Origin of the sequence: Pseudoclavibacter sp. VKM Ac-2867 (assembly GCF_015351275.1) — a bacterium.
In the GTDB taxonomy this organism is placed as follows: domain Bacteria; phylum Actinomycetota; class Actinomycetes; order Actinomycetales; family Microbacteriaceae; genus Pseudoclavibacter.
This window is the reverse complement of the sequence record NZ_JADKSL010000007.1, coordinates 55,307-112,018: the sequence shown is the minus strand read 5'-3', so window position 1 is coordinate 112,018 and position 56,712 is coordinate 55,307. Positions and strand designations below refer to the sequence as shown.

The following is a 56,712-nucleotide window of genomic DNA, read 5'->3' as shown; positions in this document are numbered from 1 at the left end:
GAGTTCCGGCTCCGTCTGCACCTGAGCGTCCCCGCTGCCGACCTCGTCCTCGCCGTAGGCAGGCGAGAAGAAGGACCCGGCGCATCCCGTCAGCAGCGAAGCGGACGCGACGCCGACACCCAGGGTCATGAGCAGGCGGGTGCGAGCGGGGGTGCTGGCAGACAAGACGATGATGCTGGCCCTTCCTGGGGTCGGCGGCGGGGTCGGCGCGGTTCGGCGCGGGGTCGTCGGCGGCTGGAGCCGAGAGGCTCAGCGTACGTGCGACCACGGACACCCGACTGGATGCGCGCCGAACGCGCTCAGGCGCGGTCGGCTTCTTCGGCCAGCTCCGCCTTCTTCTCCGGCACGAGCTTCAGCCCGATGACCGCCAGGATGATGCCGGAGATGAACACGGCCTTCCACGGAGAGAACGCTTCGTCGCCCGTTGCCATCGCGTAGATGACGGTGAGCGCCGCCCCGATGCCGACCCACACGGCGTAGGCGGTGCCGATCGGGATGCGAGCCGCGGCCCAACCGAGGCCCAGCATGCTGAGCACGACCCCGACGAAGAAGACGATCGTCGGGCCGGGCTGCGTGAACCCGTCCGACTGGCCGAGGGCGGTGGCCCAGACGGCTTCGAGGATGCCGCTGATGACAAGCGCGATCCACGCCATGGTCAGCTCACCACCTTGAGGCCGATGACGGAGCCGACGAGCAGCAGGAGCAGGAGGACTCGGGCGACCGAGACGCGTTCCTGCTTCGTGACCATGGCCCAGACGACGGTGAGGGTCGCGCCGATGCCGACCCAGACCGCGTAGGCGGTGCCGGTGGGCAGCTGCGTCATGGCCCAGGCGAGGCCGGCCATGCTGATCGTGAGCGTCACGAGGAACACGACAACGGGGATGGGCTTCTTGAAACCCTTCGAGGCGGAGAGCGCTGAGGCCCAGACGGCCTCCAGCATTCCAGACAGAATCAACACGAACCAAGCCACGACGGCTCCTTCTGAGTCAGTCTTGTCGTGGTGCGGGTACTGCTCCCTCGTCCGCAAGCCCGATTCCGGGGCTTCAACATCCAACGGTAGCAACAGCCAGGACCATTGGCCAGGTCTGAGGCGCGGTCGCTGCGGATGCACAGGGGCCGTCGGATGCACACCACGGCACACGTGACAAGGGGTGGGGGGGCTTCATCCCGACGCGGGACAGACTCTGAGCATGTCTCCCACGCAGCCCCCATCGCAGACTCCGGCACTCAAACGCGACGTCACGGGGCTGCTGCTCTTCGTGTTCATCCTCGGCGACGTGCTCGGGGCCGGGATCTACGCCCTCGTCGGCACCATCTCAGGCGAGGTCGGCGGCGTCACCTGGCTGCCGCTGCTCGTCGCCCTCGGCATGGCCCTGCTCACAGCGGCGTCGTATGCGGAGCTCGTCACGAAGTACCCGAAGGCGGGCGGCTCGGCGGTGTTCGCGCAGCGCGCCTACCGCTCGGAGTTCGTGTCCTTCATGGTGGGCTTCTGCATGCTCGCGGCCGGCGTCGTGAGCGCGGCGAGCCTCGCGCTCGCGTTCAGCGGCGACTACCTGGCCACGTTCGTCGATCTGCCGCCCGTGGTCGGCGCATCCCTGCTCCTCGTGCTCATCGCCCTCGTCAACCTCCGCGGCATCAAGGAATCGCTGCGCTCGAACATCGTCATGACGTGCATCGAGCTCACCGGCCTCGTCTTGGTCGTGGTCCTCGTGGGAGTGCTCGTCGGCAACGGCGGTGGCGACATCGGCCGGGCAGTGTCGTTCGGCGACGGCATCAGCCCGTTCCCGGCCGTGCTCGGCGCGGCCCTGCTCGCCTACTACTCCTACGTCGGATTCGAGACGTCGGCGAACCTCATCGAGGAGGTGCGCGAGCCGTCCAAGGTGTACCCGAAGGCCCTCTTCTTCTCGCTGCTCACCGCCGGCTTCATGTACATGCTCGTCGGCACCGCAGCGTCCATCGCCGTGCCCTCGGGCGAGCTCGCCGAGTCCACCGGCCCCCTGCTCAACGTCATCGAGGCGACCGGAGTGCCGGTTCCGGCTTGGCTGTTCAGCGCGATCGCCCTCATCGCGGTCGCCAACGGAGCGCTGCTGACCATGATCATGGCGAGCCGCCTCACCTACGGCATGGTGGGGCAGGGCCTGCTGCCCCGGATGCTCGGGCGCGTGCTCCCCGGGAGGCGAACCCCGTGGGTCGCCATCATCGTCACCACCGTCTGCGCCATCGTGCTCACCGCAACCGGCGGCATCGCCGTGCTCGCCGAGACCGTCGTCATCCTGCTGCTCATCGTGTTCATCAGCACCAATCTCGCCGTGCTCGTGCTGCGTCGCGACAAGGTGGAGCACGCCCACTTCAGAGCCTGGACCGCGCTGCCCGTGCTCGCGATCATCTCCTGCATCGTCCTGCTCACCCAGCAGAGCGGCGAGGTGTGGCTGCGCGGCGGGATCATCGTCGCGGTCGGGATCCTCTCGTACGTCGTGCTGCGCTTCGCGCGGCGAGATGGCAGCGACCGCGCGGCGACGCCCGTCGAGTAGTCGCGCGTTCTACACCCTGAGCCGGGGCTCGCGGTAGCCCTCTCGGAAACCCAGGAACGGTTGGTGCTCTTGGGGAACCGGCGCGTCCGTGTCGGCCCGGAACGATGACGAGGAGACACCCATGTACTTCCACGCACAGACCTGGATCAATGACATCGCCGACGGCGAGCCAGACCCCGCAGCGGCGAACGCCCTCCAGGAGGGGCTCGGTGGGCAGTTCGGCGAGATGCGCACCATGATGCAGTACCTGTTCCAGGCGATGAACTTCCGCGGTCCCACCGCGAAGCCCTACCGCGACCTCATCCAGGGCATCGGCACGGAGGAGATCAGCCACGTCGAGCTCATCGGGACGACGATCTCGCGCCTCCTCGACGGCTCCCCCGAGTACACGGGCAAGCTCACCGACCCCGTCGACAAGCCGGGCGCCGGCGGTGCGACGCCGCTGAAGATCGCGCTCGACACGAGCAACATCCACCACTATCTCGTGGGCGCGCAGGGGGCGCTGCCGGTGGACGCGGCCGGCAACCCGTGGAGCGGCAGCTACGTGTACAACTCAGGCAACCTGCCCCTCGACCTGCTGTACAACCTCATGCTCGAGTCGACGGGGCGCCTGCAGAAGTGCCGCATCTACGAGATGACCGACAACCCGACTGCGCGCGGCACGATCGCCTACCTCATCGTTCGCGATCAGGCGCACGAGAACGCCTACGCGCGGGCCCTGGAGACGCTCGGCGTGAGCTGGAAGTCGCTGCTGCCCATCCCCAAGACGAACGCCGAGGCGTTCCCCGAGGTGAAGGAGCTCCTCGACCTGGGGTTGCAGAGCAAGCAGTACTCGTTCGACCTCGACGGCAAGTCGGAGGCTGGCAAGATCTTCCAGGGAGCGTCGCCCTCGAACGACGGGACGACGCTGGACGCCTCCGAGCAGGCGCCGGCCGGCGCCCCGTCGTTCATCGCCGACGAGCGTCTCGAGGAGTTCTCGCCGGGGCTCGACGCCGAGCTGCTGGCGCTTATCCAGGCGACGGCCGAGCTCGAGCTGTCAGAGGTCAACGGGTTCTACGGGCCGACGACGACGTAGACGCCGGGAGCCACACGCGCATCTCGCCCGGCGCGCGGTTGCCCCACGAGAAATAAGGGACAAGCGTGAGCGTCGTGTCCGCATCGAGGTCGGCGGTGAGGATCGTCACGGGCCCGCTCGGGTGCACCCTGCCGTCGTGCGCCTCGAGTGGGCTCGTCATCGGCACCGGAACGTCGTCCAGTGGATGCACGTTGTCCGTCGCCTCAGCCGCATACACGAGCGGGCCGCGGACGATCGCGACCCTCCCCGCCGCAGCCTCCACTCTCGGGTCAGCCCGCTCGAGGCGTGCGGCGAACGGAACGTGCACCTCGAGTCGGTCTCCGTCGGAGAACGGACGCCGGATGATGGCGTGTCCGCCGCGCAGCTCGAAGGGGACGGGTGCTGCGCCAGCGCTGATCTGCAGTTCGTCCGCCCAGTCGGGCACGCGCAGACGCAGCTCGAATTCGAGCGCATCCGCACCCTCGATGCGCACTTCGAAGCTCGCCCGCCCCTCCCAGGGCAGCTCGCTGCGCAGCCGCAGCTCGACGTTCGCACCCCCGGATTCGAAGCGCAGGGAGCTCCCGACGAGCAGGTTGACAGTGATGACCTCCACCCCGTCGGTATCCGCGTTCCCGACGCTGTAGACGAAGCCGCCGAGCGAGGTCAGGAGCCTTGCCAGGTTCGGCGGACAGCAGGCGACCCCGAACCAGCTGGAGCGCACCCGGCTGCCATCGCTCGCGAGCGGGTTGTCGTAGAAGAAGTCGGAGCCGTCGGCGCTGACACCGGCGAGGACCGCGTTGTAGAGGGCGCGCTCGGCGATGTCGAAGTATCCGGAGTCGAGGTCGAGGCGGGCGTTTCGCTCCGCCCAGAGCACAAGCCCGATGGCGGCGCACGTCTCGGCGTACGACGTCTGGTTCGGCAGGTCGAAGTCGCTGGTGAACCCCTCATTCTCGGCGGAGGACCCGAGGCCGCCCGTGACGTACATGCGCCTCGACGTGACCGTCTCCCACAGCTCGCGGTTCGCGGCGGCCAGCGACTCGTCGCGGTCCGCGAGCGCGAGGTCGGCGACCGCGCTTAGGAAGTACATGGCTCGCACGGCGTGGCCGACGACCGCGGTCTGCTGCCGGATGGGGGCGTGCGACTGGAAGTACTCGTGGTTGGTCTCGAGCTCGGTCTTCGTGCCGGGGAAGCCGAGGCCGAAGTGCCCAGGACCGCCGCGTGCGGCCACCTCCAGGTCGAAGAAGGAGGGCTCGGCCCCTCGCTCGTCGACGAAGAAGCGGGCCAGGTCGAGGAACCGGTGCTCGCCGGTGTGGCGCCAGAGCTTCACGAGCGCCAGTTCGATCTCCTGGTGCCCGTCGTAGCCGCGGATCTGGCCCTCGTCCGGGCCGAAGGTACGGCCGATGAGGTCGACGTAGCGGATGACGATGCCGAGCAGCCGTTCGCGACCGGTGGCCTGTGCGTACGCGACCGCCCCTTCGATGAGGTGGCCCGCGCAGTACAGCTCGTGCGAGTCCCGCAGGTCGGTGAAGCGCAGCTCGGGCGCCGTGGTCGTGAAGAACGAGTTCAGGTAGCCATCCGGTTGCTGCGCGCCTTCGAGCAGGTCGACGAGCTCCTCGATCTGGTCTGCGAGAGCTGCGTCAGGGCCGGTGGCGAGCACGTTGCTGGCCGCTTCGATCCACTTGCCGATGTCGCTGTCCCAGAAGATGTGGGGCGAGCCCTTCCTGGACCAGGTGCCACTGAGCGCCTCGAGGTGCCCGACACTGCCGAACTGGGCGAGCATGTGCGGGAGCATGACCTCCCGCACCTGCTGGATGCGCGGTGTCCAGAACGCGTCATCGATGCGCACCTGGGTGAGCGGGGCGGGGCGCGCGCTCACGCGTCGCCGCCTCGGGATGCGCCCGCCGCTGGGAGGACGAGCTGCTGGCGCGGCCCTTCGTTGCCCGCCCGGTCCGTGGCCGCGTACTCGAGCACCTGCTCCCGGTCGGTGAGCGCCCTGACGAACGCCTCCTGGAAGGTGCCCCAGAAGGTGCCAGGCCCCTCCCACTGGATTCGCTCGACCCCGGAGACCTGGTCGTCGGCGACGAAGGTGACCTCGACGCTGCTGCCGAGCTCCCGCAGCCGGACTTCGACCTCAGGCGCGCTCGTGTCGACGCTCAGCTCGCGGCTCGCGTAGCCGATCTGCCCGTCGCCGCCCGTGGCTCTCGCCGCGACCGTGTGCACGCCCTCCGCGTCGAGCTCGAACGGATGCTCGTAGGGGCGCCAGTCAGCGTCGTCGACCCGCACCTCGATCTGGATCTCGCCGGAGGCGAGGTCTCCGGTCCCGCCCGTGCTCGCATCGAGGAGGACCGCCTCCACGGTGACCACGGGGACCCGCGTGAACCAGCCGGACGGGGCGGGTTCGAGGTCGACGCCGATATGCACAGCTGGCGGCATGGCCGAATCCTGTGCCGCGTCGCCGATCGTCCAGTGCGTGCGAGTCACGTGGATGCCGTCGACCACCGTCTCGACATCGTGTGCGCCGAGGGGGCTCCTAGCCGCCGAGTCCACGGTCGCCACGGTCGAGGTCCGCTGTCTCCCGTCAGCTGCGACGTCCGCCTCGCCCGCGGTGCGGAGCACGACCTCGAGCTCTGGGCGGGAGAGCAGCCCCTTCCCGCGCACGGCTGTCGCCGTCTCGAAGACGGACCGGAGGAACTCGGTTCGGTCGGAGAACGGGCCCCTCCGCCAGAGCGCTTCGAGGAAGGTCTCCCCCGACGCATCAGCGCGGTTCGGGACACCGCTGTCATGCCCGGCGAACGCGATGCGTTCGTCGACGGCGCGCACGTACATGTGGAACCGCGAGTCGGCGCCGGACCAGCTGGGTTCGAAGTCGACATCGGCGAAGCGAGTCAAGCCGGCGTCAGCGTCGGCGTCGGGACGGAGCGTGCCATCGAGCAGGCGCCTGCCGAGCAGACCGAGCTGCAGCGACGTCGTCGCCTCCGACCTCGCGAGCAGCACGGTCGGACCGAGCTGCAGGTGGTGGAGCCGGGAGTCATCGATCGTGGGCGTCGAGGTCAGGGCCATCGGCAGGCGCAGCGAGATCACGTCACCGGGCCGGAACTCGCGGCGGATCGTGGCGAACGTGCCCGGCAGCGCAGCCACGTCGAGACGCCGCCCGTTGAGGAGCACGTCGACAGGGCCGGCGGTCCAGCTCGGGATGCGCACGTGCACGGCCCTCTCGACGCCGATGCCCGCGCCGGTCTCGCCGTGTGTCAGCGCCTGGAAGGTGAGGGCGAGCTCGCCCGAGACCGGGAGCTCCGTGCTGAGCCGCACCCGGAGCCCCGCCTCGCGCCAATCGAGCGTCGAAGCGGTGTGCAGGGTGACCCAGAGCTCGTGCCCTGCCGTGAAGAAGATCGAATCCTGGTACTTTACGTGGTTCTCGAGCCCCGTGCCCCCACAGCAGGTGCCGACGTTGTCGTACTCGCGCAGAGCGCCGGGATGCACGGGGAACATGTACGTCACTTCGGGGCTCGTGTCCGAGTCCACGGCGCGGCGCGAGCCGAGCACATGGTTCAGGACCGCCCGCTCCGCGTAGTCGAAGAACCGCGGGTCGAGGGTGTGCTGGAAGAGGAGGCGTGCGATCTTCAGGAGGTTGTAGGTGGCGCAGGTCTCGGCGTTGCGCTGCCCGATGTTGCCTGCCACCGTCTCAGGCGGCCCCCATAGCTCGCTCTCCCCAGTGCCACCGTGGGCGAACATCCGCCCTGGCACGATCTGGTCCCACAGGCCGAGCACCGCGTCGAGATAGCGACGTTCTCCCGTCAGCTCGTACTCGTGGAGGTAGCCCACGAGCTGCGGGAGGTGCTGGTTCGCGTGCATCTTCGTGAGGATGTCATCGCCGGCCACGCCCGCGTCGATGAGGGTGTCCATGTCGAAGAAGCGAGCGGTCTCGAGGAAGGTCGGCTCACCGGCGACGGCGCTCAGCCGGGCCATGGTCTCGTTCATGCCTCCGAACTCGCCCGCGATGTAGAGCGACCACATGCGCTGCCGCTGCTCCGGGGCGAGACGGCTGAGCCGGGCATGCACCCAGTGGCCCATGCGCGTGGCGATCTCGAGCGCCTGGGCGCTGCCGGCCAGCTCGTGTGCGTCGAGGAGCCCCGCCATGATCTTGTGGCATGTGTAGTACGGGGCCCAGATCTCGCCGTACGGGGCGAACGACTCGAGGCGGGAGAACTGCCACTCCCCGTAGGCGGCGAGGAACCCCGGATGCGAGGAGCGGCCCGACGCGGCGAGCGCCTCCTGCACCTCGGCGAGACCTGCGACGAACGCATCCACCTTGGCGAGGAGCGCCGGGTCCCGCTCTCCCGCGTAGGCGAGCGACAGCATCGAGAGGAAGTGGCCCGCGTAGTGGCCGCGCAGCAGGTTGGCGGTCTGCGCACGCTCGCGGCCCGGGTAGTCGGCCTCGCCCCAGGCTTCCTCGAGCGGGTGGCCGAAGTCCTCCCACGTTCCAGGGGCCGCGGCCCCGCGGGTGTCGATGCCGGCATTGGCCCGGAAGACGGCCAGGAGTCGATCGACCGGGTACACCCGGGCAAGGTGCAGCATCTCGTCGCGGGCTCGCGCGTAGACGCTCGTGTCGTCGAGGGCCACGTCCTCGAGGCCGAACGGCGAGGCGAGGGGCCGGATGCGGGTTTCGGGGTGCGTCATGCCGTTCCGTTCGAGAGTCCCAGGCCGGCGCGGGTCCAGCGTTCCACCCCGTCGGCGTCGATCGGGAGGGCATCCGAGAGCACCTCATGGCCGTCCGCCGTCACCAGCAGGTCGTCCTCGAGCCGCACTCCGATGCCACGCAGCTCCGGCGGGACCGTCGCGTCGTTCGCGTGGAAGTAGAGGCCGGGCTCGACCGTCATCACGACGCCAGCCTCGAGGTCAGCCCCCATGTACTCCTCGTACGCGGAGTGGCTGCAGTCGTGCACGTCGAGGCCGAGGTGATGCCCGACGCCGCAGGCGAGGTAGCGGCGGTGCTGCTGCCCCGCTGGGGAGAGCGCCTCGTCCACGGAGACGGGGAGCATGCCCCAATCGTGCAGCCCCTGGGCGATGACCTCCATCGCCGCGAAGTGGAAGTCCAGGTACGGCGTTCCTGGCCGGATCTGCGCCATGCCAGCCCGGTGCGCCTTCTCGACGAGATCGTGCGCCGCCCGCTGCTCGGCGGAGAAGGTTCCGCTCGCGGGGATCGTGCGCGTCACATCGGCCGTGTACAGCGAGTTCGTCTCGACTCCCATATCGAGCAGCAGCGCTGCATCCGGCAGCACGGGACCATCGCAGCGCACCCAGTGGAGGATGGGCGCGTGGGGTCCGGAGCCGACGATCGTCGAGTACCCGGGCCCATTGCCGAAGGTTCGGGCGTGGCGGTCGAAGGTGCCCTGCAGCCAGCGCTCGCCGAGTCCGTCGGCGATCGCACGAGGGACCTCGGCGACGACCGCCGCGAAGCCCGAGACCGTGTCATCGATCGCGCGCCGAAGCTGCGCGATCTCCCACTCGTCCTTCACCATGCGGAGGTTGGAGAGCTCACGGTCGAGCTCGGGCGATCTGAGGAGCGAGAGGGCGTCGAGGACCGAAGGTGGCACAGAGGCGCTCGCGAGGCCACCCCGCTCGATGCGCACGCCAGCCAGCTCCTGGACGGGCTTCACATCGAGGTCGAGCGCTTCGGCCCACTGCGCCACCCCGGGGGAGGCTCCGACCCAGAGCTCGCCGTGGTTGGCGTCGCTGAAGAACCCCGCCTCTCCGGGGCGGAACGGTGCGGGAAGGTACAGCGTCGCGTCGTGGCCACCTGGCACGGGATGCAGCACGAGGGTCGCCCCCTCGACCTGGCAGCCGGTCAGCCACACGAAGTCGCTGTTGGCGCGGAACCCGTAGTTGCAGTCGTCGTTCCGAACGGGAGCCGCACCGCTCGACACGACCAGCGCCGAGCCGGCGAAGCGCGCGCTGAGCCGTGCTCGGTGGGAGGCTGCGGCTGCGGCAGCGCCGGGTGTCAGCGCGATCGGCGCATCCACGTCCTGCCAGTCACGCGCGATGAACTCGGTGAAGGCCGGGATGCTCGCGAGCTTCGGGTACCTGGTCCCCGCATAGGGCGGCCGCGCGGTGGTCGCGGAATCTCCGTGGGTGTGTCCTACGTTCATCGTCGCTCTCCTCCTCGGTCGCGGACCAGCTCCCTCAGGCGCGTGAACGTGCGCCCCGAACCGATCCCGTCATGCTCGAACTCATTGGTGACCCAGCTGGTGGAGTTGCCGACGCGGGTGAGCGTGTCGAGCTGCAGCTGAGCATCCACGTACATGTCGTCGAAGTACACGGCGGCGGCCACGGGCACCTCGTTGGCGGCGAGCGCATCGAAGTCGTAGAGGGCGCTCCATTCCTCCCGGCTGGCGAGCTCGTGCACGGCGTCGCGGAACCCGCGCAGCAGTCGCACCTCGTCGAACATCCAGGGGAACGCCATCTCACCCGTGAACAGCAGCGGCCGGCGCTCAGCGTCGAACTGGGGTCGGCGCTCACGCTCGCGCTGCGCGGCCCAGTTCGTGGCGCCGCTGCGCTCGTCGCCGTAGATCGACTCCTGGAGCGTCCAGAACAGTGGGTTGCCGGCACTCGACGTGCGCGCGAGCACCTGCGCCAGGAACGGCTCGCTGAGGCGTCCGTCCGGCGTGATGGCGTCCTCGAGGAGCCAGTGCATGCGCTCGAAGCCCGGCTTCATGCCGAAGTCGAGGCCGAGCGACTGGAAGCGCTGCACGGTGAGCCGGTCGCCGTCCGGCAGGCGCACGTCGTCGTCGGCCAGGCAGTCGGCGATCGCCGACACGATCGCGACGTCCTGCGGGTAGCGCCTCGCGAACTCGGCGTTCTTCTGCTCGACGCGGGTGAAGGTGCGTCGGTACACTTCTGCCGCGTCGGGCGGCGTTCCGGGGATGCCCCCGCAGACGTAGCTCGCCGCGATGGCCGCCGGTGCGTGCGAGAGGTAGGCGAGCGTCAGCCATCCCCCGTAGCTCTGCGCGAGAGTCGCCCACCGGGCACCGCCGTACAGCGCCGCGCGAACGTGCTCGAGGTCGCGCACGATGGAGTCGGCCCGGAAGCGAGAGAGGTAGTCCGCGCCACGAGCACCGTCGCCGAGACCCGCAACGGTGTGCGCATCGACCGGGGTGCTTCGCCCGGTGCCTCGCTGGTCGACGAGCACCAGCCGGTAGTCCTGGAGCGCCTCGCGGATCCAGCCCGATACCTCGACCGGCCGCGGGTTCGACCCGCCAGGGCCGCCCTGCAGGTAGGTCAGGAGCGGCAGCTCATCGCGCTTCCGATCAGGGTCGACGAGCTCGCGCACGAACAGCGAGATCTCGGCCGACTCAGGGTCCCACCAGTCAAGGGGCACCCGGATGCTCTGCTCGCGCACCCACATGCCCGGCATCGAGTACTCGACGACTTCACTCACGCTGACTCCTCCTGCTCTTCTCGTTCCCTGCGGCGGCGGGCCCGCTCGTTCTTCTTCCGCAGCGCATCCCATTCGGGGTTGATGCGCGGCACGGCGTCCAGGAGCGTGCGCGTGTACTCGTGCGTCGGCCGCTCGAACACCTGGTCGCGCTCCCCGATCTCCACGATGCGCCCTTCGCTCATGACCGCGACCCGCGTCGCGATCTGCCGCACCACGGCGAGGTCGTGCGCGATGAAGAGGTAGCTGAAGCCCTCCTCCTCCTGCAGCTGTCGGAGCAGATTGATCACCTGAGCCTGCACGGACACGTCGAGCGCCGAGACGGCCTCGTCGCAGATCACGAGCTTCGGGCCGACGGCGAGCGCACGCGCGATGCCGATGCGCTGTGCCTGCCCACCCGAGAACTGCGCTGCATAGCGCCCGGAATGATCCGGATCCAGTCCGACCCGCTCCATGAGACCCCTCGCGAAGCTCCTCGCTCCTCCGGGGATCTCGCGCCTCTGGTAGACGAGCGGCGCCGTGATGATGCGCTCGACCGTGTGGCGCGGGTTGAGCGACGAGAACGGGTCCTGGAAGACGACCTGGACCTCGCCCCGGAAGGCGTGCAGCTCCTTGCCCTTGATCGAGCTCACGTCCTGCCCTTGGAACTCGACGGTTCCGCTCGTGACATCCATGAGGCGCGCGACGAGCCGCGCCGTCGTCGACTTGCCCGATCCGGACTCGCCGACGAGCGCCAGCGTCTCGCCCTGGTGCACCTCCAGCGACACGTCGTCGACGGCACGGAAGCTCCTGCTCTTCGAGAACAGACCGCCGTTGCCCTCCGTGCTGAACTCGCGCACGAGGTGCTGAGCTCGCAGGAGCGGTTGCGTCTCGTTCATCGGGTCTCCTCCTGGCGCATGGTCTGCACTGGCACAGTCGTGGTGCGCAGCAGGCCGATCTCATCGTCGATGCGCGGCACCGCGTCGAGCAGCAGTCGCGTGTACGGCTCCTGCGGGTCGGTGAAGATCTGCTCGACGCTCCCCGACTCGACGAGCTCGCCGCGCTGCATGACGACGATCTGGTCGGCGACCTCGCTCACCACGGCGAGGTCGTGGGTGATGAGGATCATGCCGGCTCCCGTCTCCTTCCTGATCTCCGTGAGGAGGTCGAGGATCTGCGCCTGGACCGTCACATCCAGCGCAGTGGTCGGTTCGTCGGCGATGATCAGATCCGGTTCCATGCTCAGCGCCATGGCGATCATGACGCGCTGCCGCATGCCACCGGAGAACTGGTGAGGGTAGTGGTCGACCCGCCGGGCGGCGTCGCGGATGTGGACGCGCTCCATCGCCTCGATGGCGACCTTCCTCGCCTCCTTCCTGCCGACCCCGGTGCGGTGCGAGCGGTACGCCTCCGCGATCTGCGTGCCCACGGTGTAATACGGGTTGAGCGACGACAGCGGGTCCTGGAAGATCATCGCGATGCGATCGCCTCGGATGGCCCGCATGGCGGGCTCGCGGAGCGTGCTCAGCTCCTGCCCGTCGAACACCAGCGACCCCGAACGTGCCGCGCCCTTCGGGAGGAGGCCCATGATGGCGAGGCTCGTCATCGACTTCCCCGAACCGGATTCGCCGACGATGCCGAGCGCCCCGCCCCTCGGCACGTCGAAGTCGATGCTCTTGACCACTTCGGTCCTGCCCTCGGCGGTCTCGAAGGACACGGTGAGGTCACGCACGCTGAGGAGCGAGCCAGCAGAGTCCGGCATGCCAGTGGATGAGGATGCGAGTGCGTTCATTTCGATGCTCCAACTCTGACCCGAGGGTCGATGACGGAGTACATGAGGTCGACGACCATGTTGCCGACGACGACGAGGAATGCCGCCAGCAGGGTGACGCCCATGATGACGGGCTGATCGTTCTTCGTGATCGAGTCGGCGGCGAGCTTGCCGACACCGTTGATGCCGAAGACCGTCTCCGTGATGAGCGCGCCGCCGAGGAGGCCGGCGAAGTCCATCCCGAAGATCGTGACGATCGGCGTGAGCGCGGGTCGCAGCGCATGCCTGCGCCAGACGAGGCTGGGCCGCAGGCCCTTCGCCTTCGCCGTGCGCACGTAGTTCTCCTGCAGCGTGTCGATCACGTTCGCGCGGGTGAGGCGCGTGTACGTGGCCGCGTAGCCGATGGAGAGCACCACCCAGGGCATGATGAAGTTCAGGAACCACTGCACCGGATTGTCGAGGAACGGCACGGCCTGCGGAAACGGCAGCCAGCCCAGCGAGACGACGAGCACGAACTGCAGCACGAGCGCGAGCACGTAGTTCGGGATGGACATCCCGCCGAGCGTGAGGCCCGTGATGAAACGGTCCGCGAACTTCCCCTCCTTGACGGCGCTGATCACGCCGCCCATCACGCCGGCGAGGAGCCAGAGCACGGCGGCGCCGATCGCGACGGTGGCCGAGACGGGCAGACGCTGCATGATCATCTCGGTGACCGGCTGGCTCGACTGGAACGAGTAGCCGAGGCAGGGCGCGGCGCATTCGATGACGGAGCCGCTCGCCTCATAGGTGCGACCGAACACGAGCCCGCCGAGGAAGGTCCAGAACTGCGTCCAGAACGGCAGGTCGAGGCCGAGGTTCTCGCGGATCTGATCGATGCGCTCCGGGGTGCAGTTCTTACCGCAGATCTGCACGGCAGGATCGGGCGAGAGCACGAAGAACACGATGAACGTGAACAGGCTCACGAGGAACAGCACGAGGATCATGCCGAGCAGGCGATTGATGGCGTAGCGGGTCATGAGCGGGCCTCCCCCGACTCGGCGAGCTTCTTGATCCGGTCGCCGAGCACCGTGAACGAGAGCACGAGCAGGAACAGGAACACGCCGGGGATGAGGAAGTACATGGGGTCGACGGCGTACCAGCCGACGGAGCTCGCGATCATCTGCCCCCAGGAGGGCGTGGGCGGCACGACACCGACGCCGAGGAAGGACAGGCCCGCCTCGGTGCCCACGTAGCCCGGGATCGCGAGCGTCGTCATGACGATGATCGTCGAGCGCAGGTTCGGCAGGATCTCCCTGAAGATGATCTGCAGGCTCGACGCGCCGGATGCCTTCGCCGACTCGACGTACTCCCGCTGCTTGATCGACATCGTCTGGCCCCGCACGATGCGGGCCAGGTACGGCCAACCGAAGACCGAGATGACGAGGACGAGCAGCAGCTGCCGATTGTCTGCGGGTAGCGCGGACAGGACGGCGATCATGAAGATGAGGGCCGGGAACGCCATGAGGAACTCCATGACGCGGGAGATGATCGTGTCGACCCACCCGCCGAAGTAACCGGCCAGCAGCCCGAAGACGACGCCCATGATGCTCGTGAGTGCGGTCGCGGACAGCGCGATGGTCATGGACACCTGCGCGCCGTAGACGATACGGGCGAAGATGTCGCGACCGCTGCCGGGCTCCACGCCGAACCAGTGCTCGGCACTGATGCCGCCCCAAGGGCCGAGAGGCACGCCACCGAGGTTCGGGTCGATGGCGCTCTGGTCGAAGGCGTACGGGTCCCATCCGCTCAGCTTGACGAGCAGCGGGGCAGCGAGCGCCATCACGATGATGAGCACGATGTACGTGCTCGAGAGCACGGCGCCCCAGTCGCGGAAGAACGCGCGGGCGAGCCGACGGCCGGAGGCAGGTGGTGCATCCAGGGTCTCAGCGAGACCCGGATCACCACCTGCCGTGCCCTCGACCTCAAGGTTGGTCGACGAGAAGGTCATGACGATTAGCCCCTAGACGGGTCCGCGAGGCCGACGATGGTCAGGTCGGTCATGCTCGTGCTCGGGGAGTAGCCTGCGATGTTCTCGCCTGGCAGGAAGACGCCCTTCTCGAGGACCAGCGGGGCGATGGGCGCGAGTTCCATGATCTGCTTGTCGAGCTCGCCCCACGCGGTGTTCGCCGCGTCGAGGTCGGTCATGGCCTTGATCTCGTCGATGCGGTCGTTGATCGCAGGGTCGTTGATCTGCGCCAGGTTCGAGTTGCCCTTGTCGGTGATGTTGCGTCCGTCGAAGAGCGGCGGCAGGAACGTGCTGGCGCTCGACGCCCAGTCGGGGCACCAGCCGGTGATGGCTGCGTCGTGCTGCTGCGAGGGTGTGCCGATCGTCTCGTAGTAGGTCGAGGTGTCGATGACGTTGAGGGCGACGTCGATGCCGAGCGGCGCGAGCGCCTGCTGGATCGCCTCTGCCTGGGCCTGCATCTTGGGCTGCGAGCGGATGTCGAGGGTGAACGAGAATCCGTCGCCGACACCAGCCTCCTGGAGGAGCTTCTCGGCTTCTGCCGTGTTGCCGGCGAAGTCGTCGCTCGGGTACAGGTCGTAGTCGAGGTGGCCGTTGACGGCCGCCGGGATGATGGCGGTTGCCGGGTCTGCCAGCTGGTTGCCGCCTGACGCGTTCTGCACTGCCGAGCGGTCGATGGCGTAGTTGATGGCCTGGCGTACCTTGACGTCCTTGAACACGTCCTTGCTGGTGTTCATGGACATGTAGGTCGTGCAGAAGGCAGGTGAGGTCACCATGCGCTCCTGCAGCTGCGGGGTCTGGAGGCGGGGGAGGCTCGCTGCCTGGACGACCCCGGCAATGGCGTTGACGTCCGCCGACTGCCCGGCGATCATGCGCTCGTCGATGGTGGCCGGGTCGAGGCCGATGTCGAACTGCCACGCGTCCGGGTACGCCTCGCGCACGTCATCGGTGTCCGGGTCCCAGTTCTCGTTGCGCACGAGCTTGATCGCCGTGCCGGGGGTGTAGCTGTCGAGGGTGTACGGGCCCGACGCGATGATGTCGTTGATGAACTCGCTGCCGCCGCCGGTTCCAAGGGGGAACGGGACGGCGTTGGCTTGTGCGAGCACGTTGTCGAACTCGGGGAAGGGAGCCTTGAGGTTGAAGACGATGGTCTGCTCGTCTGGTGTCTCGATCGTCGGCAGGTCGCCCGTGACGTAAGGGCCTTCGTACCCCTCGGGTGCGTCGATGACCTGCTTGAGGTACGGCGAGCCGATACCGATCTCGGGGTCCCAGGCGCGCGAGATGCCGAACTTGACCTCCGCGGAGGTGATCGGGTCGCCGTTGTCGAATTTCAGGCCCTCTTTGAGCGTGTAGGTCCACTTGAGGCCGTCTTCAGACTGCTCGCCGAGGCCTTCAGCCAGGTCGGCGACGATCGCGTTCGGGTCCTCGGCGTTGCCGGCCGCCTGCATCGTGAGGCCTCGGTAGATGAGACGGTAGAAGGCGTTCACGCCTCCGTCGAATCCGCGCGCGGGGTCGAGGTAGGAGAAGTCGGCGTTCTGCAGCATGTGCACGGTGCCGCCGGTGGCTGGTTCACCGCTGGCGCCTCCTTCGGCCTGTGGCGCTGCTCCTCCACCGCAGGCGCTCAGCAGCATGATCGACGTCGTCGCCAGGGCTAGGACGCCGGCGAGCCTGGTTTTCTTCACGGGGTTTCTCACGGGGTTTCCTCTCTGAGGGTCTTCGTTGCGAAGACGAGGGCTTCTGCTCTCCGTCGCGCTTTCGCGACGAAATGAGAGCGATCACATTTACGACAGACGAAAGCGGCTGCTGACAGCCGCACACACCTCCGGTGTGAAATGTGACATATCACTTGAACTCGAATCGCTGCCGTACGGAGACACGGCTCCATACGACACCCGCAACATTTCCCTGGTGTGCAAGAAATGTTTCGCCCACGTGAAATCCAAGCGGCGGTGCGAGCCTCCCGTGACCCGCATCTCCCCCGGCGACGACTGCGAATGCGAAGCCGTGCAGAAGGGGGCGTGCGTCTTGGCCATGTGAACTCCGTCGGTCACTGCGGGCTGGAATCTGGTCGCTCGAGTCGGGGTAACGTATCACACAGCACTCCGAGCGCACGTGCATTCACCCGCCACCCCCAGCGCACGAAGCTGCCACGTCGACCGCGAGAATCCTCCGATTCCAGTGATGTCGTGGACATCGATGTCGACGTCGTCGCGACCGACACCCTCCGCCGTGAAGCCCGCGATCGCGCCCTCCGCGAGGCAGTCGCAGTGTGACCATCACTGAGAAAGCCTCGCAGAAGACGCGAGACGGGGCGACACGTGTGCTCAGATCATCGCCCTGCGCACCTTCACTTGAACGCCGACGTCCCTGAGCTGCGCCGAGAGCTCTCGAAGACCGTCCTGTCGGCCCTGGAAGGGTGAGCAGCTGCCCGCCGTCGAGCAACCGCGCCGAGCACGACGTCGGCGACGAGGAAAGCGGCGAGCGAGATTCCCATGAGCGGCAGGAACATTCCGACCGCCGCCGCACCGGCCAGCACCAGCAGAACGCCCCACCACGGCGCGCGCCGGAGCGTTCCCCGCGGCGGTGACGCGCCCACACGACGCGACTGGTCGTGCTTCGGGCGCCGCTGCCACCACATGACGTAGCCCCACACGACCAACGCCGCGATGCCGATGGCGACGGCGAACAGCACGAGCTGGTTCGCGAGGCCGAACATGGAGCCCATGTGCAGGTCGATGCCCCAGCGGCTGAGCTTCGCGACCGGCCCGAACTCGGCGAAGTCGACCCGGTCGACGACCTGCATCGTCGCGCCATCGATGGCCACCGCATCCACCTCGGTCGGGAAGCTGCGCTGGATCTCCTGCACGACCCACGCCGTGCCCGGCTCGGCCGGCGGCCGGATCTCGACGAGCCCCGTGTTGACGTTCACCTCCTGCGCGACCGAGAGCACCGAGTCGTAGGCGCGCGGGCTCAGCGCTGCGACGTCGGCACTCGGCGTCGGCGCACCGTGACTGTGCCCGTGCCCGGCGTGTTCGTCGGCAGCAGGGCTGCCCGCGCCGTCGAGGCTCGTGCTGACCGAAGGCGTCATCCAGCCCACGGCGGCGCGCAGCTCACTGAAGTTCGCCCCGCCGTACTGCGACCAGGTGATGCCCGTGACCGACAGGAAAAGGGCCCCGGCGAGCACCCAGATACCGGTGGATGCGTGCAGGCTGCGCGTGCGAACGAACCCTGTCGCCTCGAGGTTCGGCCGCAGCAGCTCGCGCTGCTGCGACGCCCGCTTCGCACGGCGAGCCCGCTGATACCTGGTCACCCAGAGGCCAGCTCCGGCGAGCGCGACGACCCCGAGCCAGGACGCCGCGAGCTCGCTGTAGAGCCTGCCGGCATCGCCGAGGTGGAGGCTGCGGTGCAGGTCGGAGACCCAGGTTCGGAACGGCAGGGAGCCCGAGGTGCCATACACGGGCAGGTCCCCGCGCACCTCGGCGGTCGCGGGATCGACGAAGACGGCGCGGGTCCTGCTCTCCCCCAGTCCAGCATCCGCATACATGACTCGCGTCGTGTCGCCGGGTTCCGGCGCCGGCCGCACCGCGACGATCGCCGGGGAGGCTCCGGCCGGCCCATCCCCGACGTAGGCGTCGGCCGCTTCGATCTGCTCGGCGAGCGGCAGGTACTCGTCCCCCGTCGGCGCGTGCAGCTCGCGGTCGTACACGAGCTGCTCGACCTGCGGTGTCAGCGCGTACAGGGCACCACTCAGCGCGGCGATGAGGATGAACGGGCCGACGAACACGCCTGCGAAGAAGTGGAGACGCATCAGCAGCTGAGCGAACCAGCCTCGCCGTGGAGTCGGACGCGCAGCGCTCACGCGAGGATCCCCTCTCCGATGTAGCCGCCTTCCGCGCATCCGGGTGGGATGGCGAACACCGCGGAGCCGATCGGCGTCGTCCACTCGTTGAGCAGATCGAGCTCGTCGAGGCGCCGCTGAACGGGCACGAACTGCGCGTCCACATCCGCCTGGAAGGAGATGAAGAGCAGGCCGGAGTTCGAGATCTGCTCGCCGCTCGGGGCGTCGTCGTAGTTGTAGCCGCGACGGAAGAACCGCTCCGCCGTGTTCTCCGACCGCGCCCGCCGCAGGTGCGAGAACTCGGCGATGACGGGGAATCCCGCGGCGTTCTTGGCGGTGAAGTCGGGCTCGTCGTGCTCCTGGGTGCCGGTGAGCGGGGCCCCGTTCGCGAGGGTGCGCCCGACCGACTGCTCGCGGCCGCTGCGGTCGAGCCTGTCCCACTTGTCGAGGTCCATGCTGATGCGCCGCACCACCATGCCCGTCCCTCCCGCGAACGCGCCTTCCGTGATCCACACGAGCTGCTCGAAGTCGACGGTCGGCGGCGCGGGGTTGACGGTGCCGTCGACCTGCCCGAACAGGTTCCGCATCGTCGTGCCGGATGCCTCGGAGCCGCGTGCCCGGCGGAACCCGGGCTGCGTCCACCGCACGGTCGCGAAGCTGCGGGTGTCCTTCAGCAGCATCCGCAGCGCGTGGGCGACGGTGAACGGGTCGTCGGCGGCGACCTGCAGGAGCAGGTCGCCGTCGTTCCACGCGTCCTCGAGGCGGTCGATGCCGAAGGCAGGGAGTGGCCGCAGCCAGGCGGGGGCCTGCGTCGGGGAGGTGGAGGCGCGGCGGACGAACTCCGGGCCGAACCCGAACGTGACCGTGAGGTTCGCGGGCACGTGCGCGAGCTCGGGTTCGGAGTCGGCGAGCGCCGGTTCGCCGCGGGCGAGCCTCGCCGCGTCGTCGGTGAGGAGCTGCATGAGGCGGCGCAGCGCGTCGCGGTCGGTGCCGTCGCGCAGGTCGAGGGCCACGAGTGTCGCGTGCGCCTGCGGCGGCGTCGCGATGCCGGCCTGATGCTGGCCGTAGAACGGGACGGTGTCATCCCCCGGCACGGGAACGGGAACGCTGTCGTCCTGGCTCGCAACGGGTGCCGCGAGGCGGAGCGCCTGGTCTGCGCCGATGGCCGCGGCCGCGCCGAACCCGGCGACAGCCCCTCCGAAGAGGAGCTGCCGCCGAGTCGGGCGGGTGCGACCAGGGCTCTGGTCGCCGTGCATCAGCTGTTGTCCGCGTCGTCGGGGTGATCCGCGTGGTCGCTGTGGTCCATCTCCGTGTCGCCGCCCATGTCATCCATGTCGCCGTCTTCGTAGGTCTCGTTGGCGCCCGCGTAGTCCTTGGCAGGGGCGGTGAAGTCGAGCGTCGAGTCGTCCGAGAACGTGAGGGTGAACGTGATCTCGTCGCCCGCGACGATGGGCTCCGGCAGGTCCATGAGCATGATGTGGTTGCCACCGGGCTCGAGGGTGAGCGCTTCACCGGCGGCGATCGTGAATCCGCCGCCCTTCTCGCGCATCGTCATCTCGCCGGTCTCGTTCGCGACCGTCTCGTGCAGCTCGAGGGCGGTGGATGCCGGGCTCGCGACCGACACGATCGTCACGTCCCCCGACCCCGTGTTCTCGATCTCGCCGAATGCGGCGGACATGCCGGAGTCCTCGGCCTTGACCCAGGTGTTCTCGACGGTGACGGACTCGGCGGCGGGCGTCGCCGAGTCGGCATCCGCACCGGTGGCGGTGCTTGCCGTCGTGCACCCCGTGAGGGCGAGCGCCGCGGCCGTGAGGAAGGCTGCTGCTGCGAGTGGGCGGGTGGTGCTCGTGGTCATGCTGGTCATGAGTTGGGTTCCTTTTCTGGAGGAGAAGAAGCGAATGTGTTGGGCGGCGGAGTCAGCGCGCATCGGCGTCGCCGTCCTGCTGGGCGCCCTTGCGGGAGCGGACGATCACCCAGGCGACGCCGAGCGCGACGACCGCGCCCAAGCCGCCGATGAGGAGCAGCCGCGGCACGTCGAACGCCGACCGGGAGGTGACCTCGGCCGTGGGCTCGGTCGTCGCGCCGGAGTCGGACTCCGACGCAGGGGCCGAGTCGGCGTCAGACACGGCCGCCTCGCTCGGCGCCGGTGTGGCGGCCTCTGCGGCGAGCGCATCCGCTGCACTCGCATCGCCGACCGTGAACGGAATCGTGCCAGTGATCGGGTGCCCGTCTGACGAGACGACGCGCCAGTTGATGGTGTACGAGCCGTCCGGCAGCTCGTCGTCGATGGTGCTCGTGACCGCGGAGCCGTCGATGACCGGTTCGCCGGTCGCCCAGGCGGTGCCGGCGGCGTCCTCGAGGACGACCATCGGACCGATGTCCATGATGTCGGCGGAGTAGCGGAGCGTGATGTCGGCGGGTGCCGCGTCGAGGGCCGCCCCCGGCGCTGGTGCGCTCTCGATGAGCTGGTCGTGGGCCTGCGCGGGGGCCGCGCCCGCGAAGCCCAGGAGGCAGGCCACGAGCAGCGCGAGCACTGCGGAGGCCGCGCGGACGACGCGCTTCGGTTCGGTGGTCGGTGGGAGGAGTGCTTGGGTCGTTGAAAGGGGAGTTGAGTCGATTGACATCTCGAGAATTCCTCGGGTCTGTCCGACCGCACGCGAACCGAGCGCGCAGAGCGCGCGCGGCTGCCGCGGACGGAGAAAATTCGACGCCGGCCCGCACCGGATCGCCTCCCCCGTGGAAGCGGGGTCGAGGGGATGCGGTGCTAGTTCGAGGTCGCGAACGTTGAGGGTCGCGGGGGCGCGGGCGGGCCGCGTCGCGGCTGCGTGCGCCCGGCGCGAACCGTCAGCGACGGTACCCAGGGCAGATCGAGTGGCGCCGAGTCGACGGGCGCCGTGGGGCGCTCGCCTCGGGCGAGGAGGAGGATCGTGCGCAGCAACGGCAGCAGCAGCTCGACTGCCGAGTCCCTCGCCTTGGCGAGGCTCGCGACGAGCGTCTCCCCGAAGAAGAGGGCGAGGGCCGTCAGCACCGCGGCCACGGCGTGCATCGCCCACATGAGCGCGCCGTCGTGGGCCAGGTGCAGCGCCGCCCCGGAGGGAACCGCGCTGCCCGCGGTCGACGCGAAGTCAGCCATGGCGGAGGCCGCGGCGAGCTGGCCGTGGCCGGCGTGCGCATCCGCCGCCGAACCCGCGCCGACGGCCGCAGACGGCGTGCCGAGCACGAAGAGCGTGTGGAAGAGGAACTGGCTGGCCCCGACCGACAGGGCGAGGCGCAGCGAGTCGGTGCGGATGCGCGCGAGCAGCAGGCACGCGAGCACGGCAAGGCCGAACGGGAAGGCGACGCCGAGGAGGCCAGGCATGCCGCCACCCGCGAGGACGTGCGAGGCAAGCGCGATGAACGTGGAGACGGAGGCGGCGACGAACGCGAGCTGCACCCGGCGGACCCGGGCGGCATCGCGCGGTCGCTGATCGACGGGCGCGGCCAGGCCGGCCTCGAAGTCGAGATCGGTGCCGAAGTCGAGATCGGTGCCTCGCAGCTCCACTTCACCCATGGCGGGTGTCAGCAGGCCGGTCGAGGTCACCCCTCAAGTCTAGGCGGCTCTTCTACGCCTCGTAGACGCGACCCTTCCACGCGACGCGGCGTCGCCCGGCCAGCGCGTAGACGGGCAGCACGAGCAGCGGACTGATCGGGCCCAGGATCCCCTCCGCCAGGTCGAGCGGCCGGCGTCGCCCCGTGATGACGCTCACGAGGGTGCGGTCGAGCAGCCCCGCGATGCGCACGAGGTGCAGGATGCGTGCCGTCGCGCCCCTGCCCGCGCTGGCTTGGGCATCCGGCCACACCCGCAGCACCCAGGGCAGCGTGTAGACGCAGATCGTGAGGAGGCTCGTCGCCGCCATCAGCGCTCGAGAACCGTGGTGGAGGCCGAGGAGCGACTTCGCGAAGCCGCGCACGGAGCTACCGTAGCCGTCGTACATGCGCACGGCGATGGCGCTTCCGCCGCGCGCGACGACAACCCGCCCGCCAGCGGCGCGCATCCGCTCGGCGAGGCGCATGTCCTCGACGAGCTCACCGCTCACGGCCGCGTGGCCGCCGATGCGGTCGTAGGCGGCGCGGGTGAATGCCATGACCTGGCCGTTCGCGACGACCGGCGCGCGCCGGTGCTGCAGGGCCACGGGCACCGAGCCGAGCACGACGGCGTCGTTTAACGGGGTGATAAGCCGCTCGCCGAGCGTTCGCGTCTCCTGGCGCGGGAACACCGTGAGCAGATCGGCGCGGGACGCGCGCATGGTGGCCAGCAGCGCATCGAGCGCGCCGGGGCTCCAGCGCACGTCGGCGTCGGTGAACACCAGCACGTCGCTCGGGTGCCGCGCGACGGCGTCTGCCTCTGCCTCTGCCTCGGCTGCTTCAGGATCTCCTGACCAACATCGGTGCGATTCCGAGTGTTCTCGGCCCGAAGCGGGCGCTGCCGGCGGATTCTGCACTGAAGTTGGACACTGGCTTGCGCGACCAGCGGGACCGGGAGCGGCACGACCGGGAAAAGGAGCGGGGGCGGGAGCGGGCGCAACTGCCTCGGCGAGCTGCGCGCACGACCAGTTCTTGCCCGTCCAGCCGTCGGGGCGAGGCGCGCCGCCGAGCACCCGGGCGCCCGCCGACTCGCTGAGGGCCCTCGTCGCGTCGCTCGACTCGTCGTCGAGCACGATGACCTCATCGGCGCCCTGCCCGAGGAACCCTGGCAGCGTCTCCCGCAGGGTCGCCTCCTCGTCGCGGGCGGGGATCAGCAGCGAGACGCGAGGGGCCCGCTGTCGAGCTGGTGCGCCGGCCCGCAGACTCGGCTGCGTCAACAGGTTCCCGAGCAGCACGACGGCCCGGGCACCGAGGTAGGCGAGCGCGATTCCGGCGACGGCGCGGCTCGCGAGCACCCGGCTCACCCGCGCCCCCTGCCGCGCGCCCCGCCGCGGCGCATCCCGAAGCCCTCGGGCCTCGTCAGGTAGGCGAGCATCCGCCCGGCGATCCCGACCCGGTCTCGACGGAAGCGCTGCGCGTCGAACACGACCCGGTAGCCGGGGAGCGGGCGGGCGGGATCGGCGGCGTCGAGCGCCCGGTCGAGCTCGCCGAGCATCGACGCGAGCGCCGCCCGGAGCTGCTCCGGGCGCACCGGTGCGCCGAAGCGGATGAACGCCTCCGGCTTCGCGGCACCCCGAAGGACGACGCGGATCGCGACGGGCACAAGCGGCACTCCAGCTCGCTCCGCGACCCACTCGGCACCAGGGTGCAGGTCGGACAGGCCGCGTCCGGCGCGCAGCTCGCCCTCCGGGAAGATCAGCGCCCAATCGCCCGCCCGGGCGCGGGCCACGAGAGTGCGGAGCGCGCGCGGAGGAACGGCACCGACCAGCCTCAGGAACGGGAAGCGCTGCAGCTGCTCGTCGCCCATCATGACGGCGACGTCGGAGCCGACGTTCCTGGCGAAGAGGCCGATGAGGTAGGCGTCCCACCAGGAGCCGTGGTTCGCGGCGAGCACCGCCCCGCCCGCCGGGGGCGTGCCCGTGACGGCGATCGAGAGCAGCCCCGTCCGCACGTCGCGCACAGCGCTGCGCACGAGCAGTGCGCGGGCCAGGCGAAGCATCATGGTGTGCTCGACGCTATCGCAGGCGAGGGAGCGACAGGCCGGGCGGACGAACGCTCACCAGCCGCGCAGGCCCGCGGCGACGACGCCCCCGACGACGAGCAGGAAGACCAGCAGGTCCGTCCAGGTGGCGACGAGCTCGTTCAGGCTCTTGCCGCGCTTCGCGAGGTGGCGCAGGCCCGCGAGGCCGAGGTAGATCGCCCCGGGGAGCGCCCCGATGAGCCCCCAGCCGGGGACGAGCGAGGAGACGAGTGCGACCACGCCGAGGCTGAGGTTGGCGAGACCGAGCTCCTGGACGACCTGCGCGGTCGCCGCTCCGGTCTTCGTCATCGTGTCGGTCGAGGCACCGGTTCCGGTGCCTGTATCGCCCCATTCGGCGTCGTCGTCAGGAGCGTCCTCCGAGTCGCCGTGCGCCGCTCCGAGGATCGTCTGCGTGGTGCGCCGAGGGTTCGTGAGCTGGCTGATGCCGGCGACGATGAGGCGGATCCCCACTCCCCAGAACGCGAACCAGATCCCGAACACGATGGCCGGGTTCCCGCCCGCGACGCCCAGGTGGACGCCGCCGAAGATCAGCGGCAGCACCACTGTCTGGAGGATCACGAGGAGGGCGTACATGCACGGTCCGATCGGCGTCGGGATGCCCGCAGCATCACTGCCGATCTGAGCGGTCAGTGCTGCATCGCTGCATCGAGGGAGGGGTGATCTGCACGCTATTGCATGCCGAGTCCCGCCGACAACACGGCGACGCGCGTTTACATGGACCGTCGTGCTGAAAGAATGGCCGGGTGAGCATCCACCCGAGTTTCACGCCGAAGAAGCCCTGGTACCGGCGCAAGAGTAGGACGGTGCCCCTCGGCGTGCTCTCCGCGGGGCTCGTGGGCGCGATCATCTGGGTGTCGACCCCCTGGCCAGCTGCCATGCTCATCCGCGCCCTGTTCGAGCTCGACGCGAAGCGCACCATCACCGAGATGGAGACGTTCGCCCCGACCGCCGACACCCTGCAGGCGCAGCTCGACGTCCCCTACGGCGACGACGGATCCGACACGACCTTCGACCTGTACTCCCCCGCTGGCACGAGCGAGGCGCTGCCGACGGTCGTGTGGATCCACGGGGGCGCGTGGATCTCCGGCGGCAAGCAGAACGTCGACCCGTACGTGCAGATCCTCGCCGCCGAGGGGTTCACGACGGTCGCCCTGAACTACACGGTGGCCCCCGAGGCCACGTACCCGACGGCGCTCACGCAGCTGAACGACGCGCTCGCACACCTCACCGAGCACGCCGCCGAGTACAACATCGACCCGAGCCGCATCGTCCTCGCCGGCGACTCCGCTGGCGCGCAGCTCGCAAGCCAGCTCGCGACACTCGCCACGAACCCCGACTACGCCGAGCTCGTCGGTCTGAAGCCGGCGCTCGCCGGCGATCAGATCGCCGGGATGGTGCTGAACTGCGGCATCTACGACGTGAGCGGCATCCCGGACGCGCCCGGCCTCGGCGGCTACGGCTTCCGCGTCGCCCTGTGGGCCTACCTGGGTGAGAAGGACTGGTCGCAGACGCCTGGCGGCCTCGAGATGTCGACCCTCGACTCCGTGACCGCCGACTTCCCGCAGACGTGGATCTCCGGCGGCAACGCCGACCCGCTCACCTCGAACCAGTCGCAGCCGTTCGCGGCGAAGCTGCAGGGGCTCGGCGTGCCGGTCACGACCGTCTTCTATCCGGACGACCACCAGCCGGCGCTGCAGCACGAGTACCAGTTCAAGCTCGAGGGGGCGGATGCGCAGAGCGCGCTCACCTCGACGATCGACTTCCTGAAGTCGGTCACGTCGGCCGCCTGACCGCAGCCCGCCGCCCGCAACCCAGCCAATAGGTCACTTTCACCCCGTTCTCGGGGTCGAGATGGGGCGAAGCTGACCTATTCGGCGGCGGGGTTGGTGGCGGCGGGGCTGGTGGCGGCGGGGTGGTTGGAGACGGGGTTGGTGGCGGCGGTGGAGGTGGCAGCGGCCGAAATGAGCAGCGCCCCGAGCGACGCGGCGATCGTGATCGACGCGGCCGCCCCGAACGCGAAGCTCGCCGGCATGTTCGCCCCCACTGCGAGGTAGGTGCCCGCGTAGACCGAGAGCGCAAGGGCCGCCGCGAGGCGTTGGCTGAGCTGGAAGAATCCGGCCGCGACCCCATTCACCCCTGGCGGCGCCTCCTTGAGCGTCAGTGATTGATTCGATGGGATGAAGAGCCCGGAGAAGAACCCCTGCAGCGTCCCGGCGCCCAGGATCCCGAGCACGATGAGCGGCTCCGATCCGGTCGTCACCAGGGCGATCTCGACGGTCACCACGATGAGCGCCAGGCCGAGGACCCACGTGATCCCGCTACGGCCGAAGCGCCGTGCGAGCCGCCAGCTCAGCATCGACCCGACGACCATGCCGAGGGCGCGGGGCGTGAGCAGCAGCGCCGCGGCGAACGGCGAGTAGCCGAGCCCCTCGATGAGGAACAGCGTGGTCAGCAGTCCGATGCCGAGGGCTGAGCCGAACGTGAGCGCGGCGACGGCGGTCCCGAGCAGGTAGCCGCGGTTGCGGGCGAGCTCAGGATGCAGCACCGCGGCGCCACCCTGCGCGTAGACGCGACGCTCCCAGAGGGCGAAGAGCACGAAGAGCGCAGCCGCAGCTGCAGCCAGCGCGGCGAGGAGGGCCCCGGCGCTCACCGCCGCGACCAGCAGCGCGAGCGTGCCGGTGCCAAGCAGCACGACGCCCACCGCATCTACCTGTCGCAGCGCACCTCGCGCACCGCCCGGCACGGCAGACGGCCGCGGCAGCACGAACACCGCCGACACGATAAGCACCACGGCGAGCGGCACGGCGAGCAGGAAGACGAGCCGCCATCCCGTGTCCTCGGGGAGGACGGTCAGCAGGATGCCCCCGCCGAGCGGGCCGACGAGCCCGGCGGCCGAGCCGGCGGTCGTGTACCCGGAGAGCGCGCGCGAGCGCATGATGCCGCGGAAGGTGTCTTGGAAGAGCCCAAGCACCTGGGGGTTCACGATGCCGGCCCCGAAGCCCTGCACGAGGCGGGCGATGATGACGGTGGTCGTGTCGTCCGCGAGCGCGGCCGCGAACCCGGCGAGCGCGAACAGCGCGAGCCCGAGCACGTACAGCGAGCGTCGCCCGAGCAGGTCGCCCAGCCTCCCGGCGCCCACGAGGGCGAGCCCGAACGCGAGCGAGTACGACGACGTCAGCCACTGCACCTGTGCGCCATCGGCGTCGAGGGAACGCTGGATGCTCGGCACGGCGAAGCTGAACACGGCTTGGTCGAGGAGGGTCGTGAAGGCCGTCGCGACGCCGAGCGCCAGGATGAGCCCGTCCGGGCGCCCTCGTCGTCCGAGAGCTGAGGGCGCGGCGAAACCCGCCGCGCCCTCAGCCTTCGAGGACGCGACGGGTTCCGTCGCCATGGGGTGCGCGGCGATGGCTACTCCTCGCGCGGGAGGCCCGCGGGGTTCACCTCGGAGACGTCGATGCGCTCATCCTGCAGTCCCCAGCGGTCGAGGATCGCGTCGTACTGGCCGTTCTCGATGGCGTGGTTGATGACGATCGAGACGGCTTCGATGAGGCCGTTGTCCTTCGCGGTGCCTGCTGCGATCTGCGCGTTGGCGGGGAAGCCACCGTTGAGGGTGCCGACGAGCTTCGTCTCTCCGTCGCTCGCCGCCTTGAACGCGGCGGTCGCGTTCGGGCCGAAGTTCACGTCGACTCGACCCGACTGCAGCGCGAGGGTGCCCGCCGCGTCGTCTTCGAAGTACTGGAAGTCGACCGGTTCGAGCCCTGCGGCCTTGTTCTCCTCATCCCAGGCGACGAGGATCTTCTCCTGGTTCGTGCCGGCGCCGACGATGACGGAGAGGCCAGCAACATCCTTCGCCTCGGTGATCGACTCGATCTCACTGTCGGCCTTCACGTAGAAGCCGAGCACGTCTTCGCGGTAGGTGGCGAAGTCGAAGAGGTCCTTGCGCTCCTCCGTGACCGTCACGTTCGAGGTGATGAGGTCGTACTTGCCGGACTGGATGCCGAGGGGCCAGTCGGCCCAGGCGGCGACCTCGCCCTTCAGCTCGAGGCCGAGTCCGTCGGCGATGAGCTGCGCGAAGTCGGCCTCACTGCCGAGGCGCGTCACGTTGTCGTCCTCCGCGAGGAAGCTGAGCGGAGGGATGTACGCGCTGCCGACGACGGTGAGCTTGCCGGCCTCGGCGGGCTGCCATCCGGAGGCCTCGAGGGCCGCGATGGCTTCGGGGACCGGGTCGATCTGCGGGCGACCGTCGACGTTCGCGCTGGTCAGGTCGAACTGGATGAGGCCGCTCGCGGGGGCCGCGCCGTCGGGCTCTGCTGCCGTGACGGGAGCCGACTGGCCGTTGACGATGAGGGTCGTCGCGACGACGCCGATGACGGCGAGTGCTGCGACACCGCCGGCGATGACGCCGACCTTCTTCTTGTTGAGCTTTGCCATGGGTGGCACCTTTCGGGTACGTGCGTTGCTGAAGTTCTGGGGTGGGAGATGCGCGACGGGCCAGGGTGTGGCTAGAGGACCTTGCGGATGAAGTCCTGCGTGCGCGGATGCTGCGGGTTCGTCAGCACCTGCTCTGGTGTGCCCTGCTCGATGACGCGGCCAGCGTCGAGGAACACGATGCGGTCGGCGACCTCGCGGGCGAAGCCGATCTCGTGCGTCACGATGACAAGCGTCGTGCCGCCGTGGGCGAGCTCGCGGATGACATCGAGCACCTCCCCGACCAGCTCGGGGTCGAGTGCGCTCGTCGGCTCGTCGAAGAGGAGCACGTCCGGCTTGAGCGCAAGCGCCCTGGCGATCGCGACGCGCTGCTGCTGGCCGCCGGAGAGCTGCCGCGGGTAGTGGTGCTCCTTGCCCTCGAGGCCCACGCGCTGGAGGAGCTTGCGCGCCTGCGCCTCTGCATCCGCTTTGGATGCTCGCTGCAGCGCCACCGGCGCGGCCGTGATGTTCTGCAGCGCCGTGAGGTGCGGGAACAGGTTGAAGTTCTGGAAGACCATGCCAACCCTCGTACGGCGGCGAAGCGTCTCAGCTTCGCGCAGCTCGAAGAGGCGGTCTCCCTTCCTGACGTAGCCGATGTACTCGCCATCGATGAGGATCGATCCGCCGTCGACGGACTCGAGGTGGTTGATGGTGCGCAGGAGGGTCGACTTGCCGGAGCCGGAGGGCCCGAGGAGGGCGACGACCTCGCCTGGTTCGATCTCGAGGTCGATGTCGTGCAGCACCTCGTGGGTGCCGTACGACTTGCTGACGCCGCACACGCTGACCTGCCCGGATGCTGCGCTGCTGCGCTCGAGTTCCGCTTCGGCGTTCCGGTTGATCGTTGCCTGGCTCATGCTTCGCTCACGTCCTTCCGTGCTGGTCCTGGTGCTGGCGCTTCTGTGGGGCGGGCGGTCGCGCCCGCGGGGATGCCGTGCTTCTTCCGGTCGAGCGCCTTCGCGCTCTCGGCGTTCTCTCCGTCCGGCTTCTCGGGGTCCTCGCGCTGTTTATCTATGCCTCCGCTTTGCTCACCGTCGTCGAGCAGCGCCCACTTCTCGGAGATCCACGCGCGCGCCTTCTGGATGGGCGTCGGCGGCAGCTCCCGGTGCGCGCCCTTCGAGAAGTGCCGCTCGATGTAGTACTGCGCGATCGAGAGGAGCGTCGTGATGATGGCGTACCAGACGACCGCGACGAGGAGCAGCGGGATGATGCGCTGGTTGCGGTTGTAGATGACCTGCACCGTGTAGAACAGCTCCGGCAGGGCGACGACGAACACCACGGAGGTGCCCTTGACGAGGCCGATGATCTCGTTGAAGGCGTTCGGCGTGATGGCGCGGGCCGCCTGCGGCAGGATGATGCGGAAGAAGCGGTACCGGCGGGGCAGGCCGAGCGCGGCGGATGCTTCGAGCTGGCCCTGGTCGACGGACAGGATGCCGGCGCGGATGATCTCCGCCGAGTAGGCGGCCTGGTGCAGGGAGAGGCCGAGCGTCGCCGCGGCGAACGAGGAGATGAGCTGCACCGTCGGGAACTCGACGAGCCAGAAGTCGGTCGTGAAGGGCGTTCCGAGCCCGAGCGTCGGGTAGAGGTAGCCGAGGTTGTACCAGACCACGAGCTGCACGACGAGCGGCACGGACCGGAAGAACCAGATGAAGCTCCACGAGAACGAGTTCAGGAGGGGTGACTTCGAGAGGCGTGCGACCGCGAGCAGTGCACCGAGGATGAAGCCGATCGCACCGGAGAGCACCGTCAGCTGGAGTGTCAGGACCAGCGCGTTGAGCACGATCTGGCTGAAGAAGTACTCGCCGAAGACGTTCCACTCGTAGCGCTGGTTCGTGACGAGCGACCACGCGAACTGGGCGACGGCGAACACGGCGACGGCGGAGAGGATCCACAGCACCCAGTGCTTGGGGTGGACGACCTTGAGGTGCTCACCCGGCCCGAGCGTCTGCATCCGCCGGCTCGCGAGTGGCTTCGCGTCGTCTGGCGGCGTCGACGACGGGCTGTCGGTGGTCGGTGCGGTGTCGAGTTGTGACATCGCGTTCTCCTCTCGGCGGACCCTCGATTCGAGGGGCTCACCCTCGATTTCGAGGGCATGTCGAGAAGGTATGGGCACGCGGATGCGGGGGCGACGGCCTCACTTCACGGAAGTTCCGACACGGTCGCGCGGCGAAGCCCCGCGTCACATTCGGTCACCTGCTCGTCAGGTGAGGGGCCAGCGAGGGGTGCATCCGCGGCGTAGCGTTGAGGTCTCCCCCTCCGGCCGCCCCACCCGCACGACAGGAGCCCCCGCATGCCGACCGTCCTCCTCACCGGCTTCGAACCCTTCGACGGCAACACGAGCAACCCGTCGTGGACGGCCGTGCAGGAGGTACGCGATCGCTGGAACGGCGACGCGGAGATCCACGTACGTCAGCTCCCCGTCGACTTCGCGAGCGTGGACGACGCGCTGCGGGCCGCCCTGGCCGAGGTCGACCCCGACATAGTGATCGCCGTCGGGCTCGCCGGCGGCACCGACACGATCAAGGTGGAACGGGTCGCGATCAACGTCGATGACGCGCGCATCCCCGACAACAGCGGCTTCCAGCCGATCGACGAGCCCGTCGTGGGCGACGGCCCCGCCGCGTACTTCAGCACCCTGCCCATCAAGGCCGCGGTCGAGGCCGTGCGCTCGAGCGGCATCCCTGCCGTCGTCTCGCAAACCGCCGGCACCTACACCTGCAACCACGTCTTCTACCTGCTCTTGCACGAGCTCCGGCAGCGGGCCGGGGCACGCGGCGGCTTCGTGCACATCCCGTACTCCGCGGAGGAAGCCGTCGGCACCGACCGCCCCTTCCTGCCCTTGGACCAGCTCGCGAGCGCGCTCACCGCCGTCGTGCGGGCGACCCTCGCGCACGAGAGCGATGTGCGGGTCGGCGGCGGCACCCTCGACTGAGCAGGACCTCAGAGCCGGTACGCGATGGCGTCGGAGGCGGCGAAGGCGAACCACACGCGAGTGTTGGGCGCCAGGTCGAGCTCAGCGACTCGGCCGGGCGGCACGTCGGCAGAGAACTCGGCGCTCCGAACTCGGATGACGTCCCCTCGCGGCTCGAGGTCCGTGACGATGCCGGGGAGCACGTTCCATGAGGAACTCGGCTCCGATGGGTCCTCGGTGGTGACGGCGACCTGCGTCGGCCGCACGGAGATCCCGACCCGCGTGCCAGCAGCGAGCGATTCGACGAAGCTCGCCGCGACGCGCTGCCCCGCGTCGGCTCTGACGGAGGCGTCGTCGAGGGCGGTGCCGGTCACGAGGTTGAGCGCGGCGAGGCCGGCCGCGAACTGCGTGACGGGCCGCTCGAGCACCTCGCGCGTGGGGCCGACGTCGACGATGCGCCCGCCTTCGAGCACGACGACGCGGTCGGCGAGCATGAACGCGTCGAGCACGTCGTGCGTGACGATGATCGTCGTCTGGTCCGCCAAGACGTCGCGGAGCATCCGTCGGATCGCCGGTGCGACCGACACGTCGAGGGCTGCCATCGGCTCGTCGAGCAGCAGCAGAGCGGGGTCGGACGCGAGCGCCCGGGCGACGGCGATCCGCTGCGCCTGGCCCCCGGAGAGCTGAGCGGGCCGGCTCTGCGCCAGTCTTCCCGCGTCGACGCGGTCGAGCCAACGGGATGCGCGCGAGTTGGCCTCGGCACGCGACAGTCCCTTGCTGCGCGGACCGAAGGCGACGTTGTCGAGTGCAGTGAGGTGCGGGAAGAGCAGCGCGTCCTGCGCGAGCATCGAGACGCCGCGAGCATGAGGTGGCAGCCAGCGTCCACGGCCGCGATCGCCGATGTCGAAGAGGACGTCGTCGTTGAGCCGGGCCGTGCCGGTGTCGGGGCGCACCAGGCCCGCGATGAGCGTGAGGAGCGTCGACTTCCCGGCGCCGTTCGGCCCGAGCACCGCGACGGTCTCGCCGTCGGCGATCGTGAGCTCGACGTCGAACGCCCGCGCCCGCACGGTGGCGGCGAACTCGAAGCTCACGACGCGCTCCGCCGGAGCCGGAAGCCTTTGGCTTCGCCGGCCTGGTGGGCCACCGCGACCACGATCACCGCGACGACGACCAGGACGAGCGACAGGGCGACCGCCGCATCTGGATCGGTTTCACGCTGGAGGTAGATCTCGAGCGGGAGGGTGCGCGTGACGCCCTGCAGCGAGCCCGCGAAGGTGAGGGTGGCGCCGAACTCGCCGAGCGCGCGTGCGAAGGACAGGACGGCGCCGGAGATCACGGCGGGCAGCACGAGCGGCAGCGTGATGCGGCGCAGCACCGTGGTGGGCCGTGCACCGAGCGTGGCGCCGATCGCCTCGTAGCGCGTGCCGACGGTGCGGAGCGCACCCTCGAGGCTGAGCACGAGGAACGGGAGCGCCACGAAGGTCTGTGCGAGGACGACGGCCGTCGTCGAGAACGCGATGGTGACCCCCATGGCCTCGAAGCTCTGGCCGAGAAGCCCGCGCCTGCCGAAGGTGGAGAGCAGGGCGATGCCGCCGACCACGGGTGGCAGCACGAGCGGAAGCAAGACGAGGGAGCGGAGGAGCTTCTGCCCCCAGAAGTCGGTGCGCGCGAGCACGATGGCCATGGGCACCCCCAGGACGACGCAGAGCACCGTCGCGCTGAGGGAGGTGCGCAGGCTCAGCAGGAGCGCATCGATCGACGACTCCGACGTGATGAGCGGAACGAACTCGGCCCAGTTGACGCGAACGATCATGCCGATCAGCGGCAGCAGCACGAAGGACGCGCCGATGATCGCGACGGTCAGCACCCAGCCGGGCACGGCGGCAGAGGCGGAGCTTCTCCGGGGCACTGGATGCGCCCCTACGGCTGGCCGAACCCGGCGTTCGCGAGCACGTCCTGGCCCGCTGCTCCCGTGACGAAGTCGATGAACGCCTGGGCGACCTCCGTGTTCGTCGACGCGGCGACCGGGGCGATCGGGTAGGTGTTCACGGCCTCGCTCGACTCGGGAAACTCGATGCCGGTGACGGCGTCTCCTGCGGCGATGATGTCGGTGACGTAGACGAGCCCGGCGTCCGCTTCACCGGAGGTGACCTTGCCGAGCACGTCGGTGACCGACGACTCCTCACTCACCGGGGTGATGTCGACACCGGTCGCCGTCTCCACGGCGAGCGTCGCGGCGCCGCACGGCACCTGGGGAGCGCAGACGACGGTCTTCGCCTCCGGCTTGGCGAGGTCCGCGAAGGTGGCGATGCCGGCCGGGTTGCTCGGCGGAACCGCGATCTCGAGCACGTTGGTGGCGAAATCCACCGGGGCGTCTGGCGCGATGAGGGTGGCGTCCGTGAGCTTCGTCATGTTCTTCTCATCGGCCGAGGCGAACACGTCGACCGGGGCGCCCTCGGTGATCTGGGTGACCAGGTCGGACGAACCGGCGAAGTTCAGCTCGACCGTCACGCCCGGGTTGCTCGACTCGAACTCGTCGGCCAGCTCCGTGAACGTGCTCTTGAGCGACGCCGCCGCGAACACCGTGATGGATCCCTCGAGGGTGGATGCGCTCGCCGGGGCAGTTTCCGCGGCGGGAGCTGCGGGGGCGCCGCTGCCCGCGCAGGCCGAGAGGCTGAGAGCAACCGCCGCCGTCAGCAGCACCGCCGCGATCTTCCTGGTGGGGGTCATGTGTCGATGCCTTTCGGGCAGTGGTTCGAAGATCGAGGCACGGGAGCTGTTGAGTCATCTCGGATCTGAGGAAGCAAACTGCCCCAGGGCCCGAATCTGCGCCACGAAGCCAACTCTACCGCCGCAGCTGCGGTTCCGCCGATTTCGCCGCTGGACCGGAGGACACGCCAGTGTGCGTCACCGACCCGTGACGGTTCCACGCGCGGGCCGCCGCCCCCGTGTCCCGACTGATCCCGGTCCCCAGGACCATGCCGATCGCGATCGCCACGATCGAGCCGATCGTCTGCATGAGCGTTCCGGCAGCCCCCGCCGCCCCGGACGCGGCCTCGCTCAGGCCGATGAACCCGAGCGCGCCTGGGACGAGCATCCAGTACGCGCACGTCAGCATGACGGCGGGCGGCGGCGCCGCCCTGAGGTGCGACGCCAGGTAGATGGCGGGAACCGCGACGAGTGCGCCGACCATGCCGGAGAGTTCCGTGCCGAGCAGCGAATGCCCGAGCAGCTGCGCCGCGTAGGCGAGCGCCAGGGCGAACACGATCCACAGCAGAGATCGCTTCGGCGCGACCTCCGAGAAGTAGTAGCCGACACCGACAAGCAGGATCCCCACCCACGGCGCCCACGCGCCGAGGCGATCGCTCGACGTGTTCTCGGTGAGCGACGCCCCGGTCACCGTGATCCCGACGTAGACGCCGAACGCCAGCAGCCCGAGACGAGCGAACCCGTAGACGAGCCGGCTCGCGCCGGCCATGATCTGCCCGTTCGTCAGCTCGACCGCCGCGATCGTCAACGTCAGCCCAGGCAGCAGGCTCACCAGCGCGGGCGCGACGAGCAGCAGCACGTTCCCCTCGGTGACGCTCTGGCTCGCCAACGACACTGCGACCGTCGCCAGGAACGCAGTGAGAACCGGGAGCACCAGTGACAGCGTGCGAACCCTCGACCCGATCATGACGATGAGCCCCACCACCAGGCCGAGGGCCGCGTAGATCGGCACGGCGGTCGGGGTGGGATTCATGACCATCCCGAACCCGAGCGTGAGGAGCACCTGCCCGAGCAGCGACAGCAGGAAGCCGAAGCGCGGCTTCAGCCGCGTGATGCGCTCCACCTCGCTCACGACGTGCGCAGGGTCGAGCTGCTCGGCGGCTGCCCGGTGCACGAGCTCCTCGATGGAACCGGCCTGGTCGAGACGCAGCGGCTCCCCGGTGGCCGGGAACACCGCCGTCTTCTCGGTCTTCGGGTCCTCGATGATGATGAGCGTCGGGAGCACGAACACGCGGATGTCCGGTCGCCCGTACGCCCGCGCCAGCCCCTGCAAGGTCACCTCGACCTCGTTCGTGGCCTGCGAGGCCTCGAGCAGCGCCGGCCCGAGCGCACCGAACATCGCCCGCAGGTCGGTGTCGCTCGAGGAGGCACCGTCTTCGGCGCTGTCAGCCTCGATGGCGGCGAGCAACCGCTGCACGCGTGTCTGGCGGAGATTCATGCGCTCGGTTCACAATCCAGGCGGAGGAGCGCCTCTGGTTCGCGGACATCGGTGCGATTCTGCACGTCACGAACGATCCTAGGGCTGTGCCACCTGGATGCTCCAGGGCTGCGGGGTGCCGTCGATGCGCCTCGCCTCCTCGACCTCGACCACCATCGGACCCGACTGCCAGGTGCGCGAGACGGTCTCGGGAAGCTCGACCTGCGTCAGCTCGGGCGTCGCCCCGTGCGTGGTGATCTGCAGCTTCCCGTAGTCGCCGGCACTGATCGCGGCCTCCCCGCCAGCCCCCGTATAGAGGTACAGACCGGCGCCCTCACCGGAGAGGGTCGCATCGAACGTCGGAAGGACGTCGACGGCGGAGAGCGTCATCTCCCACACGCCACCCGAGATGACCTGGATGCTGTTGGTCGCCACCGGGGTCGGGTCTTCACCCCGCGCCGCGGCGTCCGCACCAGCCGTGTTCACGAGCCATTGCGTGGTGTCGCCCGGGATGCCGCTGCTGAACTCCACGTCCTCCGTGGCCTGCGGGTTCGCGACCAGGAAGGTGACGTCGCCCATGGTGTCGACGACCTCCAGCACTGCGAGCTCTCCGGCGCCGGAAGGAAGCAGGACGTCGATGTTCGCCTCCCCGTATCCGCTGAGCGGCACCCCTGGCTCGAGCGTGAGCTCTGGTGCCGGATCGGTCACGACGGCGTCGCCCTCCAACCCGACCGGCGTCGACGTCGTGCTGCTCTCGGCGGCAGAGCTCTCCCGCGAGTCGGAGGCGAACTGCAGCAGCTGGATGCCGGCGGCGACCACGAACAGGAGGATGGCGAGGATCGAGACGGCGACGCCCTTGGCGCCCGAGCGGAAGCCGCGCCTGATGGATGGGGCCGCGAAGATCAGGGCAAGGACGATCCCGAACCAGAGGCCCACGACGGCCGCGACGATGGCGGCGACGCCGGCACCCACAGCGAAGCCCGGCTTGAGCCCGGGCTGGTTGCCGGTCGGCCTGCCGCCTTGACGAGCCGCGCGACCAGACGGCGCCGGCGGGAGTGGCGGTGGCGGGGCTTGCCCCGCGGTGGTGGGCTGCGGCGCGTCGGCCGCCTCGAAGGGAGCCGACACCGAGGGAGCCGCGGGCCCGGACCCGCGCCGCAGGGCATCCTGCGAGCCGCCGTGCGTGTAGGCGAGGCCGCGCTTCGCACCCTCCCCGAGCCGGTCGAGGTCGTACGTGGCGCGCGCTGCGGTGCTCGTCGCGGCGCGCCCCTCATCGCGGGCGAGCTGCTCGGCCGCGCGCTGCGCATCCCGCGCCGACTGGCCCGCCGAGCGCTGAGCGTCCTGGGACGTCTGATCGAGGGCACGCTGCCCATCCTGCGCGCGCTGCGCGGCAGCCCGCTCGGCGTCCCTGGCCCGCTGCTCGCGCCCCTGCTCGATGCGGTCGGCGCCGCGACTCGCGGTGTCGGACCACTGCCGCACGAAGTCAGGCGCCTTGTAGTCCGCCGGCGGCGTGTACCCGTTCTTGCTCTCCACCACGGTCGCACCCCTTTGTCACTGTCTGCGCCCATTCAACACCACACCCCCGACAGGCGAGCCGTTGTCACCCGGGCACCCCTGGCGTAGCCTTGTCCTGTCATTAGAACGAATCGCTTCAGCGCAGAATCGAGAGCACCATGAGCGCATCCACCCGCGCACGCATCGGCGTCGTCGGCTACGGGGCTGGCGGCCACCGCTTCCACGTGCCCTACATCCAGGCCGTCGAGGACTGGGAGCTCGCCGGCGTCGTCACCCGCTCAGCGGAACGGCGCGCGATCCTCGCCACCGAGGCACCCGGCGTGCCAGCCTTCGATTCGCTCGACGCCCTCCTCGATGCCGGCGTGGACGCGGTCGTCATCACCACCCCACCAGACACACGCCGCGAGCTCGTCCTGCGCGCCCTCGAGCGCGGCGCGCACGTCGTCGCCGACAAGCCCTTCGCGCCCACCGCGCAGGGAGCGCGAGAGCTGCAGGCAGCCGCGGAACGCAGCGGGCGCATCCTCACCGCCTACCAGAACCGCCGCTGGGACACCGACCTCGTCACCCTCAAGCAGGTCATCGACGAAGGCCAGCTCGGGGACATCTGGCGCGTCTCCTCCCGCATGGACCAGGATGACTCCGGCACCCTCGAGACCGGCCCAGCCCACGGCCTCCTGCGCGACCTCGGCAGCCACCTCGTCGACCAGATGGCCTTCCTCTTCGGCCCCGTCGAGCGCGTGAGCGCCCACCTGGACATCACCGCGGTGGACGGCGTCGAGGTCGACTGCGGCTTCGACGTCGCCCTCCACCACGCGAACGGCGTCTTCACCCGCGTCGCCTCGAGCAAGATCAACCACCTCGACGGTCGCGAGCTCATCGCGTACGGCGACCTCGGCGCCTACGAGTCGAGCATGGACGACGTGCAGACGGCGCAGATCGATGCCGGCCTGCGCCCAGCATCCGCCGCCGCCGCTGCCTGGGGACTCGAGGCCGAAGCGCGCTGGGGCACCCTGCACACCACCGAGGGCAGCAGGCAGATCCCGTCCGCGCGCGGCGACTACGCCGAGTACTACCGGATACTCCTCACCGCAGTCCGGGGCGAGTCCGCTCCCCCGGTCCCCATCGAGCAGGCCGTGCACACCGTCGAGATCCTGGATGCGGCACGCGAGAGCGCGCGCACCGGACTCACCGTGGAGATCTGAGCCGCTCCCCCTCGACCCTCCACCCCGCTACCATCAAGGCACGGGGTGCGACGGCGGGCCAATGGAGGCTCGCCTGCGAAGGGGGAAGCATGATCCACGGAACTGAATTCACCGGACTGCGCGAGGCGCTCGACGACATCGAGCCGAGCCTGCGGACCGGACTCGAACGGCTCATCGACGACGTCGATGCCGACGACATCGCCACGCGCGAGCCACGCGACATCGTGGGTGCCGCGGCGACCATGCGCCGGCTCGCCACACGACGCAAGAAGGGCGAGACCCTCATCGCCGTGTTCACGCCGACGCTCAAGGAAGAGGGCTGGAGCTCCCGGCGCACGATCGTCGACATCTGCACCGCGGATGCGCCCTTCCTCGTCGACTCCGTGACGGCGGCGATCGCGCGCCAGGGGCTCGCCGTGCACCTGCTCGCACATCCCGTCGTCTCGGTTCGCCGCGACGACGACGGCGAGCTGCTCGAGATGCACGCCCACGGCGGCACCCTCGAATCGTGGATCCACCTCGAGATCGACCGCATCCCCACGGAAGAAGGACGCGACGAACTCGCCGACCGCCTGCAGCACGTGCTCGACGACGTGCACACCGCGGTCGCCGACTGGCGGCCCATGCGCCGCGCCTGCCTCGACCTCGTCACCGACCTTCGCACGGAGCCGCCCACGAGCGTCGATGACGGCGAGGTCACCTCCGCCGTCGAATTCCTGACCTGGCTCGCGGAAGACAACTTCACGTTCCTCGGCTACCGCGAGTACTCGCTCGAGACCGATGAGCGGGGCGAGGAGGTGCTGCGCCCGCTGCCGCACACCGGACTCGGCATCCTCCGCCGACCGTCCACCGCGACCACCCACCTCACCCCGGAGGCCCAGCGCACCGCCCGCGAGCCGCGACTGATCACCATCACGAAGGCGAACTCCCGCGCCACCGTGCACCGCGACGTGTACCTCGACTACATCGGCGTCCGCAGCTTCGACGAGGCGGGCAACGTCACCGGGGAGCTCCGCTTCCTCGGCATGTTCACGTCCGTCGCCTACGCCGCCTCCGTGCTCACCCTGCCCATCGTGGGCGCCAAGGTGCGATCCGTGCTCGCCGCATCCGGCCACGCACCGAACTCCCACTCCGGCAAGGACCTCCTGCAGATCCTCGAGCAGTACCCGCGAGACGAGCTGTTCCAGGACAGCACCGAGCACCTCCACGCCGTCGCGTCCGAGATCAGCCGGCTGCGAGAGCGCAGGCGCTACCGCATCTTCCTGCGCCGCGACGAGTTCGGCAGGTTCGCGTCCGCGCTCATCTACCTGCCGCGAGACCGCTACAACACGACCGTGCGCCTCCGCATCGAGCAGGAGCTCCGCACCGCCTTCGATGCGAGCCAGGTCGACCACGCGACGAAGGTCGGCGACTCCCCGCTCGCCCAACTCCACTTCGTCGTGCGCGCCGCCAAGGGCGTGCACCTGCCAGAGGTCTCCGAGCAGGACATCCAGCCCCGCATCGAGCGCGCCATCCGCGGCTGGGACGAGGAGCTCGTCGATGCCCTCCACCTCGACCACGATGAGGAGCGGGCAGCCGAGATCCTGAGCACCTACGGCTCTGCCTTCCCGGAGGGCTACAAGGAGAACATCCCCCCGAGCGACGCCGTGAAGGACATCGCCCTCCTCGAGCAGCTCGATGAGGACACCACCTTCGCCGTGCACCTCTACGCGCCGGAAGAGGACGAGCCCGGGAAGCGCTACTTCACGTTCGCGTCGCACGACGTGTACCCGCTCACGATGGTGCTCCCCACCCTCACCGATCTGGGCGTCGACGTCGTCGACGAGCACCCGTACGTCGTGACCCTGCCGGACGGGCGCAACCTGCACATCTCCGACTTCGGGCTCACCGCGCCAAGCGCGTCCGTCTGGAACGACGCCGACTGGGGCGCCGAGCTCGAGTCGGTCTTCAGCGCCGTCTGGTCTGGGGCCGCAGAGAGCGACCGTCTCAACTCGCTGGTCCTCTTGGGCGGGCTGCGCTGGCGGCAGATCGTGATCCTCCGCGCCATCAGCATGTACTTGCGGCAGGTCGGCACGACGTTCTCCGTCGACTACATCGAGCAGGCCCTCATCGCCAACCCCGTCATCGCCGCCGACATAGTTCGGCTCTTCGAGACGAGGTTCGACCCGGACTTCGCCGGCGACCGAGAAGCGGCGCTCGCCGCGCTCGCCGCGCAGCTCCAGGAGGCCCTCGACAACGTCGCCAGCCTCGACTACGACCGCATCCTCAGCTCCATGATCGGCATCGTCGACGCCACCTGGCGCACCAACTTCTACCAGGTGGATGCGCAGGGCGAGCCCAAGTCGTGGGTGTCGATGAAGCTCGACTGCACCCGCGTGCCCGGCCTCCCGAAGCCCCACCCCATGGCTGAGATCTGGGTGTACTCGCCCGAGGTCGAGGGCGTCCACCTCCGCTTCGGCCGCGTCGCACGCGGCGGGCTGCGCTGGAGCGACCGGCGCGAGGACTTCCGCACCGAGGTGCTCGGCCTCGTGAAGGCGCAGATGGTGAAGAACGCCGTCATCGTGCCGACCGGGTCGAAGGGCGGCTTCTTCGCGAAGCAGCTCCCCGCGCCCAGCGACCGGGGCGCGTGGCTCGAGGGCGGCCGATCCGCCTACCGCACCTTCATCCGCGGGCTGCTCGACATCACCGACAACCGCGACGGCGCCGACATCGTGCCGCCGCCACGGGTTGTGCGCCACGACGGGGACGACTCCTACCTCGTCGTCGCCGCCGACAAGGGCACGGCCTCGTTCTCCGACATCGCGAACGGCATCTCCGAGGAGTACGGCTTCTGGCTCGCGGATGCGTTCGCGTCCGGCGGCTCTGCCGGCTACGACCACAAGGGCATGGGCATCACCGCCCGCGGCGCGTGGGAGTCCGTGAAGCGGCACTTCCGGGAGCTCGGCCACGACACGCAGACGCAGGACTTCACAGTCGTGGGCGTCGGCGACATGTCGGGTGACGTGTTCGGCAACGGCATGCTGCGCTCGGAGCACATCCGCCTCGTCGCGGCGTTCGACCACCGGCACGTGTTCGTCGACCCGACCCCGGATGCGGCGGCCACGTTCGTGGAGCGTCAACGACTCTTCGACCTCCCCGGCTCCTCGTGGGACGACTTCGACCGCAGCGTCATCTCGGAGGGCGGCGGCGTCTTCCCGCTCTCCCAGAAGTCGATTCCGGTGACGCCGCAGATGCGGGAAGCGCTCGCCCTCGACGCCGACGTGCAGCGCCTGACCCCGCTCGAGCTGAAGAAGGCCGTGCTGCTCGCCCCCGTCGACCTCCTCTGGAACGGCGCCATCGGCACCTACATCAAGGCCAGCGACGAGACGAACGCGGAGATCGGCGACCGCGGCAACGACGCAGTCCGCGTCGACGGCCATCAGCTCCGACTGCGCGTCGTCGGCGAGGGCGGCAACCTCGGCGTGAGCCAGCGCGGTCGCATCGAGGCGGCCCTCGCCGGGGTGAGCCTCAACACCGACGCGATCGACAACTCAGCTGGCGTCGGCACCTCCGACCGCGAGGTCAACATCAAGATCCTCCTCGGCGCCGTGGAACGTGACGGGCGCCTCGACCGCGACGCCCGCAACGAGGTGCTGCGCGCCATGACCGACGAGGTCGGCACGCAGGTACTGCGCGACAACTACGAGCAGAACGTGCTCCTCGGCAACTCGCGCTCGAACGCCGCCAAGATGCTGCCGTCCCACAAGCGGCTCATCACGTGGCTGGAGGAACGCGACGAGCTCGACCGCGACCTCGAGTTCCTGCCGAGCAACGCCGAGATCAGGCGCCGCATCGACGAGGGGCGCGGCCTCACGAGGCCCGAGTTCTCGGTGCTCGTCGCCTACGCGAAGCTCGCGCTCAAGAGCGACCTCGCCGAGACCGACCTCGCCGAGGACCCGTGGTTCGCGAACACCCTCGCCGAGTACTTCCCGGCCGAGGTGCGCGAGCGGTACGCGGACGACCTGCACGCGCATCCGCTGCGCCAGGAGATCATCGTGAACTCCGTCGTGAACTCGATGGTCAACCGTGGCGGCATCACCTTCGCCTACCGGGCCCAGGACGAGACGGGTGCGACGAGCGAGGAGATCGCGCGCGCCTACGTCGCTGCCCGAGAGATCTTCGACCTGCGCGGCTTCGTCGTCGAGATCGAAGCCACCGACAACCTCGTGCCTGCGTCCATCCAGACCGAGCTCTACCTCGGCTTCCGTCGACTCCTCGACCGAGCGACTCGCTGGATCGTGCAGCACCGGCCCGACAGCATCGACGTCGGTGCGGAGATCGAACGGTTCAGCGGCCCGGTCGCGCAGTTCGCGAGCCGCATGGGCGAGCTGCAGCAGGGTGAGGAACGCGAGCGCTTCGACGCCCGCGTGCAGGAGTTCGAAGACGCCGCCGTTCCGCGTGCGCTTGCGCTGCGCGGGGCTGGCCTCCTCGAGCTCATGCCGCTGCTCGACATCATCGAACGCGCGGGCCAGCACGGATGGGACCTCGAGGAGTTCGTCGGCCTCTACTACGTGCTGTCGGCGCGCGTCAGCTTCGACGACATGCTCGTGCGGGCGACGGCGCTGCCGCAGGACGACCGCTGGGGGTCGATGGCGCGCGCCGCCATGCGCGACGACCTGTACGCCGTCATGATCGAGCTCGCCGCTTCCGTCATGACGCAGACGGAGCCAGCCGAGCACACCGCTCGCATCGACGCTTGGATCAGCCAGCTCGGCCCCAGCGCCACCCGCGCGCTCGACGAGGCTGCGGATGCGGTGCACGCTGGCGACGACACGGGGCTCGCCACGCTGTCGGTCGCGCTGCGGCGCCTGCGGTCGCTCGTGCGCTGACCGCGGGCGCGGGTCCGGGCCGGAACGCCGGCCCTTACCGCTCAGCGGCGAGCGCACGGAATACGGGCACGAGCGAGTCAGGCACCGGCTCGTAGGAGAAGCGATCGGGACCGGAGAATCGTGATCCCTCGTTCCACATGGCAGCCGTGACACCTGACGTTGCGGGGTCGTAGTCGATCTCGAAGCGACTGAGCTCCGAGACGTGCTGCATGAAGAGCTTCGATGCGCGCCCGTTGCCTTCACGGAACGGATGCGCATGGTTGACGTACGCGAACACCTCGGCAGCCGCGGCCGCGAACTGGTCGATGTCGAGCTCCGACCAGTCGAGCTCGTCGATGATCCGGCCGGCGTCCTCGAGGTATCTGGGGATGTCGTCGAGCTCCGCGAACCCGAACTGGTCTTTGTAGATGGGCACCGTGCGGTACCCCCCTGCCCACTCGTAGATGCTCCCGAAGAGCTGCTTGTGGAGCGCTTTCAAGTGTGCAGCGTCGTAGGTCTTCGGGATCGACAGCAGACCCTCTTCGACGAGCGCCTGCTGCGCATTCGCCTCGGCGAACTCCGCCTTCGCCAGATCGGCCTTGTCCCGCAGCCCGAAGAGGTTGCTCAGCACAGAACCGCCCGGCTCCCAGAGGTACGAATCCCAGGCGGCGGAGTGGGCCGCCATCAGCTCGCGGCAGCGCGTGCGTGCGTGCGCTCGATCGCACCGGCGACTCGACGGTCGTACTCGGCCTTGTCGATGGCTCCGCGCAGCAGGTCAGTCAGGTTCTCGACGTCTTCGCGATTCGGCACCCAGCCCTCGTGCCAGCTGGAGGCGAGCGCGTTCACGACGATCTTGCGCTGCTTTGCGCTCAGCGGGGCGAAGAGCTCCGGCCAACGCTCCTGGATGTCGAATTCGACGGCCATCTCGAGCCTCTCGCTCAGTGGGCTCCAAGTCTACCAAGCAGCCCATCCCGCACCCTAGCTTTACCGATCGATACAGCGTATTCTCTGTACCAATCGGTAAAGAACCGGTGGTGACATCGAGGAGCTTCCATGGACGAGCGTCCGCCCCTTCCCCCGTTCACAGCAGAGACCGCTGCACGCAAAGCGCGGGCGGCCGAAGATGCCTGGAACACCCGTGATCCCGAGCGGGTCTCCCTGGCCTACACCGTCGAAAGCGCCTGGCGGAACCGTGATCGGTTCGTGAGCGGGCGCGCCGAGATCGTGGCGCTGCTCACAGAGAAGTGGAACCGGGAGCTCGACTACCGGCTCATCAAGGAGGTCTGGGCCTACGAGGGGAACCACATCGCCGTCCGCTTCGTCTACGAGTCCCACACCGCAGCGGGGCAATGGTTCCGTTCGTTCGGCAACGAGAACTGGGAGTTCGATGAGCACGGCCTGATGCGTCGTCGACTCGCGGCGATCAACGACGTTCCGATCGACGAGGCCGACCGGCTCTTCCACTGGCCCCTCGGCCCGCGACCGAGCGATCACCCCGGGTTGACCGAGTTGGGCATCTGAGCGTCATGGCCAAGCCGTCGACGACTCGTGAGGCCGTGCTCCCCCTCCTGACGGAGGCGTTCCGCGAGCACGGATACGAGGGGGCCAGCATGGCCATCCTCCAGGACGCGACCAGCCTCGGCCGCGGGAGCCTGTACCACTTCTTTCCCGGTGGCAAGGAAGAGATGGCGGCGGCAGTCCTCGCCGACATCCAGGCATGGTTCGACGAGCGCATCTTCACGCCGCTGCGCGCCGCCAGCACCAACGCGGAGGAGGCGCGACAGGGCATCCACGCCATGATCGACGAGGTACGGGACTACTTCCGTTCCGGTCGGCGCGCGTGCCTCCCCGGCGCGTTCGCCATCGGCCGCGAACGCGACCAGTTCGATGAGGCCGTGCGCGGCTACTTCACCGATTGGGTCGACTCGCTCACTGCCGCCCTGGCCGCCGCAGGGTCGCCGGAGCCCCGCTCGCACGCGCTCCAACTGGTCGCTGCCATTCAGGGCGGCATCGTCCTCGCCCGCGCCCTGAATGATCCCGACGCGTTCGACACCGTCATCGACGCAGCTCGTCGTGCACACGATCTCTGAACTCCTGGAGGCGGAGGCGGACCCTCCCGGCCCAACCTCATCCTGCAGACCAGTGCCCGGTGGCCCCACGGCCCCCTAGGAGAACTTGCGGCCCTCGTCGCGCTTGTACAGGAACACGGCGAGGAAGCCGAGGACCGCCGTCCAGACGAGGATGCCGATCAGCGCCCACACGGGGAACTCACCACCGGAGACGGTCGCGATGACGAGTTCGCGGGCCTGACGGACGGGCAGCACCTTCGACGCCGAGTCGAGCCAGTCAGGGAACAGGAAGGGCGGCAGGAACAGGCCCCCGCCGAACGCGAGCAGGAACATCAGCACCTGCGTGATCGCGATGGCGGCCTTCGGGCCGGCGGTCGTGCCCACGATCGCGCCGATGAGGGCGGAGGGAACCGCGGTGAGCACGACGGCGACGAGTCCGAGCAGCACGCGCATCGGGGTCGGGTCGGCGGCCGTGAACAGTCCGCCGACGATGAGCAGGGGGATGATCGCCAGCGTCGCCATGACCAGCGTGCTGATCACGAGACCCGCGATGCGCGCCGACGGCTTGCCGGGCAGCGTGCGCAGGTAGGGCACCCACGGCTTCGACCGCTGCTCTGCCAGGTCGAGGCCGAGACTGAAGAGACCGTTGGTCATGAATGCGAAGACGATCATGGACGCGGTGGCCTGCGTCGCGAACGCCGGGTCGTCGACGATGGCGCTCTGCGGCAGCACGAAGAAGCAGAACGCGAGCGTCGGGAAGACGAGCGAGCCGATCACGGCGATGGGCACGCGTGCGGTCTCGATGAGCGAGTACTTGACGTGCGTGGCGATGAGTCCTGCAGTGGACATGGTCCTCAGCTCCTGTTCTGGGCGTTCTGCGTCATGGCGAGGAACGCCTCCTCGAGCGTGGCTCCGCGAACCGTCAGGTCCGTGAAGGGTGCACCGGATGCGACGAGCGAGCGGATGAACGCGTCCGAGTCGCGGACGAGTGCCGTCACGAGCCCCGCATCCGCTGTCCGCCCACCGGGCGCCGAACCCTCGACAGCTTCGGTGAGGGCGTCGGCGTCGATGGCCTGGATGCGCGCAATGTCAACGCCGCGCATCGTGACGCGTCGCCGGGAGACGCTGCCGACAACCGAGGCGAGGCTGCCGTCGGTGATGACGGTGCCGTGGTCGATGACCACGACTCGCTCGGCAAGCTGTTCGATCTCCTCCAGGTGGTGGCTCGTGACGATGACCGCGCAGCCGCTGCGGTGCTTGGCGCGGAGGGCGTCCCAGAGGCTGCGCCTCGCGTCGACGTCGAGGCCCGTGGTCGGCTCGTCGAGGAGCACGAGCTCCGGGTCCCCGACGAAGGCGAGGGCCACGGCGAGCCGACGCTGCTGCCCGCCAGAGAGCGAGCCGCACTGCTTGCCGAGCAGGGGGCCGAGGTCAAACGCATCCACCAGCCCTCCCCTGGCCGCCGGTCTCGGGAAGTGCGCGGCGACGTAGTCGAGCACCTCCCCGACCTTGAGGGCCTCCGGCAGCGCGCTCGCCTGCGGTGTCGAGCCGACGCGGGTCCGGGTGCGCACGTCGAGCGGGTCGCCGTCGAAGAGCCGAACCGTGCCGGTCGTGGGCGAGCGGAGGCCGAGCAGGAGGGACAGCAGCGTCGTCTTGCCCGCCCCATTCGGGCCGAGGAGGCCCACGCACTCCCCCGCCCGGACGTCGAGGGTGACGCCGTCGAGCGCCACGTGCTGGCCGAAGCGCTTCACGACGTCGGTGACCTCGACGATGGATCGTGTCGGCGTGGTGGTGCGTTGTTCGCGGGTGGGCTGTGCGTCCATGTCATCCTCCGAGGAGCTTCAGGAGCGCCGTCCGGTAGCTGCGAAACGCTGCGCGTCCGGCGGGGCTGATGGTCAAATAGGTGATGGGCTTGCGGCCGGCGAAGGCCTTGTCGATGACGACGTAGCCGGCGTCTTCGAGCTTCGAGAGGTGCGTCGTGAGGTTCCCGGCAGTCATGTCGAGGAGGCTGCGGAGCTTCGAGAAGGTCATCTCGTCGCCGTCGTCGAGGCTCTCGGCGAGGGTCGTCATGATGCGCAGCCGAGCAGGGGCGTGGATGATCGGGTCGAGGTCGATGCTCGTGTCGCTCATGCGGGCACCTCGCCCCGCAGCGTCGGCTCGCTCGAGATGACGCCGGTACGCAGCAGCACGATGAACGTGATGAAGATGAGCGGACCCACGGTGCCGTAGACGAGGTAGTGCGTGGGTGCGCCGAGCGCCGTTGCGACGACCACGAGGGCGACGACTGCGGCGCCGAGCGCGAACTGCGCCTTCGACCGGGACATGGCGGCGCCAGCCATGTAGAGGACGCCGATCGTGAGGGCGAACATGCCCGGCATGAGGAGCGGCGCGAGGTCGGGATCGTCCACCTGGCGAAGGAGCGACGCCGCGAAGAACCAGGCGCCGATCATCGAGATCGACCAGGAGAAGCCGTAGAGCATGCCTGCGGTGTTGCTACGGCCGCGCATCCCGCGTCCCATGGAGATGCCGGAGACCGCCGAGACGATGACGCCGATGACCATGAGCACCCCGAAGACGATGAACGCCGTCGCGGTCGGGATGCGCAGCACCGGGTTGCCCCCGCCGTCCTCGGCACTCCAGAGGGCGAGGAATCCGACGAGCCAGGCGACGGCCCAGGTGGCGAGCAGGATGTAGAGGGCCCGGTCGAGGCGGGTGCGCGTGGTGCGCTGCTGATCGCGCATGAGGGCCAGCATCTCGCTCGGCGCGAGGGCTGCCTCGTCGTCCTGCGACGGGGTGATGCCTGCGGGGGTCGAGCTTCCGTTGGTCTCCATGCAAAGTAGTTTGCGTTACAAACTGGTTTGCGTCAACCCCTGGTACCTGGGCGATAGCCTTGACCGCATGCGCATCGCCACCTGGAACGTCAACTCCATCCGGGCCCGCTCGGGCCGAGTCATCGACTGGATGGTGCGGGCCGACATCGATGTGCTCGCGATGCAGGAGATCAAGTGCAAGCCAGAGCAGTTCCCTCGCGAGGTGTTCGAGGAGGCCGGCTACGAGCTCGAGATCCACGGCCTCAACCAGTGGAACGGCGTGGCCTTCGCGAGCCGCCTCCCCATGAGCGACCCGGAGATCACGTTCGCCGACATGCCCGGCTTCGGCAAGACGACCCCAGAGGGCACGCTCCCCCTCGAGGCCCGCGCGCTCGGCGTCACCGTCGAGGACCTCCGCCTCTGGTCGCTCTACGTGCCGAACGGGCGCGAGCTCACGCACGAGCACTACACCTACAAGCTCGCCTGGCTGAAGGCGCTCCTCGCCGACATGACCACGTGGCGGCAGGCGCATCCGGACACCCCGCTGGCGCTCATGGGCGACTTCAACATCGCGCCCCTCGACATCGACGTGTGGGACCTCGCCGCGTTCGTCGACTCGACACACATCTCGGCTCCTGAGCGCGCAGCGTTCGAGGCATTCCTCGAGGCCGGCTTCGTCGACACCGTCCGCTCGCGTGGCGTCGAGGGCTACACGTACTGGGACTACAAGCAGCTCCGCTTCCCCCGCAACGAGGGCATGCGCATCGACTTCATCCTCGGCAACACCGAGTTCGACGACCTCGTCGTGGATGCATCCATCGAGCGCGACGAGCGCAAGGGCGACGGCCCGAGCGACCACGTGCCCGTCGTCGTGGAGCTCGACCTCGAGACCTCGCTCGACGACGACCGCCCGATGATCTTCTAGAGCCGCCCCCGGGATGGAAACCTCACTTCGTGGCGGGAAGTTCCCCAGCACGAAGCGACTTTTCCATCCCGAGACGCTGGCTCCACCCCGAGACGCGGCTGCTCCTCCAGAGCCAACCTCGGGATGGAAACCTCACTTCGTTGCGGGAAGTTCCCCAGCACGAAGCGACTTTTCCATCCCGAGACGCTGGCTCCGCCCCGAAGCGCTGGCTCCGCCCCCGAGGCGCTGGCTCCGTTCCCGGGACGCTGACTCCGCCCCCGAGGCGCGGCTGCTCTTCTAGAGCCAACCTCGGGATGGAAACCTCACTTCGTTGCGGGAAGTTCCCCAGCACGAAGCGACTTTTCCATCCCGAGACGCTGACCCCACCCCGAGGCGCTGGCTCCGTTCCCGAGACGCTGACTCCGCCCCCGAGGCGCGGCTGCTCTTCTAGAGCCAACCTCGGGATGGAAAGGTCGCTTCGTTGCGGGAAGTTCCCCAGCACGAAGCGACTCTTCCATCCCGAGATGCTGGCCCCTCCCGAGACGCTGGCTCCACCCCGAGACGCTGGCTACTTCTCCGAGCCGGCGACCATGCCCTTGATGAAGTACTTCTGCAGGAAGAGATAGGCCACGAACACGGGCAGGACGGCGAGCAGCGACGCCGCCGCGGCGGCCGGGAGGTTGCTGCTCTGCACCGAGAAGAACGAGGCGATCGCGGGGGCGATGGTCTGCATCTCGGGCGAGGTGAGGATGTACCCAGAGATCGCGAACTCGTTCCACACGGCGACGCCGGTGAGGATGACGACGGTCGCGGTGACCGGCTTGAGCATGGGGAACACGACGAGGAAGAGGATCTGCAGTCGGTTCGCGCCGTCGATGGTCGCCGCTTCCTCCACCGATTGCGGCAGCGACCTCATGAACGCCGTGTAGAGGAAGATGCTCAGCGGCAGCTGGTGCGTGACCATGACGAGGATCGCGCCCCAGTACGTGTTGAGCGCTCCCATCTGGTTGAGCAGCGTGTAGAGCGGAACGAGGATCGACAGCGGCGGCACCATGATGAGGCCGAGGATGCCGAACGAGACGATGCTGTTGAGCGTCGAGGCGCGTCGGGCGAGCGGATACGCGGCCAGCGCTCCCAGCACGCACACGAGCACCGTCGAGACTCCGGTGACGATGACGCTATTGCCGATGGCGCGCAGGATGTTGCCGCTCTCGACGGCGATGGCGAAGTTGCCGAAGAAGATGTCCGTCGTCGGGAACAGCCATTGGGAGGAGCGGTCGGTGCGCTCCTTGAACGCCGTGGTGACGGCGATGAAGAACGGGAGCAGCTGCACGGCGGAGGCGACGAGGAGGACGGCGCCGAGCCCGAGGGCCGTCCCCGTGGCGCGGCTCGTTCGCTTCGGGCGGCCGGTGCTGCGCGCACGCCCACCACTGCGAGGCGGCTTGGTCGGTGGGGCTGGATGCTCCACTTTCGCTTCGGTCACGGTCGTTACAGTCATGCGCGGTCCAGTCGTCGTCGATTGAGCAGGGTGTTGAGCCCGAGGGTGAAGAGCACGATCACGAGGAACAGCACGATGCCCATGCCCGAGGCGTAGCCGGCGCTCTGGTTGTCGAAGTAGGCGACGCCGATGAGCGTCGAGACCGAGTTCGTCGAGTAGCCGGGGCCTCCGCCGGTGAGCACGACGATGACGTCGAAGAGCTTCAGCCCGCCGATGAGGTTGAGCACGATGCTCGTCGCGAACGCCGGCTGCAGGAGGGGCAGCGTGATGTGCCAGAACTGCTTCCAGTACCCGGCGCCATCGAGGGTGGATGCCTCGTAGAGCTCGGTGGGGATCGATTGCAGCCCGGCGAGGTAGATGATCATGGAGACGCCAACGAACTGCAGCGAGTTGACGAGGACGATGATCGCGATCGCGGCGCCGGAGTCGCTGAGCCAGGCGACGCGCTCGCCGCCGAGCCCGACGACGATGTCGTTGAAGGCGCCGTTGTTGTACTGGAAGAGCAGGTAGTACATGGTGCCCATCACCACGGGCGAGACGAGGACCGGCAGGTAGATGATCGCCCGTGCCAGGTTGCGGCCGCGCACCTTCTGGTCGAGGGCGAGGGCGAGCCCGAGCCCGAGGGCCTGCTGGATGATGGTCGACCCGAAGCCGTAGATGAACGTGTTGATGAGGACGAGCCGGAACGTCTCATCCTGGAAGAGGCGGGTGTAGTTCGCGAAGCCGACGTCGCTGCGGTCGGCACTGTACCCGTTCCAGTTCGTGAAGGAGATGGCGGCGCCCGTCACGAGCGGGTAGATGGTGAAGACGGCGAACAGCAGGAGGGCCGGCACGTAGAGCAGGTTCATCCCTGCTCCGGCCAGAGGGGAGGACCCCCTGCTCCGCCGCGCCCTGGGTGCCCTGGGTGCTCTGGGTGCTCTGGGTGCTCTGGGTGGCAGCTTCTGTGGCGATGTTGCAGTGTCAAGCGAGCTCATGGGGATCTCCTCTCAGCATCCGCTCGCCGTTCAGCTCTGGCCCCAGAGGCTGGTGAAGTCGGCGTCGACCTGGGTCACGGCCTGGTCGACGCTCGACTGGCCGGTGATGATCGAGTCGGTGGTGGTCACCATCGTGTTCCACATGCCGTTGGGCAGGTAGACGCGGTCGAAGTACGGCACGAGCGGCGCTGAGCCGGAGATGACGTGGGTGTCGAACGACTCCTGCAGCGGGCCGAGGTCGGCCGAGGCGTCGGTGAGCCCGGGAAGGTTGCCGACGGATTCGGCGAGCACGGTGATGTTCTCGGGCTGGGCGAGGAACGCCAGGTAGGCCTTCGCGTCGTCGAGGTGCTCGCTTGTCTTCGAGATGCCGAAGGCGTTGAACTCTCCGCCGACCAGGTAGGGGTCTTCGCCTGTGAGGGAGGGGACGGGCATGAAGCCGAGGTTGGCGTCCGGGTTGTACTGCAGGGCGTTGTTGGCTGCCTGGTTCTGGCTGAAGACGAAGGCGGTGTTGCCGTCGGCGAGCGCGCGCGACACGTCGTCGGAGGTCGCCGAGGAGTAGTCGGGGTTGAAGTAGCCGGAGGTGCGCCACCCGTCGATGAGGTCGAGCGTCGTCGCGTAGGGCGCGTCGACGAAGGAACCGGCGCTGAGCTCGTCGAGCTGCTCGGGCGTGTATGCGCCGGCGACGATCCAGTCGGTGAGGTTGCCGGCCGGGCCGCCGTCCTTGCCGGACACGGCGATCGGGGCGACGCCGCTCGCGTCGACGGCCGCGGCGGCTTCGGCGAAGTCGTCCCAGGTGGAGATGGAGGCGGGGTCGACGCCGGCCGCGGTGAGCACGTCGGCGTTGTAGATGATGCCTGCGACGTCGGTGTCGATGGGGAGGGCGAAGAACTCGCCGGCGTCGTTGCGCATGGCCGAGTCGAGGGCTGGGTTGAAGTTGGCGGCCCAGGCCTCGTTCTGGAGGGGCTCGAGGAACTCGCTGTAGCGGAGGAGCGACCATCCGTGGGTGGCGAAGATGTCCGGGGCGTCGCCTGCTGCGAGCCTGACCTTCATGTCTGCCTCGTACTGCGAGCTGGGCGCGACGAGGTCGACCGTGACGCCCGGGTTGGCCTCTTCGAAGGCGGCAGTCACCTCCTCGAGGGCGATCATGAGCTTGGAGTCGACCGAGGCGTTGGTCTGGAACTCGATGGTGGTGCCGGATTCGGCGGAGCCTCCACTGCAACCGGTGAGGGCGAGGAGGAGCGTCGCCGCGACGGAGGCTGCCGCGACGGTGGTAGCGCGAGACTTCATTGTCATTCCTTCGTGTGGGCGATGGATCCGGCCGACCGCAAGGACGCGGATGGCTCCATCGCTATCTGCCGACAATTTATGCGAGTAAATATTTATCCGCAAGGGTCAATAAAACAGACAGATATTGTGTTGACGCGAGTAAATAGTCGTGCAATGCTCGAGGTCCTCGCCCGACTCCCCACCGTGGTGGAGCCTGGGTTTTCCTGTCACCTTGAAAGGTCACCAATGTCGCTGTCCCTGGGAATCGTCGGAGCCGGTCAGTTCGCCGGCCAGTTCGCCACCCTCTTCAAACTCCACCCCGGCGTCGACCGGATCCTCGTGACCGACGTGCTGTCCGAGCGCGCGGAGGCGCTCAACGCATCCGCCGAGCTCGACGGAACAGCCGAGAGCTTCGAAGCCCTCCTCGCCGACGACTCGATCGACGCGATCGCCCTCTTCACCCAGCGCTGGACGCACGGTCCGCTGGTGCTCCGCGCGCTGCAGGCAGGCAAGCACGTGTACTCGGCAGTGCCCATGGCCATCTCGGAAGACGAGATCGCCGCCATCATCGAGGCGGTGCGCGAGACCGGCCTCACCTACATGATGGGTGAGACCAGCTACTACAACCCGGCGACGATCTACGCGCGCAACCAGCTCGCCGACGGGAAGTTCGGGCGCATCTTCTACGCCGAGGGCGACTACGTCCACGACATGGACCTGGGCTTCTACGATGCCTACGCCTACTCGGGAGGTGCCGAGTGGAAGCGCACGGCGAGCTACCCGCCCATGCTCTACCCGACCCACTCGATCGGCGGCGTCCTCGGTGCCATCCCGGGCCACGCCACCAGCGTGAGCTGCATCGGCGTGGTCGACGACCGCCAGGACGGCGTCTTCGACCGCGAGATCAGCATGTTCGACAACAACTTCTCGAACGCGACGGCGCTCTTCGAGCTCTCCGAGGGCGGGTCCATGCGGATCAACGAGATGCGTCGCGTCGGCTACCCCTCGCACATCCGCGAGAGCCGGTTCCGCTACTTCGGCACGGAGGGCAGCTTCGAGCAGCTCGCCGAGGTCGCCGTGTGGCAGGACAAGCAGGGCGTCACGGACGTCTCCGACCTGATCGCGACGGATGCGACCGCGGATGCCGACGACCCGTCGCTCGCGCACGTCGCCCCCGCGCTGCGCGACGCGTTCGTGTCCGGACACTCGAAGGTGCACGACACCTCGCGGCTCCCCGCGGAGTTCTCTGGCGTCCACAACGGACACGAGGGCAGCCACCACTTCCTCGTCGACGACTTCGTCACCGCCGTCAACAACCGCACCCTCCCGCCCGTCAACGCCTGGGTCGCCGCGCGCTTCACGCTGCCAGGCATCGTCGCGCACCGCTCAGCCCTGGCTGGCGGGGAGCGGCTCCCGATCAACGATTTCGGCGATGCACCCGCGGCGCTCGGTGCGGTGAGCGCCGACGCCGCACACGCCTGACGGAGCGAGCGATGAAGATGCGGGCGCCCGAGGATCCGGGCGCCCGCATCGACCGTAAGATCGACTCGAGTGAACGAGGAGTAGTGATGCCCGAAGGTGCACCCCGGAAGGTCACGCGCCGGGACGTTGCGCGCCACGCAGGTGTCAGCGATGCCGTCGTCACGTACACCCTCAATGGCCGCGCCCCCGTCGCGCCGGCGACCGCGGCGCGCGTGCGCGAATCGATACGCATCCTCGGCTACACGCCGAACGCCGCGGCCCGCGCGCTGAAGATGGGCTCCTCGCGGCTCATCGGCATCATCGTGCCGGACACCACGAATCCCTTCTGGTCCGAGCTGTGCCAGCAGGTCGAGAACGTGGCGGCGCGTGAGGGGTACGCCGTGCTCGTCGTGAACTCGCGCGACGACGACAACCGGGCCATCGCACTCGCCCGGTCCCTCGCCTCACGGCAGGTCGACGGCTTCCTCGTCGCCTCCATCGTGCATCCGAACGAGGTCACCGCCTTCAACGCGCTCGGCATCCGCTGGGCCACCCTCAACAACCCCCACCCCATCGCAGGCACCATGGGTGTCGGCGTCGACCTCGAGCAAGGCGCGCGCGACGCCACGCGACACCTCATCGACCACGGCTACCGCAGGATCGCGTTCGTCGGCTCGACGAAGGATGCCCGCTACGGCGGGTGGACCACCGAGCTCGCCTCCGCCGGCCTCGAGCCCGGGCTCGTGTTCCCTGCCGACTTCGAACGCCGCTCCGGGTACCTCGCCGGCCGCAACCTCGCCGCCGCGAGCGCCCAGGTCGACGCGGTCTTCATGAGCTCCGACCAGCTTGCGATCGGCGCGATGCGGGCGCTCCACGAGGCAGGTGTCGACATGCCAGGCGACGTCGCCGTCGTCTCGTTCGACGGCACGGACGACGCCGAGTACGCGTGGCCGGGGCTCACGACGCTCGCCCAGCCCATCGCCGAGCTCGCCGAGCAGGCCGTCTTCCGCCTGCTCGGCGTCGGGAGCATCCCGGACGAGCGGCCTCGGGGCGAGCTCGTCATCCGGAGGTCCTGCGGCTGCGAGTGAGCCGGCCGGCTCAGCGGTCGCGGCCTCGCGCCACGCTGATTCGATTCGGGCGAGTGGCGAACTCAGGCGTCGGGGAGCTCGAACTCCCGCGTCTCGTCCCAGGGCTCGGTCCAGCCGAGGCGGTCGAAGATGCCGTCGAGGAGCATCGCCGTGAAGCCCCAGACGAGGTGCTCGCCAGATTCGTTCCGCACCAGGAACGCCGGGCCACGCCACTCCTCGCCGTCGCGGCGCAGCACCGTGGTGCCTCGATTCATGGGGTCCAGCAGCTCGGCGACGGGGGCTCGGAACACGGCGGCCGATTCCGCCTCATCGACGACACCGACCTCGGACGCACGCCGCCACCAGGCGAGCACGGGCGTCACGAGATGCCGCGAGTAGGTGAGGGGCACGGGCTCGAGGGGGCCGAGCACGTCGATGCCATCGGCGTCGAGCCCCGTCTCCTCCACCGCCTCGCGCAGGGCGGCAGCAACCGCGTCCCTGTCCTCCGCGTCGACCCGGCCACCCGGGAACGCGACCTGGCCCGGGTGCGAGCGCAGCGTCGAAGCTCGCGCGAGCAGCAGCACGTCGAGGTCACGGGAGACGGCGCCGGCCTGGGCGTCGCGATCGCTGGGAAGCGAGTCGAGGACGCCGAAGAGAATGAGCACCGCAGCCGAACGGGAGACGCGCACGAGGCGCTCATCGACGGGCGACAGGTGCACGGCAGGCTCTCGCCCAGCAGCCGCGCACTCGGCGAGCTCGGTCAGCTGCGCTCGCGCCGCCTTCGTCACGGGTTCAGGATGCACGGCTTCAGCGTACGCGGCGCTCGCTGGCTCAGCCCTGCACCGCGGCGGTCACGAGCTCGACACCGATCTCGCGCACCGCCGCCGCGTCGGCCTCGGAGATGCCCTCGTCGGTGATGACGGTCGAGAACCGATCGAGCCCGCAGACGCGGTAGATCGAGTAGCTGCCGAGCTTGCTGCTCGTGGCCAGCAGCACCGCGCTGCTCGCCACCTCCATGGCAGCCAGCTTCACATCCACCTTCTCAGCGCTCGGCGTGGTGACTCCACGCTGAGCGTCCCACGAGCTGGCGCTCACGAACGCGATGTCCACTGCGAGCTGGCGCAGCACGCCTGCCGCGAGGTGCCCCACGCTGGAGCGGTTCGCGTGGTCGAGCTTGCCGCCGATGTGCACGACCTCGACGTGAGCATCGCCGATGAGGGAGCTCACGATCGTGAAGTCGTTCGTGACCACCGTGGGCGCTGCCAGCGCCCG

General features: G+C 69.1%; 51 protein-coding genes and 1 riboswitch (2 of these 52 only partly in view). Of the genes, 11 read left to right on the top strand and 40 right to left on the bottom strand.

What is annotated here, in order from left to right; all coding sequences use genetic code 11:
• The 3 genes from ITJ67_RS08830 to ITJ67_RS08820 form a co-directional block, all read right to left on the bottom strand.
• Nucleotides 1-165, bottom strand: partial view of a lytic transglycosylase domain-containing protein gene (locus ITJ67_RS08830; protein WP_228502512.1) — the start only. The gene continues 642 nt to the left of window position 1, outside the view; the window shows 165 of its 807 coding nt (coding positions 1-165); the start codon lies at nt 163-165; its stop codon lies off the left edge, out of view.
• Nucleotides 166-299: 134 nt separating this feature from the next.
• Entirely contained in the window at nt 300-653 is a 354-nt protein-coding gene (locus ITJ67_RS08825; protein WP_160070878.1) for a DMT family transporter, read from the bottom strand.
• Nucleotides 654-655: 2 nt separating this feature from the next.
• Nucleotides 656-970, bottom strand: coding sequence for a DMT family transporter (locus tag ITJ67_RS08820; protein WP_160070879.1), 315 nt, complete (start codon nt 968-970; stop codon nt 656-658).
• Nucleotides 971-980: 10 nt separating this feature from the next.
• Nucleotides 981-1,047, bottom strand: a riboswitch (guanidine-III (ykkC-III) riboswitch).
• A 143-nt stretch (nt 1,048-1,190) separates the two neighbouring features.
• Here ITJ67_RS08820 and ITJ67_RS08815 point away from each other — a divergent pair.
• Together ITJ67_RS08815 and ITJ67_RS08810 are read left to right on the top strand one after the other, a co-directional pair.
• Nucleotides 1,191-2,531, top strand: coding sequence for an APC family permease (locus ITJ67_RS08815; protein ID WP_194677374.1), 1,341 nt, complete (start codon nt 1,191-1,193; stop codon nt 2,529-2,531).
• Nucleotides 2,532-2,652: 121 nt separating this feature from the next.
• Nucleotides 2,653-3,606 carry a manganese catalase family protein gene (locus tag ITJ67_RS08810; protein WP_160070881.1) on the top strand — a complete coding sequence of 318 codons (954 nt, stop codon included), beginning with the start codon at nt 2,653-2,655 and terminating at the stop codon, nt 3,604-3,606.
• Here the strand turns inward: ITJ67_RS08810 and ITJ67_RS08805 are convergent.
• From ITJ67_RS08805 to ITJ67_RS08725, 17 genes are all read right to left on the bottom strand, one after another.
• On the bottom strand, nt 3,575-5,461 hold the full coding sequence (locus tag ITJ67_RS08805) for a glycoside hydrolase family 127 protein (protein ID WP_194677373.1): 1,887 nt from the start codon (nt 5,459-5,461) through the stop codon (nt 3,575-3,577). The two genes, ITJ67_RS08810 and ITJ67_RS08805, sit on opposite strands and share 32 nt — an antisense overlap.
• Nucleotides 5,458-8,262 carry a beta-L-arabinofuranosidase domain-containing protein gene (locus ITJ67_RS08800; RefSeq protein WP_194677372.1) on the bottom strand — a complete coding sequence of 935 codons (2,805 nt, stop codon included), beginning with the start codon at nt 8,260-8,262 and terminating at the stop codon, nt 5,458-5,460. The genes ITJ67_RS08805 and ITJ67_RS08800 overlap by 4 nt, the downstream gene beginning before the upstream one ends.
• Nucleotides 8,259-9,731, bottom strand: coding sequence for an aminopeptidase P family protein (locus tag ITJ67_RS08795; protein WP_194677371.1), 1,473 nt, complete (start codon nt 9,729-9,731; stop codon nt 8,259-8,261). The genes ITJ67_RS08800 and ITJ67_RS08795 overlap by 4 nt, the downstream gene beginning before the upstream one ends.
• On the bottom strand, nt 9,728-10,996 hold the full coding sequence (locus ITJ67_RS08790) for an alpha/beta fold hydrolase (RefSeq protein ID WP_194677438.1): 1,269 nt from the start codon (nt 10,994-10,996) through the stop codon (nt 9,728-9,730). Before ITJ67_RS08790 ends, ITJ67_RS08795 begins: the two co-directional genes overlap by 4 nt.
• 20 nt (nt 10,997-11,016) lie before the next feature.
• Complete coding sequence (locus ITJ67_RS08785) at nt 11,017-11,895, bottom strand: ATP-binding cassette domain-containing protein (RefSeq protein WP_160070885.1); 879 nt, start codon at nt 11,893-11,895, stop codon at nt 11,017-11,019.
• Complete coding sequence (locus ITJ67_RS08780; protein WP_228502510.1) at nt 11,892-12,788, bottom strand: ABC transporter ATP-binding protein; 897 nt, start codon at nt 12,786-12,788, stop codon at nt 11,892-11,894. The genes ITJ67_RS08785 and ITJ67_RS08780 overlap by 4 nt, the downstream gene beginning before the upstream one ends.
• Nucleotides 12,785-13,783: an ABC transporter permease gene (locus ITJ67_RS08775; RefSeq protein ID WP_104330259.1), complete on the bottom strand. Its 999-nt coding sequence runs from the start codon at nt 13,781-13,783 to the stop codon at nt 12,785-12,787. Before ITJ67_RS08775 ends, ITJ67_RS08780 begins: the two co-directional genes overlap by 4 nt.
• Nucleotides 13,780-14,754: an ABC transporter permease gene (locus tag ITJ67_RS08770; RefSeq protein WP_104330258.1), complete on the bottom strand. Its 975-nt coding sequence runs from the start codon at nt 14,752-14,754 to the stop codon at nt 13,780-13,782. The genes ITJ67_RS08775 and ITJ67_RS08770 overlap by 4 nt, the downstream gene beginning before the upstream one ends.
• 5 nt (nt 14,755-14,759) lie before the next feature.
• Nucleotides 14,760-16,463 (bottom strand): ABC transporter substrate-binding protein, encoded by a 1,704-nt coding sequence (locus ITJ67_RS08765; protein ID WP_236558267.1) that lies wholly within the window; start codon nt 16,461-16,463, stop codon nt 14,760-14,762.
• Nucleotides 16,464-17,116: 653 nt separating this feature from the next.
• Nucleotides 17,117-18,667, bottom strand: coding sequence for a PepSY-associated TM helix domain-containing protein (locus ITJ67_RS08760; protein WP_194677370.1), 1,551 nt, complete (start codon nt 18,665-18,667; stop codon nt 17,117-17,119).
• Nucleotides 18,625-19,863, bottom strand: coding sequence for a Dyp-type peroxidase (locus ITJ67_RS08755; RefSeq protein WP_160070886.1), 1,239 nt, complete (start codon nt 19,861-19,863; stop codon nt 18,625-18,627). The genes ITJ67_RS08760 and ITJ67_RS08755 overlap by 43 nt, the downstream gene beginning before the upstream one ends.
• A complete protein-coding gene (locus ITJ67_RS08750; RefSeq protein ID WP_194677369.1) occupies nt 19,863-20,471 on the bottom strand; it encodes a copper chaperone PCu(A)C in 609 nt (202 codons plus the stop codon). The genes ITJ67_RS08755 and ITJ67_RS08750 overlap by 1 nt, the downstream gene beginning before the upstream one ends.
• A 52-nt stretch (nt 20,472-20,523) precedes the next feature.
• Nucleotides 20,524-21,231 (bottom strand): copper resistance CopC family protein, encoded by a 708-nt coding sequence (locus tag ITJ67_RS08745; RefSeq protein WP_194677368.1) that lies wholly within the window; start codon nt 21,229-21,231, stop codon nt 20,524-20,526.
• 140 nt (nt 21,232-21,371) lie between these two features.
• Entirely contained in the window at nt 21,372-22,187 is an 816-nt protein-coding gene (locus ITJ67_RS08740; protein ID WP_194677367.1) for a hypothetical protein, read from the bottom strand.
• A gap of 22 nt (nt 22,188-22,209) precedes the next feature.
• A complete protein-coding gene (locus ITJ67_RS08735) occupies nt 22,210-23,535 on the bottom strand; it encodes a glycosyltransferase (protein WP_194677366.1) in 1,326 nt (441 codons plus the stop codon).
• Complete coding sequence (locus ITJ67_RS08730; protein WP_160070891.1) at nt 23,532-24,233, bottom strand: lysophospholipid acyltransferase family protein; 702 nt, start codon at nt 24,231-24,233, stop codon at nt 23,532-23,534. Before ITJ67_RS08730 ends, ITJ67_RS08735 begins: the two co-directional genes overlap by 4 nt.
• Nucleotides 24,234-24,287: 54 nt before the next feature.
• Nucleotides 24,288-24,845 (bottom strand): hypothetical protein, encoded by a 558-nt coding sequence (locus ITJ67_RS08725; RefSeq protein ID WP_194677365.1) that lies wholly within the window; start codon nt 24,843-24,845, stop codon nt 24,288-24,290.
• 170 nt (nt 24,846-25,015) lie between these two features.
• Between ITJ67_RS08725 and ITJ67_RS08720 the strand changes: the two genes are divergently transcribed.
• The gene (locus ITJ67_RS08720; RefSeq protein WP_323741430.1) at nt 25,016-26,062 is read left to right on the top strand and encodes an alpha/beta hydrolase; all 1,047 of its coding nucleotides are present in this window, start codon (nt 25,016-25,018) and stop codon (nt 26,060-26,062) included.
• A 77-nt stretch (nt 26,063-26,139) separates the two neighbouring features.
• Here ITJ67_RS08720 and ITJ67_RS08715 read toward each other — a convergent pair whose 3' ends face one another.
• From ITJ67_RS08715 to ITJ67_RS08700, 4 genes are all read right to left on the bottom strand, one after another.
• Nucleotides 26,140-27,663: an MFS transporter gene (locus ITJ67_RS08715; protein ID WP_194677364.1), complete on the bottom strand. Its 1,524-nt coding sequence runs from the start codon at nt 27,661-27,663 to the stop codon at nt 26,140-26,142.
• Nucleotides 27,664-27,680: 17 nt separating this feature from the next.
• On the bottom strand, nt 27,681-28,703 hold the full coding sequence (locus tag ITJ67_RS08710; RefSeq protein ID WP_194677363.1) for an ABC transporter substrate-binding protein: 1,023 nt from the start codon (nt 28,701-28,703) through the stop codon (nt 27,681-27,683).
• 71 nt (nt 28,704-28,774) lie between these two features.
• A complete protein-coding gene (locus tag ITJ67_RS08705) occupies nt 28,775-29,593 on the bottom strand; it encodes an amino acid ABC transporter ATP-binding protein (protein ID WP_104240008.1) in 819 nt (272 codons plus the stop codon).
• Nucleotides 29,590-30,687: an amino acid ABC transporter permease gene (locus ITJ67_RS08700; RefSeq protein ID WP_194677435.1), complete on the bottom strand. Its 1,098-nt coding sequence runs from the start codon at nt 30,685-30,687 to the stop codon at nt 29,590-29,592. The genes ITJ67_RS08705 and ITJ67_RS08700 overlap by 4 nt, the downstream gene beginning before the upstream one ends.
• 339 nt (nt 30,688-31,026) lie before the next feature.
• On the opposite strand from ITJ67_RS08700, the gene pcp reads away from it, so the two are divergent.
• Nucleotides 31,027-31,668, top strand: coding sequence for a pyroglutamyl-peptidase I (gene pcp, locus ITJ67_RS08695; RefSeq protein WP_194677362.1), 642 nt, complete (start codon nt 31,027-31,029; stop codon nt 31,666-31,668).
• 8 nt (nt 31,669-31,676) lie between these two features.
• Here the strand turns inward: pcp and ITJ67_RS08690 are convergent, their stop codons facing one another.
• From ITJ67_RS08690 to ITJ67_RS08670, 5 genes are all read right to left on the bottom strand, one after another.
• The gene (locus ITJ67_RS08690; protein WP_160073128.1) at nt 31,677-32,738 is read right to left on the bottom strand and encodes a sulfate/molybdate ABC transporter ATP-binding protein; all 1,062 of its coding nucleotides are present in this window, start codon (nt 32,736-32,738) and stop codon (nt 31,677-31,679) included.
• Entirely contained in the window at nt 32,735-33,556 is an 822-nt protein-coding gene (locus ITJ67_RS08685) for an ABC transporter permease (RefSeq protein ID WP_160073130.1), read from the bottom strand. Before ITJ67_RS08685 ends, ITJ67_RS08690 begins: the two co-directional genes overlap by 4 nt.
• 11 nt (nt 33,557-33,567) lie before the next feature.
• Nucleotides 33,568-34,377, bottom strand: coding sequence for a molybdate ABC transporter substrate-binding protein (gene modA, locus ITJ67_RS08680; RefSeq protein ID WP_194677361.1), 810 nt, complete (start codon nt 34,375-34,377; stop codon nt 33,568-33,570).
• 115 nt (nt 34,378-34,492) lie between these two features.
• The gene (locus tag ITJ67_RS08675) at nt 34,493-35,854 is read right to left on the bottom strand and encodes a threonine/serine ThrE exporter family protein (RefSeq protein ID WP_194677360.1); all 1,362 of its coding nucleotides are present in this window, start codon (nt 35,852-35,854) and stop codon (nt 34,493-34,495) included.
• Between the two features lie 78 nt (nt 35,855-35,932).
• Nucleotides 35,933-37,366 carry a hypothetical protein gene (locus tag ITJ67_RS08670; RefSeq protein WP_194677359.1) on the bottom strand — a complete coding sequence of 478 codons (1,434 nt, stop codon included), beginning with the start codon at nt 37,364-37,366 and terminating at the stop codon, nt 35,933-35,935.
• A 137-nt stretch (nt 37,367-37,503) separates the two neighbouring features.
• On the opposite strand from ITJ67_RS08670, the gene ITJ67_RS08665 reads away from it, so the two are divergent.
• Nucleotides 37,504-38,547 carry a Gfo/Idh/MocA family protein gene (locus tag ITJ67_RS08665; RefSeq protein ID WP_194677358.1) on the top strand — a complete coding sequence of 348 codons (1,044 nt, stop codon included), beginning with the start codon at nt 37,504-37,506 and terminating at the stop codon, nt 38,545-38,547.
• A gap of 89 nt (nt 38,548-38,636) precedes the next feature.
• Nucleotides 38,637-43,415, top strand: coding sequence for an NAD-glutamate dehydrogenase (locus ITJ67_RS08660; RefSeq protein WP_194677357.1), 4,779 nt, complete (start codon nt 38,637-38,639; stop codon nt 43,413-43,415).
• A gap of 34 nt (nt 43,416-43,449) precedes the next feature.
• Here ITJ67_RS08660 and ITJ67_RS08655 read toward each other — a convergent pair whose 3' ends face one another.
• Both ITJ67_RS08655 and ITJ67_RS08650 read right to left on the bottom strand, forming a co-directional pair.
• Nucleotides 43,450-44,079: a Fic/DOC family protein gene (locus ITJ67_RS08655; protein ID WP_194677356.1), complete on the bottom strand. Its 630-nt coding sequence runs from the start codon at nt 44,077-44,079 to the stop codon at nt 43,450-43,452.
• Nucleotides 44,079-44,318, bottom strand: coding sequence for a hypothetical protein (locus ITJ67_RS08650; protein WP_194677355.1), 240 nt, complete (start codon nt 44,316-44,318; stop codon nt 44,079-44,081). The genes ITJ67_RS08655 and ITJ67_RS08650 overlap by 1 nt, the downstream gene beginning before the upstream one ends.
• A gap of 129 nt (nt 44,319-44,447) precedes the next feature.
• Between ITJ67_RS08650 and ITJ67_RS08645 the strand changes: the two genes are divergently transcribed.
• Together ITJ67_RS08645 and ITJ67_RS08640 are read left to right on the top strand one after the other, a co-directional pair.
• Entirely contained in the window at nt 44,448-44,915 is a 468-nt protein-coding gene (locus ITJ67_RS08645) for a DUF1348 family protein (RefSeq protein ID WP_194677354.1), read from the top strand.
• A 5-nt stretch (nt 44,916-44,920) separates the two neighbouring features.
• The gene (locus tag ITJ67_RS08640; protein ID WP_194677353.1) at nt 44,921-45,484 is read left to right on the top strand and encodes a TetR/AcrR family transcriptional regulator; all 564 of its coding nucleotides are present in this window, start codon (nt 44,921-44,923) and stop codon (nt 45,482-45,484) included.
• 75 nt (nt 45,485-45,559) lie between these two features.
• Here ITJ67_RS08640 and ITJ67_RS08635 read toward each other — a convergent pair whose 3' ends face one another.
• Genes ITJ67_RS08635 through ITJ67_RS08620 form a run of 4 tightly spaced genes read right to left on the bottom strand, consistent with a single transcriptional unit; the run spans nt 45,560 to nt 48,291 of the window.
• Nucleotides 45,560-46,312 (bottom strand): ABC transporter permease, encoded by a 753-nt coding sequence (locus ITJ67_RS08635; protein WP_194677352.1) that lies wholly within the window; start codon nt 46,310-46,312, stop codon nt 45,560-45,562.
• A gap of 5 nt (nt 46,313-46,317) precedes the next feature.
• Nucleotides 46,318-47,283: an ABC transporter ATP-binding protein gene (locus ITJ67_RS08630; RefSeq protein WP_194677351.1), complete on the bottom strand. Its 966-nt coding sequence runs from the start codon at nt 47,281-47,283 to the stop codon at nt 46,318-46,320.
• A gap of 1 nt (nt 47,284) precedes the next feature.
• Nucleotides 47,285-47,590, bottom strand: coding sequence for a winged helix-turn-helix domain-containing protein (locus ITJ67_RS08625; protein WP_104239989.1), 306 nt, complete (start codon nt 47,588-47,590; stop codon nt 47,285-47,287).
• Nucleotides 47,587-48,291 carry a hypothetical protein gene (locus tag ITJ67_RS08620; RefSeq protein WP_194677350.1) on the bottom strand — a complete coding sequence of 235 codons (705 nt, stop codon included), beginning with the start codon at nt 48,289-48,291 and terminating at the stop codon, nt 47,587-47,589. The genes ITJ67_RS08625 and ITJ67_RS08620 overlap by 4 nt, the downstream gene beginning before the upstream one ends.
• 67 nt (nt 48,292-48,358) lie before the next feature.
• On the opposite strand from ITJ67_RS08620, the gene ITJ67_RS08615 reads away from it, so the two are divergent.
• On the top strand, nt 48,359-49,195 hold the full coding sequence (locus ITJ67_RS08615) for an exodeoxyribonuclease III (RefSeq protein ID WP_104297979.1): 837 nt from the start codon (nt 48,359-48,361) through the stop codon (nt 49,193-49,195).
• Between the two features lie 547 nt (nt 49,196-49,742).
• Here the strand turns inward: ITJ67_RS08615 and ITJ67_RS08610 are convergent.
• From ITJ67_RS08610 to ITJ67_RS08600, 3 genes are all read right to left on the bottom strand, one after another.
• A complete protein-coding gene (locus tag ITJ67_RS08610) occupies nt 49,743-50,657 on the bottom strand; it encodes a carbohydrate ABC transporter permease (protein ID WP_323741429.1) in 915 nt (304 codons plus the stop codon).
• Between the two features lie 11 nt (nt 50,658-50,668).
• Complete coding sequence (locus ITJ67_RS08605; RefSeq protein WP_201297692.1) at nt 50,669-51,520, bottom strand: carbohydrate ABC transporter permease; 852 nt, start codon at nt 51,518-51,520, stop codon at nt 50,669-50,671.
• Nucleotides 51,521-51,676: 156 nt separating this feature from the next.
• Nucleotides 51,677-52,933 (bottom strand): ABC transporter substrate-binding protein, encoded by a 1,257-nt coding sequence (locus ITJ67_RS08600; RefSeq protein ID WP_160073162.1) that lies wholly within the window; start codon nt 52,931-52,933, stop codon nt 51,677-51,679.
• Between the two features lie 225 nt (nt 52,934-53,158).
• Here ITJ67_RS08600 and ITJ67_RS08595 point away from each other — a divergent pair, with 225 nt between their 5' ends.
• A complete protein-coding gene (locus ITJ67_RS08595; protein ID WP_194677348.1) occupies nt 53,159-54,394 on the top strand; it encodes a Gfo/Idh/MocA family protein in 1,236 nt (411 codons plus the stop codon).
• An 86-nt stretch (nt 54,395-54,480) separates the two neighbouring features.
• Complete coding sequence (locus ITJ67_RS08590; RefSeq protein WP_160073166.1) at nt 54,481-55,461, top strand: LacI family DNA-binding transcriptional regulator; 981 nt, start codon at nt 54,481-54,483, stop codon at nt 55,459-55,461.
• A gap of 62 nt (nt 55,462-55,523) precedes the next feature.
• On the opposite strand, the gene ITJ67_RS08585 is transcribed toward ITJ67_RS08590, so the two are convergent.
• On the bottom strand, nt 55,524-56,243 hold the full coding sequence (locus ITJ67_RS08585; RefSeq protein ID WP_160073168.1) for an NUDIX hydrolase: 720 nt from the start codon (nt 56,241-56,243) through the stop codon (nt 55,524-55,526).
• A gap of 28 nt (nt 56,244-56,271) precedes the next feature.
• Nucleotides 56,272-56,712: the 3' portion of a DeoR/GlpR family DNA-binding transcription regulator gene (locus tag ITJ67_RS08580; protein WP_104297975.1), read on the bottom strand. Its footprint extends 360 nt past the window's final position; 441 of the gene's 801 nt are visible here — the last part of the coding sequence; the start codon falls outside the window, past its right edge — the gene reads right to left on this strand; the stop codon is at nt 56,272-56,274.

Coding starts and splice junctions, on each gene's coding strand:
- ITJ67_RS08650 (WP_194677355.1), bottom strand. CDS start 44,318: ATGGCCGTCGAATTCGACATCCAGGAGCGTTGGCCGGAGCTCTTCGCC.
- ITJ67_RS08600 (WP_160073162.1), bottom strand. CDS start 52,933: ATGAAGTCTCGCGCTACCACCGTCGCGGCAGCCTCCGTCGCGGCGACG.
- ITJ67_RS08635 (WP_194677352.1), bottom strand. CDS start 46,312: ATGTCCACTGCAGGACTCATCGCCACGCACGTCAAGTACTCGCTCATC.
- ITJ67_RS08790 (WP_194677438.1), bottom strand. CDS start 10,996: ATGCCGGGCATGTGGGTGCGCGAGCAGAGCATCCGGGTGCCCCTTGAC.
- ITJ67_RS08605 (WP_201297692.1), bottom strand. CDS start 51,520: ATGAACCTGCTCTACGTGCCGGCCCTCCTGCTGTTCGCCGTCTTCACC.
- ITJ67_RS08770 (WP_104330258.1), bottom strand. CDS start 14,754: ATGACCTTCTCGTCGACCAACCTTGAGGTCGAGGGCACGGCAGGTGGT.
- ITJ67_RS08745 (WP_194677368.1), bottom strand. CDS start 21,231: ATGTCAATCGACTCAACTCCCCTTTCAACGACCCAAGCACTCCTCCCA.
- ITJ67_RS08755 (WP_160070886.1), bottom strand. CDS start 19,863: ATGCACGGCGACCAGAGCCCTGGTCGCACCCGCCCGACTCGGCGGCAG.
- pcp (WP_194677362.1), top strand. CDS start 31,027: ATGCCGACCGTCCTCCTCACCGGCTTCGAACCCTTCGACGGCAACACG.
- ITJ67_RS08615 (WP_104297979.1), top strand. CDS start 48,359: ATGCGCATCGCCACCTGGAACGTCAACTCCATCCGGGCCCGCTCGGGC.
- ITJ67_RS08655 (WP_194677356.1), bottom strand. CDS start 44,079: ATGGCGGCCCACTCCGCCGCCTGGGATTCGTACCTCTGGGAGCCGGGC.
- ITJ67_RS08665 (WP_194677358.1), top strand. CDS start 37,504: ATGAGCGCATCCACCCGCGCACGCATCGGCGTCGTCGGCTACGGGGCT.
- ITJ67_RS08620 (WP_194677350.1), bottom strand. CDS start 48,291: ATGGAGACCAACGGAAGCTCGACCCCCGCAGGCATCACCCCGTCGCAG.
- ITJ67_RS08760 (WP_194677370.1), bottom strand. CDS start 18,667: ATGCGCGGAAGGCGGCTACATCGGAGAGGGGATCCTCGCGTGAGCGCT.
- ITJ67_RS08630 (WP_194677351.1), bottom strand. CDS start 47,283: ATGGACGCACAGCCCACCCGCGAACAACGCACCACCACGCCGACACGA.
- ITJ67_RS08710 (WP_194677363.1), bottom strand. CDS start 28,703: ATGGCAAAGCTCAACAAGAAGAAGGTCGGCGTCATCGCCGGCGGTGTC.
- ITJ67_RS08590 (WP_160073166.1), top strand. CDS start 54,481: ATGCCCGAAGGTGCACCCCGGAAGGTCACGCGCCGGGACGTTGCGCGC.
- ITJ67_RS08800 (WP_194677372.1), bottom strand. CDS start 8,262: ATGACGCACCCCGAAACCCGCATCCGGCCCCTCGCCTCGCCGTTCGGC.
- ITJ67_RS08715 (WP_194677364.1), bottom strand. CDS start 27,663: ATGGCGACGGAACCCGTCGCGTCCTCGAAGGCTGAGGGCGCGGCGGGT.
- ITJ67_RS08725 (WP_194677365.1), bottom strand. CDS start 24,845: ATGTACGCCCTCCTCGTGATCCTCCAGACAGTGGTGCTGCCGCTGATC.
- ITJ67_RS08785 (WP_160070885.1), bottom strand. CDS start 11,895: ATGAACGAGACGCAACCGCTCCTGCGAGCTCAGCACCTCGTGCGCGAG.
- ITJ67_RS08700 (WP_194677435.1), bottom strand. CDS start 30,687: ATGCAGACGCTCGGGCCGGGTGAGCACCTCAAGGTCGTCCACCCCAAG.
- ITJ67_RS08625 (WP_104239989.1), bottom strand. CDS start 47,590: ATGAGCGACACGAGCATCGACCTCGACCCGATCATCCACGCCCCTGCT.
- ITJ67_RS08825 (WP_160070878.1), bottom strand. CDS start 653: ATGGCGTGGATCGCGCTTGTCATCAGCGGCATCCTCGAAGCCGTCTGG.
- ITJ67_RS08660 (WP_194677357.1), top strand. CDS start 38,637: ATGATCCACGGAACTGAATTCACCGGACTGCGCGAGGCGCTCGACGAC.
- ITJ67_RS08775 (WP_104330259.1), bottom strand. CDS start 13,783: ATGACCCGCTACGCCATCAATCGCCTGCTCGGCATGATCCTCGTGCTG.
- ITJ67_RS08675 (WP_194677360.1), bottom strand. CDS start 35,854: ATGAATCTCCGCCAGACACGCGTGCAGCGGTTGCTCGCCGCCATCGAG.
- ITJ67_RS08795 (WP_194677371.1), bottom strand. CDS start 9,731: ATGAACGTAGGACACACCCACGGAGATTCCGCGACCACCGCGCGGCCG.
- ITJ67_RS08705 (WP_104240008.1), bottom strand. CDS start 29,593: ATGAGCCAGGCAACGATCAACCGGAACGCCGAAGCGGAACTCGAGCGC.
- ITJ67_RS08780 (WP_228502510.1), bottom strand. CDS start 12,788: ATGAACGCACTCGCATCCTCATCCACTGGCATGCCGGACTCTGCTGGC.
- ITJ67_RS08810 (WP_160070881.1), top strand. CDS start 2,653: ATGTACTTCCACGCACAGACCTGGATCAATGACATCGCCGACGGCGAG.
- ITJ67_RS08750 (WP_194677369.1), bottom strand. CDS start 20,471: ATGACCAGCATGACCACGAGCACCACCCGCCCACTCGCAGCAGCAGCC.
- ITJ67_RS08645 (WP_194677354.1), top strand. CDS start 44,448: ATGGACGAGCGTCCGCCCCTTCCCCCGTTCACAGCAGAGACCGCTGCA.
- ITJ67_RS08640 (WP_194677353.1), top strand. CDS start 44,921: ATGGCCAAGCCGTCGACGACTCGTGAGGCCGTGCTCCCCCTCCTGACG.
- ITJ67_RS08815 (WP_194677374.1), top strand. CDS start 1,191: ATGTCTCCCACGCAGCCCCCATCGCAGACTCCGGCACTCAAACGCGAC.
- ITJ67_RS08595 (WP_194677348.1), top strand. CDS start 53,159: ATGTCGCTGTCCCTGGGAATCGTCGGAGCCGGTCAGTTCGCCGGCCAG.
- ITJ67_RS08730 (WP_160070891.1), bottom strand. CDS start 24,233: ATGATGCTTCGCCTGGCCCGCGCACTGCTCGTGCGCAGCGCTGTGCGC.
- modA (WP_194677361.1), bottom strand. CDS start 34,377: ATGACCCCCACCAGGAAGATCGCGGCGGTGCTGCTGACGGCGGCGGTT.